Genomic DNA, 52,616 nt, shown 5'->3' on the forward strand with positions numbered 1-52,616 from the left:
CAACTCCGTGCGCAGGCTCAGGACCTTGTCGTTGGTTTCTTTTTCCAGCGCGAGCCGTGCCTGGGCCCTTTCGGATTCCTTGCTGCCCATCCCGACAGATGCGACCAGCTGATCGTAAGATGCTTGCGCATTGGCGAGTTGCCGCTGCAAGTCGGCTTCATATTTCAACGCTTCCGCCATGCCGTTGGCAGAAGCAACAGCCTGGTCGTACTGCTTCTGCAGCCAGTTGAGGCCTTGGCCGTACTCTTCCGTCGACACCTTCCCGTTTTGGTAGAGCAGCCGAAGCTCCGCGATCTTCTTCGCTTGCTCGTCTGCTGCCGCGCCAATAGGGTCGAATTGCTCTTTCAGCTTGGCATAGCCGTCAGCGGACGCCTTAAGTTGCTGCTCGAGCTTACTCTGCGCCTCCTTGCTCTTCTGAGTCGCATCAGTGGCATCCTTGTCGGCTTGCTTCTGAGCGTCGACGGCCTTGGCGGTTTCGCGGATCTGCTTCGCTAACTCGCTCTGGGGATCAATTTTGTTTTCGGTGATGAACCGGTCAGCTTCCTCCAGCTTGGTCTTGTCTTTCAGCGTATTGAGCTGTTTGTCCAAGGTCTGCTGGTAGTTTTTCGCCGCGTTCTCGGCGGCAATATCAGCGTCGGTCTTTCCCGTGGTCGACTTGGTGCTGCCGTCCAGTTGCTTGCGATACAGGTCCTGACGATCTGTCAGCAACTTGGTTTCGACATCGAGGCTGCTGACGCTGTCGGCTTGCTTCACCCACCCATCCAGAGTGGACTGGGGAATATTCAGTTGCTTGCCGACCTGCAGGATGGTGTCCGACAAGGGCTTACCGGCGGATCTGGCCTTGTCGAGGCTGTCCGCCAGCGCGGTGAACTGTTTCGATCCTGTCTCGCTGGAGCGAGGCCCAATCAGGGCCCGTTGCATCGACGTTCGCAAATCACCAAACGCATCACTTGCGCGCTTCGCTGAGTCCCTCTGCTGCTCGGTTACACGAATCAAAGCCCCTTGCTGCTGGTCGCGCGTGAGCTGGTTGAATTCCTTGCGAACTTCTTCCACCGACCGTTTCAGGTCGTTGATGTCCGCACAGGCTGCCTGGGCGTGCGACCCCATGGTCAGGAATGCGACGCCGACGCCGATGGCAAGCGCGGCAATACCGGCAGGGCCGCCTAACAGCGACAACAGAGAAGCACCGGCGCGGGCCAGAACGTTTTTGGCCGCCGCTGCCTGTGTCTGAGCAGCCGCGTTTGCAGTTGTAGCCGCAGTATCGCGGGCCATTGCAGCACTGGAAGCGACTGTCGCCGCAGCGAGCTGGTTCGATGCGGTGGCGGCCGCGGCCTTTGCCGCAGCCAAGTCACGTTCGATGGCCGCCAGCGCTGCCGAAAAGCGAGTCTCCTCGGCGGTACCAACTGCCAATCGTGCCTGGTAACCAATCTGCTGCTGCGCCACCTGTAGGCTTGCAAGCCGTGCAGCGGCCTCAGCCTCGATAGCCTGTGCAGCACTGTATGCGGCGACCGACTCTTTCAGCTTGGCCGCAGCCGAACTGGCCGAGGCTGCTGTTTCTTCCGCTTTCGCGATGGCCGACGCTTTGGTCGCTGCGATGTTGGTTAGCATGGCCTTGGTGGCCACGCCAGCAGACGTCACAGCATCAATAGCGAACTTCGCAAATGCGGCCGCCAGCTTTCCGCCCAGTGCAGCCACCAGTACGTCGACATTTTCTGCGAGGAAACTTATCGTTTCGCCGAGCTGCTTCGCACCACCGTTGTCCTGCATTTTTTGCAGGCTGTCAGTAGCCTGCTCGATACCCGGCAGAAGGCCGATGGTGATTTGGTTGGTCACACCGGCAAATGTCGCTTTTAGCCCTGAGATCGCCTGCCCGGCCGTTACCAAGCGGTTGATGTTGAACTCCGAGATTACCGAGCCAGCATTTTCAGCTTGGTCTCCAAGAGCCTGAAACTCTTTGCCGTTATTCCGAAGCAACGGAATTAGGGCGGTGGCCTCGTCAGCCATCGACTCCATATAGGTCGTGACTTGCTGTTGATTCAGCCCTGCCTTTTCCAATGAGGTGTAGTACAGCTGCAAGGCCTGCGGACCAGATAGATTGGCGAACTGCCCCGCAGTTACCCCGATCTGAGGCGCGATTTCCTTGAAGAAATCGGCCATTTCACCGCTGCCACGCTGAAGGAATTCACCGACGCGGTCGTTCGTGTCCTTCAGGATGTCAGAAAGCTTTTCCTGTTCAACACCGACTGATTTCGCACCGTATGCCAGGCGCTGAAAGTCCTCGACGGAAGTATTTGAAAGCTGTGCGAGATTTTTCACCTCGCGTGCGTAGTCGATCGTACTACTGGTGAGTGCTACAAGACCGGCAATCGATCCCGCAGCCGCAATGTTACCCGCGCCGATCTTCTCGAAAGTCGATGAAACGGTTTCGCCAACTTTATCTGCGCTGCTATTCAGCCGATCAAAAGCACCATCAACGTCTGCAAGACTGCGATCAATCTTTCGAGCCGTGCTGGCAACAGCACTTTCCGACCGAGAAAGCTCTTGCCGCAGTTGCGCGGTAGTGGCCTCGATCCGAACGAGCATGCCTTGGACGTCAGAATCCGCCACCTATCGGTCCTCCAATCAAAAATATCAGCCGTTGCGCCGACCTGTGAGTGCGGCGCGCAGCTTTTGCGCCACGTCGACAGGCTTCTGCGGCGGTGGGGGTTGTGTGGAAGCACTAGCAAAGGGGCTAGTCATACGCGCCCATTCAATCTTCGCGTCCATCGCGATGAACAACTCAGGGAGAGGCGTATGCCAAGCAACATCAGGAGTCCAGCCGAGCCAGCCGGTGGCCACCGAGTACAACCGATCAACGTAGCTCCCTTCCTCTACGGCGCTGATGCCCTCGGCAGCTACTTTCCCAGCTTACCGCCGCGCGGGTTGTACAAGGCGCCGAGGAATTCAATCAGTCGCGGTGTGAGCTCAGCTACGCCGTGTTGCCAGACGGCCTCAGGAAGCCCTTCCGTCTTATCAACGGCGAGATTCGCGCCAGCTGCGATGACAATCGCGGCGGCGTCGACACTCACCGCATGCAGCGCGGCGGACGCACCGCGCAGGCCGTTCAGGCGCGACTCAATCGCCCGAACGGCCGCCAGCGTTGGGCGAAGCTCGTAGGTGACGTCGCCAACGACGACGTCAATGTGTCCATGAAGAGTTTTGCTCATGCATCACCTCACGCGGCTGGACCGGCTGCTATCTCCAGCACATCCGAGTTGATGCCGATGGTGATGTTGCGACGCACCACGTTGTCGGCCGCACCTGCTGCCACAGTATTGTTCATGACCTTCCCACGGTAGTAGTAGGTGGTAGGAAGAATCGCCGGGGTTGCCGCTGGATCGCCATCGTTCAGAGTGATTTTGAAGTTGTAGTCACCCTTGCTTCGATCTTTGTGCGCAGTCTTCACCGCGTTTTGGCCAGCGTCACCATTGTCCAGGCCTACAGCCAAAGTCATGTCGCCGGCATCGGCCGTGCCCTTGTACTTGCGAACGCGACCGTCACGCAGGGAGGTAAACGTAACGGAGCTGAACGTGTCGCCAAACTCACCAAGGTCTTCGATCTCGCCGATCTCGACATAGGTGTCAGCTTTGAACTCGGTCTCAGTTGTTGCAGCAGTCTTGCCACCAATCGAGATTCGGCAGCCGGCGGCTGTGTTCAGATTGTCATCGGCCATGGGTAGTCCTCCAAAGGCGCATTGGATAAGCCAAAATCGGCTGGGTTAGTGAGTGGTGATCACGCGAACGGTCACAGAACCTTGATAAGTCACCCCATCTGGCTCTCTCTGTGTTCCTGCTTGGATAACGCGGACAGATACGGCTCGACCGATGGCGAGTGCCATCGGTCGCTCATCCAGAGCATCGACGACCTGCCCCACAATGAGCTTGGCCTCAGCCTGGCCATGGGCATCCGACCAAACGCTCAGGTAAATCAGCCGTGACTCACGCTTGCGGCCTGCAATGGGCCGCTCGTTGGTGGCGATTTCGCGATCAATCGAAACGTACGGCATTGGCGAATCCATGGGCGCCCCGTCGTAGACGGGAGCGGAAACTTCAGCAGTCAAGCGCTCGTATAGCGCCTGCTGCAGGGCCACCGAAGGATCAGGCATCGCTGGTGGCCCTCCTCAACGTTTCATTCACGGCGGCTCTGATGTCAGCCAAGACCACCTCCCGGTTTACCTGATAGGCAGGCCGCAACCATGGATGGGCCGGGCGTGCGGGAATGTCCGGGTGCTTGCCGAACCAATGAGAGCCGTCTGTTTTAACAGTGTCTCGCTGATTGCGGTTTCCCGCCCGCTTGCCGCCGATGTATCCCTTCGTTCCGTACTCCAGAAACCGAAGGTAGAAAAAGCGCCGGTAATTCTTTTTCCCGCGCAGTCCGATCTCGGCGTTTAAACCACTTCGAGAGACAAAAACCGAAAGTGCCGCAGCAGCCTCACCAGTATCGCGCGGTACCAGTTCTTTCATCGTGGCCAACACTCGCTGTCCAGCCTGTTCCATGGCAGGTTTGAGATGGTTGTCCATGGTTTGATGAATGGCGCGAAGCGTTTTTCGCAACTTGAAATCGCCGGAGAGGAGGGATCGCCGCGCCATGATCAGCCCTTCTCTTGAGTTTTCTCGGGCTTCGTTTCCTTCGGCTGCTCTACTTTTTCAACCAGCCCGCGCCCAACCAGGTCGTCGGCAGTCTTAGCGTCAACCGTGAACTCCTCGCCAGGCACACGATCGCCGACAGCGCCAGAAAGATTTGCTTTGGCAATTACTTTCATCTGATACCCCTATGGGTTCGGAACATTTGAACAGAGAAGCCGCGTCATGCTCAGATCGTTATCTGGCAGAACGGCTTCGATGAGATAGGTCACCGCTTTACCGACAAGCCGCTGCCCCGCCAGAACATCTCGCTTTGTCCTGATTCTGATCTCAGCGGTGATGACGGCTGAAATCGACTCGGCAACGGGAGCCGTACGCCCGGTTGGTAGGGTGATTTCAGCCCATAGCTTTCCGACATCTTCCCAGCCTTCAGCGAAACCGCCGGAACCGTTTGGCGACCGGGTAACAGCCTGGCGCATGAGATGATGCCGTAGCCCCCCGGCCCTCATCAGACACCCATCCCGATTCGATACGGTGTAAGCAGCGACCGAGACCCGAGTGGCAGTTCGGTTGAGCCAGCACCAACCACCACATCCTCCCGGTTCGAGTAAAGGCTGCCCAAGATGAGCAAGCAGGCTGCTCGGACTGAGGGGTTGATCACGATCGGATCAACGCCGGCCGTTCCATCCAATACGGCTTCGCCCAATAAATCAGGGTCCGCATAGAACCGGCGATTCATGAACTGCGCGGCGCTATCCTCGGCGGCGGAAAGGAGCAACTCCACATAATCGCGGTCATCATCATCAGCGCGCAGGTGCTGCATGCCTTGATCAGTAGGAATGGCGTTCATGTCAGGCCTTTGGATTTTTGTCCGTAGCCAGGCCGGCAAGGATCAGCTGGTCGGCATGACGTTTGGGAACGCTGTAGCCGGGCCCACCTCGGCGCTTGATCTCGCCATCGTCCTGGTACGAGCGCAGCGGAAAGACTTCGACTGTCGTGACCGCCTGCTCCCCTCCGGACCGACTCATCGGCTCGTCCTCGGGCTTGGCAACAGCGCGACGGGCGGCTGCTTTCTTTTCTTCGGTATCAGTAGCCATAAACAAGTTCTCCAAAAGGCGCCACTCGGGCGCCTTGGTGGTTGGGTTAGCCGCCAGCCGCTTCGGTCAGCGAGCCGGTGACGAATGCTTCTGGGCGATACACGGCGAACGCTAGACGCTCTTCCGCGCGGATGGTGACCATGTTCTTCTCAAAGTCGTCGGCGTTCTCGGTCGAGATCAGGATTTCGATCTCCATACGATCAAGGATCTGCGCGCCCAGGCGGAAAGCGCCGGTGAGGAAGTCGTCCTGCTGCATGGCCTGAGTCGAAACGACCGGTCGATTCCACAAACGAGCGGCGGTACCCTCCTGCGGCTGACCCACGATGTAGCGACCTTCGCCGTCTTTGGTCAGCTCGATGGCCGCCCAGTCAATCGGGTTCAGAACGATGCCGTCGGCTGGGAACTCGGACAGTTCCGCTTGCAGGAGTGCCAAGCGGATACGGTCAATACGCTGCTCGCCAGCAACGACGATACCTGCCGGGGCGGCGTAGGCTTCGGCCAGTGTCATCAGCCCTTGCAGGTTGGCACCGGTGCCGTTTCCGTACAGCAGCTGGACCTCTTCAACAGTCAGCAGACCGTAGCGTGCACGGGCATCGATGTAGCTCTGCAACGCAGCGGCATCGTCGAGGATCTGACGACTCGCTTTGAACAGGTGCGCCAGTGTGCGGACAGGCGCATTCACCAGTTCGAAAGTGAGTTCGGAATACGGCTTGGCCGTGTTCTCCGCTACCGACTTGGCGTTGTTGGTAAAACCGGTCTCGCGAACGTACTCGTACGAGTTGCTGGTGGTCGTACCTGGTGCGATCAGGTCCCGAATCGTCAGGCGGCGTTCAGGCGGCATGATGATTTCCTGCCGGCGATCAGGCGCAACCAGAGAACCACCGGAGGCCGGTACGGACGTAATGGCGGCGCGCGGCACGGAGACCCGGCGGGAGCCACGAAACGAGGCATTTACGTCCTGCATCTGCTCGCTTGCCACTACCAGCTCACCCGCAGATTGCTGCCGCTCACCACGATCACGACCAGAGTTTGCGTTGAGCAGCTTTTGCTCCGCTTCAAGCATACGAGCCTGTAACTCGCCCTGCTTGTTCAGAAGTTCATCCACCTTAGTGCGGGTTTCAGCCTGCATTTCGCCCGAGGCCTTGATTTCCTTCTCGGTGCGCTCGGCGTAGGTTTTGATCTGATCGCCGACGGCTTTCAGATCGGCTTGGGTTTGCTTCTGCGAGGCTTCGATTGCAGAAAGATCTTGAGGCATGGTTTTGTCCTTTCAGAAATGAAAAAACCGCCATTAGGCGGTCGATGATCAGTGGCGTTGTCAGCCGTTTAGCAGCTAGGGATAAGTCCCCGGAGTGCCGACGCCTGGTTTGCGGTTTCTTCAAACGCGGATACATCAAGGGCAGCGCTAGGCATGCCCGGCACGACAGCGCGAAGCGTGTCGCCGCCAGCAGCTTTATGCGTGCTGGTCTTGATTTCAGAAATCAGCTTACGGCGCTCGCTACGGGGCATGCCGGATTTGGCCAGCGCAGCGTCTAGCCTGCGAGCGGAATGCGCCTGAGCTCCGTCCTCGCTTGGAGCTTGCTCAATCTCCTCAGCAGAGATCAGGCCGGTAGCGAAGCCCTTCTCGACGGCGTTCGATCCATTCATGTAGGTCTCGGCGTCAAGCATCTTTTCCACTGCCGCTTCGTCCAGGCCGCTGGTGTCTGCGTACAGGCTGATCATGGCGCGGTCGAACTCTTCCATCGTGTCCGCCAGTTCGCGAATCGCATGACGGTTACCGGCAAAGTAGGTCCAGCAGTTGTGGATCATCAAGAATGCTGTCTTGGCAACCTCACGTTTAGCGCCCGCCATCGCAATGACGGAAGCTGCCGAAGCGGCAAGACCGAGAATCTTGACCGTCACCTCCTGGGAATGCTCCAGCAGGCGGTTGTAAATCGCGATGCCTTCGAACATGTCTCCACCCGGGGAGTTGATATAGACAGTGAGCGGATTATCGCCGATGGCCCGTAATGCAGCGTCGACGCGCTTCAGAGTCACACCCTCGCCATACCAGTCCTCGCCGATCACCCCATACATGGTGATGGTGTTGGTCCCTGCCTCCAGCGCCGCGCGCAGGTCAGGGTTCCAAAGATCGAGCGCACGCGGGCTCAGCTCACAGTTGAAACTGCGCGCTTTCACATTCAGAGGCATGGTTACTCCTGCGTCTGGCCAAGCCAGTTTTTGAGGGCTGCTTGAGCGGCCTGCCCATCAGATGACTGGCCGAGTTGATCAATTGGCGCCAGGTTGGTTTGCACGGTGAGGACCGAAGCATTGCCGCCGTGGCGCGGGAGATTTTCCTTAACGCGGCATTCGTCACGGGTCATGATCCCGTTCTGCGTCATTTTGCTATACCACTCCGCGCGCCCGGTGCTGTCGGCCTTCAGGAAAGCTTCCAAAGAGAACTCTGAGTAATACGTGCGCCGATCAACAGGACTCAACAGCTTCTTGTTGACGCATTGCTGGATCTGACTGGTGACAGAGCTGATGCAGAAGGTCAGGAAAGCAATCATCTGCTGCTCAAGCCCGGTTCCCCAATTGCTGCCCGCGTCGGTCTTACCCACCATCCAAGGGGGAACGCCGAACCACCGGCAAATTTCCTCGATGCTATGGCCCCGCGACTCCAGCAACTGCGCATCCACTGGATTGATCCCGATCGTTTCAGCTTTCACGCCCTGCTCAAGTACCGGGGATTTACCTGCGTTCATGGCGCCGGAGACGGTTTTTACGTATTCGCGGAACTCGTCGCGCTGATCGGGCTTGAGGATGCGATCAACGCTGAAAGCAACCGTGGGCAGCAATCCGTTCTTGAAGGTGCCGTTCGCCGCATCATCGGCAGACATCGCCGAGCCGAACACGTCTGCACCGAAGCGGATTGCCGACATACCTACTCGACCATCTATGCTAAACGCCGGAATGTGCAGCATATCCACACGAGCAATCTGCCTGCGGGCGCCTTTCTTCGGGCGGTACCAATATTCAAGACGCCCATCGTCGTCGACCTCAAGATCGACGCGGGAAGGCATCAGGAAGTCCAGCGCGATGACGCGGGTGCCGGAGCGGTGAATCTCGCAGTACGCGTTGCCCCAAAGCAACATCGAAGCAACGACGGCCTGCCAGAACTGAAACGCAGTCATGTCCTCATTGGGGCTGTTGTGGATGACGTCATACAACGAAAAATCACGCGCATCTTCACGATCGCCATCGCCCTTACGCCGATAAATTCCCAGCGGCAACCCGGCAACCGAAGTCGAAATAATGCGCACGCAGGCCCAGACAGTGGACAGTCGCATCACGTTGTCGACGTTTACCGCTTTGCCGGAGCTCGACTGTCCACCAAGCCAAGATCCCCAGAAACCTCCGTCGCTCAGGCGTATGGCCTTTCCGGTCCAGTCGCCGAGCGACTTCATCGGCTTGGCTGCAGCCCTACCGAGAACCAGCGAAAGAGATTTATTCACCTGCCAGTCCTTTCTTGATGAAGCCGGAAATCATGAACAGCGATGCCGCGGCAGCGATCAATGCCCAGCCGGTGCCGAGCAGCGTAAACACGCCACCGACAAGCAGGCCGAACCCGCCCAATGCAGTGAGGATAAAAAAAGCCAGTGGCAAGCTCATGCGATGATCGGATTCCGAATTGAGTCCATGAATGAGTCGGTCGTGTTTTGTGCTGCATCAATGAGCACTCGACCGATCGCCATAATCAGCGCCACTGCGCCATCTATCTTGTTGTCGTCGCCCTGTTTGATTGGCCGGACGACGTCGTTGTTGCCCGGTAGGTTCTTGCCGATCACATTTGCCACGCACCAGGTCATGATCGGATTCCCGTCATGATGGAAACGTCCCGACTCTATCGCTGCTTCGAGCTCTTTCATCGGGTCAGACATGTTGGTGTAGTTCTGGGTGATCGTGATCGGACTGAACCCCTCATCGTCGAGTTCATGGCTCAAACCCGTCGCGCCGAATGGGTCGATTGGTGATTCCCGGAGCGGCGCGTGGTGATTGGCTTCTTTGGTGTCTTCGAGGATTTCTCGATAATCGACTTCGGCACCTTCGGTGACATCAAGATGCTGGGAGTTGATCCAGGCTTGGAACCGCTCGCTCATCCGCTTGTTGTCACTGTTGAAAGCAGTGTCCTCGGGGACCCAAAACTTTGGGCCGACGCTGTAGTAGTGAATCCGCGCATCAATGACTCGCCAAAACAAACGAGCGCGTGAGTTCATATCGAGCTTGCGCGCCAGGTCGAAGCCCGCGATCCACTCTTGCCCCGCGAACTGGTCCAAGGTCAGCGAGGTGTCTTCGCAGGATTTCCAGCTTTCCATGTTGAAGAAGCCGGACTTCGCACTCACCCACAGGTTCAGATGCTTGGTCTTGAAAGTGTTGGTGAAGCGCGCAGATCGAATCGCCCTGGCCTGCTGGCTCTCCAAGTACTCCTGGAACACCGAGACGCCATGATTTGGGTTGGCCTTGGCCAACATCTTTGGATCGGTCCAGTCGTCCCCTTCATCCAGGGTCCAGATCCATCCGAACAACTCGTCATCGGGAACCGTGCCTTCGAGCATTTCGATGACCTGGCGGCGCTTGTCGTAGCAAGGGCCCTCGATATCCGCGCCTGACGTTGTGATGATGAACATCAGCGGTTGTCGTCTTGCACCCATGCCAGTCAGCATGGTGTCGTACTGCGCAGAGGTACGATGTTCATGGTACTCGTCGACTATCGCGCAACTAGGTGAAGCACCATCGCCAGGGTCACCAATCAGTGGCTCGAACCGGCTGAAGTCCGATGGTATGTTCATGTTCGAGGCGTTAACCTCGATGCCCGCCGCCTGAATCAGCATGGGCGACTTGCTCACCATCAGTTTGGCCGGGCGGAACACCTCCCACGCCTGCTTCTCGGTGGTTGCGCCGGCATAGACCTCAGCGCCAAATTCACCATCGGCAACGAACATGCTGATGCCGACGCCAGCCGCAATCACCGACTTGCCGTTCTTGCGCGGCACCTCCCAGTAGCTTTCGCGGAACCGACGGTGCCCGCCCTTCTTCTTCACCCAGCCGAAGGTGACGGCCATCCCAAATAGCTGCCACGGCTCAAGCGTGATGAGCTGACGCTTGAATGCCCATTCGCCTTTGGTGTGAGGAAGGAGCTGAATCAGCTTCAGCTTTTTCTCAGCCTTCGCCGGATCGAACTTGAACCGATATCCGCGTTTGCGGCTGGCAGCAAGGTCGTCGAAGTGCCGCTGTATGGCCTGGTGAATGTAGCGGCAGGCGGGCACCTTCCCCCTGAGCACAGACCTACCCCACGCCATCGCCCTGTCGACGTTGGGGTGCAGGGCTTTAGTCATTTATGAGCTCAGTAGTTGGGCAAATTCGTTCGTGGCTTTCTCTTTGTTACCTCCGATGATGCGTGAGCGACTCGCGGGATCCAATCCGAGCATGGAGCCGAACGTCACCATCTGCCGCATCGATTCATTGGCTGCGGTCAGCGCTGGATTCTTCATCGGACTGCCTTGGGACGATGAGACCACGATGCCGAACTCTTGCACCGATTCTTCAGCCATGCGCCACTTGTCGTAGGCCGTGCAAAACGCCTCGACGTTGTGCAGATCGGTAAGCGCGATGACGTGCTCCCGCAACAATTCAGGCACCAACATTTTCCACATCGTGGCGGCGCGATCACTCAGCCACTCCGGCGGATCGATGTCCTTGGTTACCTCAGAGAATTTCGGTTCAGCCGTATTCAACGCCCGTTTGCCGGGGTTTCCGGCCAATGCTTTTTTGGCCGTCGGCTTGGGTTTGCGACCACGGCCGGCGACCGTGGCGGTGCCTCCCATCGCGCAACTCCTAAACTTTTAATTTCGCGGGTGTGAAAATCAGGTTCGGGGGACGGTGTCCGTATAAATAGCCCCTAACTTTTGACCCTCCCCCTACCATAGCCAACACCTATAGCACCATATTTCGGTGCGCAACGTGCCATATTTTCGTCGAGTCGCGGACGTGAGGTTGTCAGCTTTCCGGTTACGACGGTTTTCCGCCGGAGCCGAAGCGCGCCTCTCGTTTGGTCTTCGCTTCATGGCAATCGTGGTTGATCGCGCGGAGGTTCGACGGTATGTCGGTCCCACCTTGCGCAAGCGGAATGATGTGGTCCACCTCATGTGCCGGTCGAACTCGGTCCAGCGCCCGACAGTCTTCGCACTTGCAGATGTAATGGTCCCGCTTCAGCACCTGGTCTCGCAGCCTTCGCCACGGCCTGCCACCACGACCGGAACCGTTACGAGTCGACCAAGGCTTGGCAAGGTGGGCATGCTCATCGCAGTACCGCATATTGCGGGTCAGCGTGTTGCACCCTTGGGCGTTACAGGGCTTTTGAGGTCGTAGGGGCATGAAGACCTCAGTTAACCGAGTAACAGCTGTGTCTGCTTCAGCGCGTGAGCGTGGAGCACTGCGACGATATAGCCGTTGGGTAGGCCGCCAGCCTTCGCTGCATCGAGCGCGGTGGTGATGGCTCGGTCGAGATGACCGACCTCAGCGTTCACATCTAAAGCGGGTGGCGTGACTGGGGCTGGCGGAGGCAACATTTCTTTGGGTTTTCTTGGCATGTCTGATACTCACTATGTTCTCGCGCCACGAACAGGAGCCGCTGAAAACGTGATGCGACTTGCTATGCTCATCGCTACGTCGAATGGTTGGCATCATTAAGGAAATCGTTATGGCATTGGATTGGCACTCGGTCGCTCTCACCCGCAGCACCCCGCTTGACGGGCACTACCGCAATACTCAAAACGTCCGCCGGTTCCTGATCTCGCAATGCGGGAACGGATTCAAATTCGATCGGCCGTTCATGGCATGGATCAAGGGCAATGAAAACCTGACCATGGGTGAAGTTGCAGATGAATGGATGCGCCGGAATAGCTAATCTCCGTCCGGCCTACTTGCTCTTGCTGCGCTGGATCTGCGCGTCGACCTGATCGGCGCATGTATCGAGCAGGTTGATAGCCCGATCTTTCATCGCCCAAAGGTCACCGTTCAGTGCCAGGTCATCATCGCTGTCGCTGATGCGCTCGCACGGGACCAGCTCAGGGGGTTCGAGCCTTACCGTTGTCGTCTTTACCGTTGCTGGCTGGTTTGCCGCGCAGGCCGTCAGGCAAAGGCTGATCAGCCCACTTGCGAACAGCCGGGCTTTTGCGCTTGAGGTCTTCAAAGTCTTTCCTCGCCTTCAGGGCTTTCTGTTCGCTGGCTTTGAGCCGGTTATTGAGGTCAGCCTGGTAGGCAACGTTTCTTGCAGCCTCGGCACGCAGGGTGGTGATCGTCGCCTGACTTTCGACATTGGCGGCAAGCGCGTCGGTCTTTGCCTTGGTCTCGATAGCGACCTCACCACGAAGGGCGATAACGCGGTACTGCTGGATACCAACAAGCAGTAGCGCAACCAGGGCGATGATCAGTGCAGTGGCGATTGCTTTCATAGTGAATCCGCCTTGCGGCCAAGGAACCGAATAATCAGTTCGCGGATCGCGGTCACCCCAATGAAACCGATCGCACCACCGGCGGCGACGGACAGGCTGGAAGGCCAGGCCATCCACTCAATCACGCTGCTGGCCGAAAGGCTCAGTGCCCCGCAGATCAATGCCTCCAGTATCACGCGCCATTTGTTGGCCTCTTTGCCTTCGTAGAGCACGCGTAATAGTGAAATGGTTGCGGCCATAACCGCTCCTTGCCACAGCGGGTCACTGAGTTTCAGTCGAAGCCAGTCCCACGCCTGCACCCAAATGCCAGGATCTTTATCAAACATGGTGACGTCCGACTGACCTCCCTTCTGGGAGCGGGAATGAATCAGCCCCGCAGCAGTCCCAGGTTGGAGCGATGGGGGTGGCGGGGCTGAAAAGGAAAAGCCCCCGGTTGTAGCCGGGGCTCAACAATCTGAGTGAACTGCATTTTGCCGATGGAGACACGATGCGTCGCGCTGCTTTCACAGCAATCCACGCTGCAATGAAAACAGACTTATTCCGCGCGGAAAAGATTTTTTTTGAGGCTCGAATAGAATAAGCTTCAGCTGCCTGGAGCGAATCAAAACATTCTGACGCTATTAAGAGAGCCTTACATACAGCACAGCTAAAGGCTCACCCAAAAAACAAAATTGCGAAGCCTCTCAAGATGAACAAAGAAACAGAACAACGATCACCGTCAGAGCAAATGCCATCGCACCTCCAGAGTTATTTGGAATATTATAAATCGCTGAAAAACCCCTGCTATGGGGTACTCATCACGGGCGCATGGGGTGCGGGCAAAACACATCAGATAAAAAGCATACTATCCAAAGAAGAAATCTACTATATAAGCCTGTTCGGGACGCAGACTACTGAGGAGGTTTACTCGGCAGTTTACGCGAAAATGTACCCTATAAAATCGATGACTAGAGAGGCTGTCAAGAAAACTGAAGGCACGGAGATAGAGCTTTCTATCGCAACGTTGAACCTAGGGGGGGTTGTCTCTGGGATTGCACACGCATTTCTGCGAGACCAAGTAAAAGCCGACAGAATCTTGGTATTTGATGACCTTGAAAGAAGCAGCGTCCCTATCAAAGACCTATTAGGTGTGTTCAATAAGTACATAGAACATCATGAGTGCCGGGTATTGGTTATCGCGCACGACGAAAAAATATCGTCTCAGTTGCAGGAGACGAAAGAGAAAGTGTTTGGACAGACCATCCAGATCAAGCCCCAGATAGCTGAAGCTTTCGACGACTTCGCAGACCGGCTAGATACTCAAGAAACCAGAGAAATCCTGCAATCAATAAAACTTGATATTCTAGAAACTTTTGAACAATCCCAAACTTTCTCACTGAGAATACTCAAACATACTCTCGAAGACCTCGGACGACTATTTAAAACTCTTTCAGACACTCATAAAGCAAATGTCGAAGCAATGAAGGATCTATGCCTCCTCTTCTGCGCTCTTAGCCTTGAGGTTAGGTCCGGAAGGCTGAGAGAAATAGATTTAGTGGATCGTAGCGGGACGATAATTCGATTCCAGATGGGGCGCGCTAGGACAGATCAGCACTTAGAAATTCCCAGTATATTCACCGCCAACAGTCGTTACGATAAGATAGACCTCGGAAATCAGATATTAAAAGATGCTGTTCTCATAAACCTTTTGATCAAGGGTGTTTACCTACCTTCAGAAATACGTGAATCTTTAAACGAGAGCCTCCACTTTACGAAGGTAAGTGACCTTCCTCCGTGGCTAGTGTTTATGAAATTCGACGAGATTACCGAGCAAGAGTCCAGGGCGGCAGCAGACCAACTGATAGATCAATTCCACAATAGAAAATTCGCCAGCGTAGGTGAGATGATTCATCTATTGGCCTTGCGGTTTCTTCTTTCTGATATGAGTTTGATTCCTACTGACTTCGACCAGACCGAGATGGACTGCAAAAAGTATCTGGATGACGTCCTCGCGCAAGACCTACTCCCACCAGATATCAGTGATACAACTTATAAGAAAAGCTTTTTAACTGGGTATCAAGGGTATGCTTTTTGGGTCGAAGAAAGCTATAGATCTAACTTCAGAAACGTTCTCGAACATTTGAAAATTTGCGGCGCAAAAGCGTCAAAAAAACTTTACCCCAGTATTGCAAAGGAGCTACTTAGCCTCCTTGGGACCGACGGTGCACTGTTCGCGCGGAAAATCAGCTATACATTTAGTGGGGAGAATACCTACGCCCGGACAGATGTACTTGCGGCCATAGATCCCAGTGACTTCGTTCAGGAGTGGATGGGCTCCCCTCCTCCCAACTGGCTCCACATCAGCCGCGGGCTAGAGCAGAGATATTCTGGTGGAGAACTCCAGACATTTCTTAAAGATGAGAAGGAGTGGCTTAAGAGCGTAATTTCGATTCTAGATCAGCAGCACAAGAGAGCGGTTGGGATCAGAAAGAAACGTATTGAACGAATAGTTCCGCAGTCTCTCCGAGATGCATGCAACTAACACTGACCTGCAGAAAGGATATGGCTTTATATTTCCAAGCCATATCCTATACCTTCTGACAATGTCCCGAAGACTTTATGCAAATTCCGGCTGAGTTGATAAAGCACAGTCAATCCAAGCGGCCGCTGCCCTGGCTAGCTCTCTCGTCTTACCTTCACTTAACCCATAATATTTTCCGACTCGAATCATCGGCCATTTCGCTCCAAAATACAGCCACGCAATATCTCCCATCTGTTGATCTCGCACGCTCAGTCTGGCCACTGCCCCGTCAACTGCTAGAGCGCAGTCATCCGTGATGCAGTAGCTCTTTGTTTGGGACGGCTGTGGGATCTCATGACGAATCAGTTGTAGTGATGGCGAAACATATCCAGGTACAGCTATTCCATCCATCCGCCACCACCCCCACTGTTCGAGCAGATACTCAGTGTCCCCCAGTGGGCGATGCAGCGGCTTGCGAGTATTCATGGTCAATCCCCTGTGAAGTTCGATCCGCCGGCGCCGCGGCGGTTGTTTTGTTCGTACTGCAACTGTGCATCACCCTGCCCGTGCCGCGCCCTGTTCAGATCGGCCGCCATGTTGCGCAGCTTCATGTTCAGCTGTGGCACCAGTTCCTCAAGCGGCAGCGCTTCGCCAGTCGCCTGGCAGACCCAGCCAGAACCATGGCAACGGGTGCAGTCGAGCTGGTGAAACACACCCCTGATGACGCCAGTGCCACGGCAGGCGGCGCATTCCATGAGCGGCTTGAGTTCCTTCCGGAAGGCAGGGCCATGGCTCTTCTTCATGCCTCACCTACCAGCCAGTCGGCTGCCAGATGGATGTTGAAAGGCACCTTGTTGCTGTCGATCTCGAACCGGTGGCCGCCGTCCATGACGACAGTAAGGCGAGTGAACTCGTCGAAGTTCTGCTTCATCACCATGAATACCTTCGAACGATCGAACTCACGGCGAGGCGCAGGCGTTGCTGTGTTGATGCCCGGCACCTGGAATGCGTAGGCCAAGGCCATGGCGCCGTCGAACGAAATGCTCATTCTGAAACCTCGCCTTTTATGGAATCGTGATTTGGCTAGGGGCCGCGCCACTTATGGCATCGACGGCATTCTGCGAATTTTCGTTTCTAGTCATGGTCGAGCGGTGAATCAGACTGAAGCCTTTCCCGTCTAGCCAATCATGCCACTTGCCCAGCGCCTCACTTTTCAGCAGCTCCGCCGAGGTATGGATGTAGGTCTGCACGTTCCGGGTCATCGTGTGGTTCACCAGCATCTCGCCGATGAGGAAGTCGACCCCGAGGTCTGTCCAGCCCGTACGGGCCACCTTACGCAGGTCATGACTGGTCCACTCGCCCTTGCCCAGACGGGCGAACACTGCGCATGCCTGGCTGTCGCTGATCGGGCCACGGCTCTTGGCCGGGAACATGTAGGCACCCTTGTAGCCCCTCGACGATTGCCAGTCCCGATACCGATCCAACAGCGCGCATACCTGGCGGGTCAGTGGCAGGCAGTGCTCGCAGCGAGTTTTTGTGTTCTCAGCAGGAATGAACCACTCACCCTGCTCGCCCAGGGTGAAATGCACCCAGCGGGCCTGACGCGTCTCACCTGCCCGCGTGCCGTGGCACAGCATCATTAAGGCGAGCATTGCGTCTTGCGGATTCCGGTCGAAGTCGTCGGCCAGTTCGGCAATGACTCCTTCCAACTGGACGGCGCGCAGTCGGGATGGCTTCGGCAGGATGCGGGCTTTGGTGAAGTCGGTGAACTTGAAACCGGCAGTTGGGTTCTTTGCGATCAGTCGGAGTTTCTCTGCCTGACGGAACGCGACAACCAGCACGCCCCACATAAGGCGTACGTAAGACAGCGACATTTCGGCCTGCATAGGCCACATCACCAGCTTGTCCAGGGCGGACCGGTCCACGTCATCGATCAGCAGGTCAGACAGGCGCGGCTTCAAGTGGCAGGTGATGATTGAGGTGTTAGTAGCTCGGCGCTTGGCTGACAGGCTTCGCTCAGTCGATTGGCGGGTCATAAACCAGTCGAGCAACTGACCAACCGTTTGTAAGGTACCGGCAGCGGCCGACGCCTTGGGATCGGCGGCCAAGCGCTCGCGGATCTTAGGCAAGGCGTTGATAAGGCCCTTTACCGACAGCTCGGGAAAGCCCCCAACTTTTTCCCACTGGCTCCCGCGCACCAGGTGCCACGTTCCGCGATCACGGTTTTTATGAAAGCGGAAATACACGCCAGGGTAGCGAGCGTCACGCATGTCGCGCACTGTTGAGTTTGCAGACTGCCGGCGGATCTCGGCGTCGGAAAACGAGGTAAGTAGTGTTTGACTCATGCGGCGGCCCTCGTTGGCGGCTGAAGAAGGTAGGACCGAATCGCCTCGAGCGCGTCGACCTGCCCGCGACACACGATCGCCAGATATCCCTGCTCGATCAGCAGGTGCAGGTAGGCATCCTGCTCGGGGGAAACATCGGCGTCGTATGGCGGCTCGGCCTTGAACTCGATGTACAGACCGAAGTACCCGCCGCGCGCCATCGGCAACACCAGGTCAGGCACACCGGCGCGGACACCTTGCTTCTTCAGGTCCATCGCAACCTTGACGTGCCGGTGGCCGCCGTTCGGAACGTGGTAAATCAGCTTCGCGGCTTCGGGGTGGCGGAGTTTCAACACCATGATCAGCGCGGCTTGCTCCAGCCCTTCACGATCGATACGTGGCTTGCGAGGGTTCTTCGCTTTGAATGGCTTAAGCTTGAGCGGCATCACGCGGCCACCTTCCCTTCCGTCACGAGGATGTCGAGCGTTCGGATGATGCCTTCGAGGTGCATGCGGCGAAGTTCGTCGTGGCTGAACTCTGTCTTGCTTCGCGCGTCGACGGCGTCACGGCAAGCGGAACATGCCCAGGCTGCCTGCAGGTCGTTTGGCTTAATACCCATGCCGCTGCGCGTGCCCGCCAGGCGGAAGTGAGCCAGCACCGTCGTTTCTGGGTTACCGTTGCACACGCCCGGAACGCGGATCTGGCAGTCGCGCCCGCGCGCAGCCTTGGTAAGCTTGGTCTGCTTCCTCACAGGCCACCCCCGAACTGGTATTCCGCCGGCATCACCTGGTGCGAATAGGCGCACTGCATCAATGAGCAGGCGGAGCGGGCTACGCCGATCAGCGCGAAAAGAGTCTTCATGGGTAGCTCTCCCAAAGATCAACAACTTCGAAGGTGCTGGGCCACTTGGCGCCGGCGTAATTGATGGCGATGCCTCGATCAGCAAAGAGCGCCTGCGGCTGCTCCGGCTCGGCAGTGAGGTCCACCTTGTAGGCGCCGCTGTACACGGCGAACTGATAATTGCTGGTCACCGGCGGGGCAAGCATCGGGTTACGCATGAGGACCACCGGCACGCATTGCGCGGATCTTCGAGATTGCGTCATTGCCGACATCGGGGGTGCGCCGCGCTTCGGCCTTGGCCGGCAGGGCCAGCGGCATCGATTGAAGCGGCAAGCCCTCAACCATGCGCCGGATCGTGATCACGTAGTTGCGCTCGAACAGCTTCAAAGCGAGAGATGTTTCCAGTCGGTTCAGGGGCTCGAAGCCGCACTCTTTCGCGGTATGCCAGACGGCCGGATGCGACCACTTACCCTGCCCCGCCATTGACGGGTGGGCATTGCGGCAGGCTTCGCGGAATGCCTTCGCCAAGGGAGGAATGCCGAGCATTTCCGGCGTTGGTTGGCACATCGCGACGAACTCCCCAGAGCTGGGAGCGAACGGCTTCGTCATCTTCCGGCACTGCTCGATCCCGAAGCGGACCTGCTCAATCCGTTGAATGCCCTCAGCCATGAACGCCTTCGTCCATGATGCTTTTGCAGCCTTCAGGGCATCGTCGTCAGGCCATGCCTGTTTCCACGCTGGAAAGATCGCCATCAGCTCGCGGAATAGCGCATTGATGACTTGTACAGTCCCGGCGTCAGCCTTGAGCGGCACCACGGCAGCGGTCGGTACGTTTGGCATTTGCTGCAGCATGTTGGAAACGGATTTCATCACAGACCTCCCAAGTCGTCGCCCCAGCTGGTGTCGTTGAAGTCAGGCGCTTTGCCCTGCCCGGATGCCTTCACGCGCTCACGCTTGACCCACTTGGCAAGGCGGTGGCACCAGCCGCCGCTGGTGTCTCGCACATCGGGTTTGGCAACGTGGAAGGCTACAAACGAGGTGACGTAGCCAGGGTCCCACTGTGCCGAATCAGGAATGCCCATGATCTTGAGCTGGGCGAACAGAGCGCCAGCCGGGGGTAGCCAGTCGGCGAACATCGCGAACCGCTGGGCTGGCCCTGGACAATCGACGGCGGCGCTGTCTTGCTGGGTAATATCTACGGCTAAATCGCGCTGCAGCTGCTGCTCTTCGGTTTCCTGATGGTTAAGTGGTGTATTGGGTGCAGCTGCTGCACCCCGTTCTGCGTTTCCCTGCACCCCGTTCTGCTGTGAGCTGCACCCCGTGCGGTTATCTGCACCCCGCTCCTTACGGGGTGCAGCATTTGCACCCCGATTAAGCTGGAGGTCATACACCACCGGGCGGCGGTCGCGACGGTCGATATAGGCCGCGGCGATTGCCTGATTGCCTTCGGTGATGAACCCAGCCTTCTCCAACTCATCGAGTTTCAGGCGGACGGTACGCTCGGACAGTCCTGTGTCTTCAGACAGGGTCAGCGCAGACGGAAAAGCGCCACGGCCGTCGCTACCGGCGTAGTTGGCCAGGCAAAGCAGAACGTGACGGGCAGCAGGGTTTTCGAGGGAGGCCTTCGGCAGTGCGAGAGCCCATGACATTGCTTGAACGCTCACTGCGCAGCTCCAATGTTCTTTTCGGCCAGCACGGCCAATCCTTTCGGGGTTACGAGGGGTTGAAACGCAGCGCGCTCTACGCCGGTTTCGGTGTCGGGTTTGAGCGCAGTCACCTTGTGTTTCAGGAAACCGGAGCGAATACGCGGCTCCATGGCGATCCAGCGAGTGGAACCACCACGGCGGTAAATCCAGCGGTTGGCCTGCAGCCAGTCAAATAGCTTCGACGGCGGTACGCCCAACTGTTTGGCCGCGTCGGTGATGCAGATCGCGCCTTCGGCAGCAGCAAGGCGGCGAATGGCGGCAACCTTCGGAGCCTGCAACTCAATCACCCCGAGGAGCCGACTGTTTTCGCGGGCTTGGTCAGCAGCCAGTTGGAGCGCTTCGGCGTAGTTCGCGGGAATGCGCGGGGCGGCCTGCTCTTCCAGTTCCTGCCAGCGGTCCACCAGGCGGGCGGTGAATTCGGGGCTGAGCTGTGCGACGACAACGAAGCTGTCGCGCTTGCCGATCAGGTAGTGTTTCCCTGGACGGCCGACGCTGGCGGGGTATTCCTCAATCTGAGGAGAACTGATTACTCGGTCGCCCACCAATGTGTCGATGGTGCGCTTGACGTTGTCGTGACGCTTGCCTGTCAGTTCAGCGATCTCGCGAGACGACATCACCTGACGCGACAGGTCTGGTTGAGCGGTGAAAACTGACGAATCAGGCGGGCTCTTGCTCTGGGTGGTCGTGGTGTGCATAATCGGACCTCACAAGTGTTGTTGAAGAAGCCGGTCTAGCCACCGGCTTTTTTATTGCCTGCGATTCAGGCGACGACCTTCACCGAAGCCTCGTACTGGGCAATTGCTGCCTTGACGTGCGCGATCTCTTTCATGATTCGAGCGCGCTCGACTTGATCCACCCGACCATCGCTCATGGCGTTATGCGTCTCGACGGTCAACTCGGCGAACTCCAAAGCGACTCGTCCGAGCGCCTGATGAACATCGATGGCGGCCGGAGCAACGGTTTTCGTGATGACGTAGCCGAATTCGCCGGCCAAGGCTTCAAGCGGGCGCATGTCCTCGGTGTGCAGCATCAGGCCGTAAAGGTGCTTTACGTTGAACCAAGCGTTGTCGTATTCAGAGTTCGCACGCTGGAGCAAGCTGATCGAGGGCATCCCCATGAGGGTTGCGAGATTCTTGGTGTCGGCGTCATGAACAACCGCGTGGCATGCCTTCAGAAATTCCTGCATTCCTAAAACCTCAAATTTGTTTATGTGGCTGCGTGCCATCACGCGTTGCAAAATGTTTCCCAGTAGCGATGTCCTACGCGGCATGACCTGGGATAGAGGGTCTGAGGTCACGCGCTTTAATCTCGCCATTCGTCACGATCTCGGCGCGCATTGCCACTTCGGCCGCCATCCCGTGAACGCCGCGAACCCAGCCGCTGACTGTTCCTTGCTTCACGCCCAGAGCGGCGGCTGTCGCGTTCTGCGAACCAAAATGCTCAACAAGCTTTTCAAATGGATTTTTCATGACTCACCGCCCAAATAAAGGGATGCCTGTATGCTAGAGGAAAGGAACACCTTTTTGCAAGGTGAAAGGTTGGCCTTTATTGTCGCGGGCATGGAACTTAAAGATCGTTTAAAGCAGGCCCGGAAACACGCAAATCTGACTCAGTCAGAGCTGGCAGAGCGAGCCGGGATAAAACAGGCCTCAATCTCGGAGATTGAGCGAGGGTTGACCAGGACGAGCGGATACCTCGTGAAGCTTGCCACCATCCTTGGAGTCAATCCCGTATGGTTGTCCGAAGGCATCGGGTCGATGCTCTCCGGCGACCAATCCAACGTTGAGCTCGGCCCGCCTATCACCACAGCCGCTCGAAGGATCGACATCATGGGCACTGCACAGATGGGCCCGGACGGCCATTGGGTTGGCCTTGAGGACGCTGGAGGCTGGGTTGAGACCTGGTCCCGCGACACCGATGCTTACGCCCTACTGCTCCGCGGCGACTCGATGGCACCAGCGATCCGCAGCGGCTGGGTGGCTGTGTGCGAGCCAAACCACAGGCTCGTGCCAGGCGAATACGTGATGGTCACGACAGTTGATGAGCAAAGCATGGTCAAGGAGCTGCTGTTTCAGAACGACGAGGGCGTGAGCCTGATGTCGATCAACTCAGCTTATGAGCGAGTTACGATTCCGTGGACGCAGATACAGACGATCCACTATGTGGGAGCCATTCTGGGCCCGAGCAAGGTTTTAGGCAGAATTTGATGTCGCCGAGTGCATAGGCTAGCGTGACGAATGACTACTACGCGCCGTCTCTTAGCGGTACAGTTCACCTGATGCAAGGTTCCATCATGTCTAACGAAGGGGTTCGCACATGGAAGCGCTGATCAATCCTGAAATCCTGAGGTGGGCCCGCTCTCGAGCGCGAATAAGCGCCGGTACTCTTGCAAAAAGCATAGGCACAGCCGAAGACAACGTGCTCGCTTGGGAGGATGGCGTGAAGCGGCCATCCTTCAATCAGGCGATGAACTACGCCCATCACACCCATATTCCCTTTGGCTATCTGTATCTGGCCAAACCGCCGGTGGAGGAGCTTCCTTTACCGGACCTCAGAACCGTAAATGGACGCGAGCCAAGCTACAGTCTTGCCCTTCGGGACACGATCCGCTGGGCAATGGAGCGCCAAGATTGGTATCGCAGCTGGCTCTTATCGCAAGGCTACGAGCGTAACGAAGTTGTCGGCTTGTTTAATGTCAGCTCCGGAGTACCTGCTGTTGTCGCCAGTATTAGGAAAAATCTGCGTATCGAGGATATGCCCAAGCGAGGCAACTTCGATGACTACTTCTCTAAGTTGGTGCAGGGAATAGAAAACCTCGGAATTTTGGTGATGCGAAATAGTATCGTCAATAATAACACTAGCAGACCACTATCTGTCGAAGAGTTCCGAGGGTTCGCGATGAGCGACGCTCTCGCCCCTGTTATATTCATCAATACGGCGGACTGTCCAGAGGCTAGGCTATTTACTCTCATCCATGAACTTGCACATATATGGATAGGAAAGTCGGGCGTATCCGACGCAGAGCCGCAGACACACAACCGTGAAGAGATATTTTGCAACGCCGTGGCTGCAGAGCTTCTCACTCCCGAGCGAGAGTTTAGGTCGCTGTGGAGAGATTTTGAAGTCTGGACGGAGAATCTGCCTTATTTCACTCGGACCTTTCATGTAAGTGAGTGGGTAATAGCAAGAAGAGCGCTTACCTTCGGATTCATTAGCCAAGAGGAATACCGAAGCTTCATCGGAGGAAAGATAGCGGCCCACAAGGCGCGTAGCAAAGATGGGGCACCACCGTATTCTCGACTGCAGACGGGACGAGTGAGCAAGTCTCTCGCTAAAGCTGTAGCAAGCGAAGCATTGAGCGGCCGCATGCTGTTCAGAGATGCTTCCAGGTTGATCGGGATTAAGCCGCACAAAATTTCCGATTATTCTAAGAAGGAACTTGGATTTTGAGCTACCTGCTAGATGCAAACTCTTATATACAAGCTAAGAACGCCCACTACCGCATGAATTTTTGCCCAGGCTTTTGGGACTGGCTTGATACCTCTTTTCAGTCGGGGCACCTCTCGAGCATCTCGATGGTGTACAAGGAGCTTGCCGAATATGGGGATGAGCTCTCGGACTGGGTTAAGAAGCGACCGGCCCAATTCGACGCGATTGACGATAAAGCGACCCAAGAATTTTTTGGGAAAATTGCACAGCATGTAATGGAGATGGCTCTCCCAAATGACCCTGAGAAAATTCGATTTCTAGGTGGCGCTGATCCATGGCTTATTGCTAAAGCCGCCACGACTGGAAAGACTATCGTTACGCACGAAGTGCTGGCACCGGAGAATAGCAAGAAGATCAAGATTCCTAACATTTGTAGGGATTTCAACGTTAGCTATATCACGTCCTTTGATCTGTTAGACGCACTAGAGGCAAGGCTTGTCATAGCACCGCCTGCAGCCTGACAGGCTTCCGCCACACTCCGGGATGTTAGCGGCGGTACAATCCTTTGTATTGTTAACGCAGCATTACGTCAGACGATGAGTAACAACTCTATATGAGCCCGCCAAGCGTGGGCTTTTTTGTGGCTGCGACTCAGAAGAGCACATTTGTACTCCGTCCGTATTGCGAAATTTCCGACGCTGAAATACTGTATGTACATACAGTAGACGGAGGTACACATGGCAAAGGCAAACTCGATTCCCCCAGCAGCTCAGACCACTTACGGCATGCTCGGCATGCGCGTCCAGGCGATCATCAATTCTCCCAAAGCGCAAAAGGCCAAGGCTGCGCTACTGGAGCGATTACCTACGGACAGGCCTGAGGACTGGGATCAGCTGCTCGACGAGATTGCCGAGAATGACAATGTGAGCATCGCTCACCGTGACGACGGTCACGTTCAGGTCTTCTGGACCGTACCGAAAGAAGAATGAAATTCGAATCCCTCTTTGCCCGCCATGCGCGGGCTTTTTTTTGCATCGAGAAATAATAAAGGCATGCCTGTTGACTCTTAATAAAGGCTGCCCTATATTTTGTCCATCGCCAGCGACAACACGGCGACGGGCCAACCGGCCCACCACACGACTGGTGAAGCCGCCAGATAGCCAGAGATCAGCGAAGTGATCTCCCAGCCCCTACCAGGGATCGACTGGACCAAAGCTCTTTAAGCAGAACGGAAAAATTTCACTGATGCAGCTTGGCGACAGGCTGCATTGGGAAATCCCCCAACCTGAGGCACCACCATGTTAGGAATTTTCGGAAAGAAGTTTAAAAAGGCATCAGCTGAGGCAACCGCGGCAATGTCGAAAAACGTGAACCGCGACCTGATGCAAGCCGTGGTATATGGCGCGATCTTCATCGCCGCGGCTGACGGCGACCTGGCTGAAGCAGAACTGAAGAAGACCGAGAAGCTGATCGCAAACAACCCGCTGCTCAAAGGGCTTCGGGGCCGAACTGAGCGACACGATCGACCGTGCAGAAGCGGACTTCAAAGATGGTGGCCGCCGCATCCTGCGCCAAAACTCTGAGAAAGAACTGAGCGATCTGAAGCACTCACCGGAAGAAGCGAAGACGGTGATGAATATCATGCTGACCATCGCAGATGAAGGCGGCATCGACGACGCCGAGCGCAAGGCGCTGGAGCAAGCGGCCAAGTGGCTGGGGCTGAACCTGAAAGACTTCGAAGACTGATGGCCTGGGTCAAACAGATGGGGAGCCGCTTGCGGGCGCTCCTCATTATGACCCTGCTCGTTGGCGTAGTGTTGATCGACTCGGTGTCCCGAATCATCAGCATGTGCGCTGACGGGTTTCTCGCGGTGCTGATCTTGTTGCTGATCTGGCCGCTAATCAAAAAGCCCTGACTCATCCGTCTGCCCATTCAGCGAGTGGGCAGCGGGATGGCGTCAGCCTCACCGGAATTGCCGCTTCACGGGCCTACGGCAATGTAAACAATCAGAGTCCCCGTCAGACGGTTGGAAACCTTCCCGATCACCTGGACGCTTCAACGCTAACCAGGCCGCATCGGGAGATGCCTTGCTCGCTATTCACGCCCGGCTTGGTCACCGGCGCAGGGCATCTGCCGATGCGGACGAAACTGCGGCCTATAACCGCCCACCTGCTCCACCCGTGCGACGGGTACGCCCCGCAATACTCGCGTCATCAAAAACGGTGCAACAACTTCCCAACATCACTCCGGAAAGAGGATTTGCAGCCATGTAAACGACATTGACCCGGCCTACTGCCTCACGCAGCGCCAGGCGAATCGGTTCACGTACGGAGGCGTACTGAACCTTGGATGAAAGAAAAGCCCGGTTTCGACTGGGCTTTTTTTCACACGGCGTTTACCCGCCAGCGCTCTCCCCTGCGCCCAACGGCAACCAGCAGGCGATCAGAGCGCTGACGAGTACACGCAACCATCTGAGGAAAGGACATGCACCCACAAATTCAGCAGCGCGTGGATGGCCTGAATGCCATGCGGGCCCGCACTCATCTCGCCACCGCGGAGTTCTACGCCATGATCGGTAAAGAGCCACCAGCGCAAAAAATTCGCTATCAGGTTGTCGCCAAGGGAGTTAGCGCCTACCACGTCGTGGAAATCGAAACCGGAAAGGTGCGCGGCTTCCGCTTCAACTGGAAGGATGCGGTCAACTTCGCCCAGGTCCTTGAGGCGCGCGCAGACGGTGTGAAGGTCACGCTGTCACAGGCGGTGCTGCAATGATTGGCGAAAGCGTGCCAGACCAGCACAAGCAGGTCGTTGCGCAACTGGCGGCCCAGATCGATCACTACCTCGCGACCGGCCACCGAATCGAACTGGTTCCAGCCGGGAAAAGCGGCGAGGTGTCGTTTACCGCGATCGGCAACCACCCGAAGAACCTCAAAGCAAAGCGCGACAGACACGAGCCTCGCGTCCGTGAGCTGGCAGCCCAGGGCAACACCGCATCGGCAATCGCCACCGCCGTCGGCATCGACAGCCGCACCGTCCGGCGCATCGCCTAAGAGCACGACATCAGCTTGGCCGAACCGACCTGATGCGCAAGATCAACAACCGCGTGCACCAGCGCCGTCGGCAAGCCTGGCTGGACTTGCCAGCGCATCAGTTCGGAGAACCACTCAATGGAAAAGACAGCAGCCGCGAAGCACTCGGCGGACTACCGGGCACGGCAAAAAGCCGAGAAGCAAAAGCTGGGTGTGGAAATACTGAAAGTGGCGGTGCCGGTCGGCATCAACAGGCATCTTCAGAAACTCATGAAGGCTCACGGATTCAAGAACAAGCAGGAGCTTTATCAGACCGTCGTCCTTTCGCTGGTCGGCGCTGAACCGGATGAAGCAAAGCGCATGCTCACACTTCCACCGTCAGGTTTCGTTGTGACGGAAAAACTAGCGCGTCAGTTGAAAGAACTCGGAATGGCGGACCCCGATCCAGATGCAGATGCAGACGAAGAATGAACTGACCCCGGTACAGGCAGAAACACTGGCCTTCATTGCGGAGTACCGCAAGAAGAATGGTTACTCGGCGACAGTTGCCGAAATGGCAAAGGCCGCGGACGTAAACGGAAATGCGATCTCAGGCCGCATTACCACCATGATCAAGAAAGGCGCGATTACTAAAACGCCTGGGATCGCGCGGAGCATTCGGCCCGTTCTCAGGTAGTTTTCGTGTAGGTGAAATACTCGATATTCTCGCGGAGGAACGCTGCAACTTCCTGAGCCTTCTCGAAAGTTGTTCCCTGTGGCAGATCAAGCCCAAACAGATCCATTGGCATCCCGTCGTCGTTGCTCCAGTAGGCGATTTCAATCCACGACTCTCGTGATTCATGCTGATGAACCCTGAATATCGGTTTAGCTCGAAGCGTCATTTCTTGACTCCTTGACCCGGCCCCATGCCGGTCACCACGTATAGCCCACCACTACGCTTGATGCCAGATCGCAGGCAATAAAAAAGGCACCTGCAGAGCAGATGCCTTGAACCGGATAGCGTGGGAAAAGCCATGCTCCGGCTTCACAATTAAACCTCATCACCAACCTATTCGCCACCGTTTTTAGCAGGATAGAGGGAGCATTACCTAACGGAAGCAGCGACTTAGCCGATGAATCCAGGGCCTCGCCACTGGTTAACATCCCAAGCGCATATGGATGCGAAAACCGCGAAAGGCGCAGAACGCCACGTTGTGGTAGACGCGACTATTCCGAACTAGAATCAGCTTTATGCTACTCAACCTAATTACGAGCATGGACGGAATACTAATGGAAATCGAAACGAAATTGAACGTTCCGGCTGGATTCCCCTACGCGGGAAAAGTATTTTTGCTTCAAAGTCTCGCCGAGGGTAAATTTTTACTCAGCAATGGCTTCGTCATTGAGGCGCTGGCCGATCAGATTGACAAAAATTGCCTCTTTCAACTAGTTGCTTTACCTACGAACGAGATAAAGATTTTTTCGATTGCCAAGCAGATGTTTGTGAGTGCAATAGGCCCAACGCGGCAGTTAGCCGCGAGAGTACAAGATGAACGCTGGAGTCGTTTCACCATTGAATATCTAGAGGCCATAGGTGCCTTTACAATCAAAAGTAGCCATCCTTCTGCCGCCGCCAGTCCGTATGTGAGCGTAGTCGGACCAGGCAGGAATTTGTATGTTTGTGACGCGGCTCCTCAACAGGGCTGGAGCTATTTTCAACCTTTCGTCCCCACAGGCATGCCTGCCACAAACGTGGATCAGTTTATGCCATAACACCAATGTCAAAGCGACCAGTAGAAATGAGTCATGTTTCATCCTGGGTGATACTCATGATGATGGTCTTTCCCTACGTACTGTGATGTGAGGATGCCTAGCCGTAAATCGTTTAAGGATGAAATCTAGGCAAATTGTTTAAGCTGAAAAATCCGTTCATCTCAATGAAAATCCCTCCTGGCTAGGTTTTTTGAGGAACGCGTCACCTCAACCTGATGCTTTCCAAATTTCTTTAGCGGATCCTATAGAGCGTCACAAGTGGAGAGTTCTGGGCGTCGCGAATATATTCTCGGCTGATGACTACGGCATCGCGTCTGCCGCTACCTCAATAGCCAGAGCAGCGTCTCGCACATCTTCTGAAATGTAAGCGATGTCGTTGAGCATCGATTCGATGGCGGCTTCGGTGAGGGATTAGTAGATCCAGCCCCTGATCCACCGCAGCCAGCAGGACTGATTTCAGCGCCATCCGCAAAACGTTTTCCCTGTCTTCGCTCATGACCTTCTCCTTTCCCGTGGAGAGGTAATCGTAGGCCATTACCAGCCCGAATGGAATCGGACCACGAGCCTGTAGCAACAGACTCTAGTAGGCGATAAGACTTGAGCAACGTTGGGTTAACGGTTGGGGAGACGCTCAAAATCTCCGATGAAATCCAGCACTGCGTCGAAATTCAATCCCCCCCGCTGACAATTGCTAAAGAAGTCAATCTCCACGAGCGTCTCTCTGTACCAGTTATGATCCTCCGAAAAAACAATTAACAGAAAATAGATGAGCGCCATATTGATCGACATATTTGCGGAAATAGTGGAATAAGCAAAATTCTTAGCTTTGTTTGATACGTTCGCATCAACAACGAAGTCAATCATGTTCGTGACAGAATTTGCGTAAGCACTGAAACTCTTCCCACCGCCAGTGAGGTACCAATCATCGAACCTTTCAATCCACTCATTCCCGCTAGACTTATTCAAACTCCACCCATGGGTGAAGTCGTGACAAGCAGCGTTGAAAGCTGATGCCCCGGTTTTTTTACCGCTACCAAAACCAAATGAAATAAGGTTCGCATGCTCTAAACTTAAAGTTAGAAGCTGGAACAAATTACTATCAAACTGCTGCCGTGCATTGTGTTTATTTTGCTTCCTCAACGCTTTAGCAGAAGACTTCAGTTCTTTGGTCGAATTTCTCATCTCCTCGCTTTGTAATTTTATAGTATAAAGAAGGGCAACCAGACCAATTATCGAAAATAGTGGGTTCAGAATTCCACCCACAAAATCACCAAACTGCCCCCACGACTCTTGCTTATCGGAAGGAGTCAATCCAAAAGTTACTACAAATCGCAAAAGCAATATTATGGCGATAACAAGCGCCGTTAATGCTATTGAAACTAGCCATTTCGGAACTCCAGACTTCCCTTTCACTATATTTCTCGCCCCAAAAAAGTCAGAAATTGTACTAGGAATCAGCAATGACTACAGCAATCGATTTGTTCGCCGGACTCGGCGGATGGTCTACCGGTGCCCGCGCGGCGGGTGTTGAACTACTTTGGGCGGCCAACCATTGGCCGGTCGCCGTCGAGTGGCACAGCGCAAATCACCCGGACACCGAGCACATCTGCCAAGACCTGCATCAGGCGGACTGGACCAAGGTTCCGAGCCACGATATCTTGCTGGCTTCGCCCTGCTGCCAAGGCCACTCCAAAGCGCGCGGCAAGTCATCCGGCAACCCGCAGCATGACTCAAGCCGATCCACAGCCTGGGCAGTTGTCTCGGCGCTGGAGTTTCACCGGCCGGAAGCGGCCATCGTCGAGAACGTTCCCGAGTTCATGGACTGGGCGCTGTATCCGGCGTGGTTGTCGGCTGTGCGCTCGCTGGGATATCAGGTCGCGCCGCATATCGTTGATTGCGCAGACCTGGGTGTGCCTCAGAACAGGGTCCGCATGTTCTTGGTCTGCACCCGAAGCGCAGCGCCGCTGATGCTCGACCTCAGGCCGGAGAGTCACACCGCGGCGAATTCGTTCATCGATTTGGAAGCCGGCCGCTGGGCTGATGTCGAACGCCCAGGGCGAGCAGCGGCAACGCTGGAACGGGTCAAGGCGGGTCGCGCGGCATACGGCGATCAGTTCCTGTTCAGCTACTACGGCAACACCCGCAGCGGCCGCGCCCTCACCCGCCCGATCGGTACCATCACGACGCGGGATCGCTGGGCAATCGTGAACGGCGACAAGATGCGGATGCTCACAGCGGACGAGAACCTGCTGGCCATGTCGTTTCCCGCGCACACCAAGCGACCTGAAAGCCACCGCCTGACGGTGCATATGGCTGGCAACGCCGTTCCCCCGCTCGCAGGTCAGCGCGTGATTGAAGCGCTGATGGCCGCCGCCTGATCACACCAGCGCATCAGCCGCCTTCCCCACCGCCGAAGTCAAGCGCATCAGACGCAACCTCGATCTCTCGGATAGCGGCAATCACAGACGGCGATACGTTCTTAGGCAGAAGCGTCAGCGACCCAATTGCCTGCTCGCAAAGCTCATCGACATCAACGTGAAGCTCGCGCGCTGCGTTCAGTACAGCTTCAAGGGCGATAGATAGCGCCAATTCCCTGTTCTCGCTCATGACCTTCTCTCTTCCTGTGGAGCGATAAGCGTAGGCCATTACCCACTCGCATGGAATCGCGGAAGCGATCTTCAGGCCATCGTCGGTGCTCTAGCTGCACTGACTTAAGGGAGGATGTGCAGTGCGAAGCAATCGCCCAAGAGTTCATGGCCGGACTGGAAGACAAAACCGGCACTGCTGCGAAGTTATCTCTGGGTAGATTTTCAGCTTAAATTAACCCGCGCCTGCTTCGCATAAAGAATATATCCCATGCAGGCGAGAGTTAATTTTGCTCAGGCGGAGGCAGGGCTTTTTTTGCCTCCAGATTTTTAAAAACCTTTTTTGCTCTGTATGGGATAATGTAGGTTCCGATAAGGATATGCTCGATCACCTCAAGAGCCAGAAGTAGCTGATTTTTAGTCGGAGCCTTCCCTCTATGAGCTGCATGGTTACCTAAGACTCTGATTTTGTGGAGTGTCTGAACACCCTCCTCAGTTACCAACGACCGCGCATTAAGATCATCTATTTTTTGCTCTAAATTTCTGCCCTTTGCTTTAACGTCAGAGCAAATTGTGTCCAGAATAGTTCTTATCCCGATACCGCTAATTATCAATAGATCGTTGTCTAGCGCGCTTCTCGTCTCACGATAGATGTCTTCGATATCAAGCGGTAAAGATTCATGATCAATAATCTTCGACCCAACAACCCGTCCAGGATAAAACGTCACTGTGGATACCCAGTATGCGTCACCGTATTCGTCGTGATCCCAGTCTTCCGAGTTGGATGAGTCAACTCGAAAGGATATTTCCTCACAGCCTAAGCATTGAATTATCTGGTTGTGGACAGTCCATTCCACAGAGTTGCCGCCACCGCAATCCTCCGAACCCCTCTCGGTATAAGTAGCCACGATCTTGTGATTTGACCTCAGGCAACATTTCTTGCATGGGAATTTTTCAGTCATTTCATCAAGGGTTATATCGAACGTTTTCGTTATAAGCGCCATATGCGATCCCTTCGCGTTTTTTCTGAACGACACAAATACCCCACTTTCATGAATCACGCCACTGGCGAGGATGCCCGCATGTCTCCCTACAAAATGTCCGGAACGACGGTCGTCAGCTCCTCCGGCGGCCGAACCAGCGCCTATATGCTGCGCCAAGTGCTGGACAACAACGTCGATTTGGGTGACCTGATCGTCACGTTTGCCAACACTGGTAAAGAGCACCCCGCCACTCTGGATTTTGTTCAGGAATGCCCAGACCGCTGGGGCGTGCCGATTGTCTGGCCTGAGTTCCGGGACGACGAGCGAGGGTTCGCAATCGTCGACTACGAGACAGCTAGCCGCGACGGTGAGCCGTTCGAAGCGCTGATCAGGAAGCGCAGCTACCTCCCGAACCCGGTGACGCGCTTCTGCACCATCGACCTGAAGATCAGGGTAATCCACAAATATCTGCGCAAGGTTGGCTGCTCAACAGAAGAAACGCCGGTGGACATGATGACCGGCATCCGCGCTGACGAGCCACGCCGAGTCGCGAAGATCCGGCATCGAAAGACGACCAGCGAGAGCAAACACGCCACGATGGTGATGCCGTTGGAAGACGCTGGCGTCGGCGTTCAGGGCGTCACCGATTTCTGGAAAGGTCAGCCTTTCGATCTGATGTTGCCGACCATCAATGGCCGAACGCTGGAAGGCAACTGCGACCTGTGCTTCCTCAAGGGCGCTAAGCAGGTTTATTCGATCATCGCCAGCGATAGGCAGAAGGCTGAATGGTGGGCACGCATGGAGCGGACCGCTAAATCCAGCTCCAGTACCACCGGCGACGGCGCGCTGTTCCGCTTCGACCGACCGAGCTATCAGCAGATGCTCGACTACTCAGACACTCAATTCGATATGTTCGCCGACCACGACGAGGCCATCGCGTGCGTCTGCGGAGATTAGTTATTAGCTTATTAGCTTCAACTTCAGGGCAGACTCGAGATTCCTCACTACATCAGTCAGCTCAGCTCCAAATTCGTCATTCGGAAATAACCTATTTTTGAAGACCTTACGCCTCATGTCCAAATACACTCGGTGATCCGTTCGCTCTTCATCAGACTCTCCCGGATCGGAGCACAAAAGCCTCAAGCGCACATACTCTCCGTACTCATCTTTCAAAAACTCGAGCCGATTAGCGAATCTCAAAATGTGCTCTCCCCAAAGGGCCTTTGCCTCAAATAGCGACACCGAAATCTCAGCATAAGATGCGTTTAAAGCATCAAGGCGACGTTCGAAGCCGAGCGTGAGCCGCTGAAAGCGTTCATCATCACCAACCGTAAAAGCTGGATCACCATCTCGCTGGACCTCGGCTGGATATATGGCTGGAGCGCGACAGCGATCAAATAATTTCTCAAACTTATAAAGTTCGATAAGCATCTGCCTTGCGAGCCTGTGATCGTCTTGCCCCCTTAATTGCCTTCTCCATGTCGCCAATCCGTTAATGCCCACATAGCCTGCTACAAGCACGCCTCCAGCCCCAAATACAGTACCTACGATAGAAAAGAAATCTTTAGTCAAAGACCAATCAATTTCGGTAAATACGAAGCAAAAGCTCATCTCAATCCCTTTTGATTTTCCCAGTCAACTATACCCATGAGGTGCATTCATGCCCATAAATTATGGAAGCGTGTGCAGCGGCATCGAGGCCGCAACAGCCGCCTGGCACCCGCTGGGCATGAACCCGGTCTGGTTCGCCGAGATTGAGCCCTTCCCCTCCGCTGTTCTGGCTCACCATTACCCGAAGGTGAAGAACCATGGCGACATGACCAAGCTCGCCGCCCTGGTGCTTGCCGGGAAGATCAAGGCGCCGCCAGTGCTTGTCGGCGGTACACCCTGCCAAGCCTTCAGCGTGGCCGGCATGCGCCAGGGCCTGCTGGACCCGCGCGGCGCCCTCACCATCAAATATGTGGAGCTCGCAGATGCAGTTGACCATGTTCGAACAGCCCGAGGCGATGACGAGTGCGTCGTCGTCTGGGAAAACGTCCCCGGAGTCCTTGCCGATAAGCAAAACGCCTTCGGATGCTTTCTTGGTGCGCTTGCTGGGGAAGACTGCGAGCTGCAGCCTTCAGGGAAGCGCTGGACAGACGCTGGTTGTGTGTATGGACCCAAAAGAACAGTCGCGTGGCGGATCCTGGACGCCCAATATTTCGGCCTGGCCCAACGACGGCGCCGTGTGTTCGTTGTCGCAAGTGCTCGAAGAGGGTTCGATCCCCTTGAGGTACTTTCTGAGCGCGAAGGCGTGCGCCGGGATACTGCGCCGCGCCGAGGCGAGGGGCAAGACGTTACCGGAACAGCTCCTTTCGGCCCTGCGCTCCAGTGCGGATGCGGACACATCTTCCCTGAAGAGCTTGGTCACTACGGCTGCATGAACTGCGAGGGTGATGAAGGCCCAGCGGTGACAATGTTCGGCGGCATCCCGGCGTTCGGTGGCCACAGCCTGGGAAGCTCGATCGAGCGATCGGCCACGCTCACGGCGAAAGACACTCGCATGGACATCGAGAGCGAGACGATCTTCGTTCAACCAAATCGGGATGTCGCTGGCACGCTGCGCAGCACTGACGGCGGAGCGGACGTTGATCACGGGATGGCAAACCATCTGGTGGCCGGCACGCTTCAATCCAGCGGCAAAGCCGCAGGCAGCGCAACCCAACAAGATGCCGAAGCAGGCCTTCTGGTTGTGCACGGCACGCAGGACCCCGATGTCATACAAGATAAGGCTCACCCGCTCGGGCGCAATCACGGTCAAGAAAACGCCATCCTCGCCTTCAGCTGCAAGGATCATGGCGCCGACGCCGGATCGCTCTCGCCCACCCTGCGGGCAATGAACCATAGCGGAAGCCATGCCAACGCCGGCGGCCAGGTCGCTGTGTGCATTACCGGGGAGGTGACTCACACGCTTAAGGCTGAGGGATTTGATGGAAGTGAGGACGGCACTGGGCGCGGCCAGCCAATTGTCGCGGCATTCGCTGAGAACTCTCGCGCTGAACTTCGATATGAAAACGGCGATGGCAGGATTGCCGGCACGCTCAGCACCGGAGGCGGCAAGGCCGGGCAAGGCATTCCATCAGCTCAGATCGGCGCATCAGTTCGACGCCTCACTGCCGTGGAATGCGAACGGCTGCAGGGCCTGCCCGACAATTACACGCAGATCCCCTGGCGCGGTAAGCCTACCGCCGAATGCCCGGACGGCCCTCGCTACAAAGCGATCGGCAACAGCAAAGCCGTAACCGTCGTTCGCTGGCTAGGCCAGCGCCTCCTGCAACAACTCTGACCAACCCCAAAGTAACCTCCAGAGGTTACATCTCGAAAAGTAACCTGATTGGGTTACAGGGATATCGCCATGCCTGAAGAAATGAAGAACGCCGCCTTGAGCGGTGAGTGGAAGCTTGTGCCCATGGCGCAGCTGAAGAAGTGGCATCGCGACTTGGATGCTTGCCAGAAGGTGATGTGGTTACGCGGTGGCTTTGATCCGGCGTACTGCCTGGATACTCAGGATTGCCTAAAGGAAATGGAAGGTGTGCTGGCTACCGCTTTGCCCCCTAATGGTCCAGCGCCAAAGGTACATCGCTACCGCGTCGTGAAAATGCTGTCCGAGGACGGCAACAAGATCGATTACAAGCCGCACGGCCCATCGGTGGTGACGGCTGATGTGCATGATGCCCACGTCACCCGCCTGCAGGCCGAGAACGCCGCACTCCAGCAGCGCCTCCTTCTGATGGGGCAGAAAGTGCAACAAAGTGACCAGATGTTGAATGCTTCTGGCGTCCGGGAGGCAGCACTCCAGCAGCGCCTGACCATTGCCGATCAGCGCGTCGACGATCTTGAATCCGACATAGCCGCAGCGCGAGAACTCCTGAAGCAGGGTAGCTCGCCAACCCCAGCGCATTGCGAATCGGTTTTGGATTTTCTCGCCGGCCAATCAGCGCCAGCGCCAGAACTAAACGAAGAGGACTGGCACATGAACCCATGCCACCAGGGCCATCGCGATGTAGGCGCGTGCGGCGGTAAGGCCTTCTGCCACACCTGCGACGAGACGATCACCGCGGCCACGACGCAGGAAGCCTTCGAGCAGTGGAACGCAACGCACCCCGCCACCCCGCAATAACCCCGCCGCCCGTTCGGCCCAACCCTATCCCTATTGCCTGCTGCGCGGCTATCTGGCCGACCCCTGCAGCATTAAAGCTGGAGCGTCTACGTGCCCGAGGTGCAGATGCAGAGCGGCGAACGACGCCTGCTGAACGATAACGGCAGATTTCCAGGCAGGACTTCCCATGGAAGAGAGCACCACTATCTTCATCATATTGATGGTCGACTCATCTAGGGCAAGCAGGAGCGAATGGGCTGTGAAACGGAAATCGTCTGCGGTCTGCATGCGGAAAACCTACTTACTAAAAGCAATCGGTTATCGATTCCATCTATCTGTGAGTCGTGGTTGATCAGCTAATTCAATTCAACCGGATCGACGGCTCATATATCTCATTCCAATTGCCTGCTGCGTAGGCGGCGAGGACGAAGTCATGCCTGAAGAAATCATTTTCGTGAACGACAATCCAGCACAGTGTGGCTGCACATCGCGCTTCAGCGACGGCGGCGGCCAGTATTCGAATGTCTTTTACGTCACACCGTGTTCTATCCATTCGCCGAAGGTTTTCGGGCCGGCCGAGGTTGTTCGCGATAAAGGTGGTTGGTGGTGGCATCCAGATGTCCCGGACTTTGGGGAAGGCGAAGACCCAGCGCCATATCTCGCTTGGGTGGCTGAACAAAGGCTGGAGCTGAAAGGCTGGAATGCGGGCGATGAGACTTATGAGCTTCCCGAAGAAGATGCCGCGTGCACGGCCTGGAACCCTGCTTCACCCGGACCTGAATGGTTTCTGATGGGCATCTTCGATACCGAGGATGGGCCGTATGTCAGCTGGGCCCGACGGATGGTGACGCCATGAAGCGCGAACTGATCAAGATCAGCGAATTTCGCCGCCGGCGCTGGGGTGAGAATGGTACCCCCCCCTGCTCCCAAGCGATCCGCAATTACATCCGAGACGGCAAGCTCCCGGGCGAGCAGATTGGAAAACTCTGGTATATCGATTGGGCGGCCTTCAACAAGTCCGCCGGCAACGAGCTCGTAGCGATGGTATTGAAAGGAGCTGCATGATGGTCCCACGGCCGCGCAACAAGTCGAACAGAGGCTTGCCGCCGAACCTCTACCTGGATGATCGGCGCGGGACCTACCGGTACCGCAGGCCGACTGACGGCAAATGGTTTCCGTTCGGAGCCGATCGGGTGAAAGCTGTAGACGCGGCCAAGCAATTAAACCTCGCCTTCATGCAGGGCGCCGACCTGGTTGGCTCGGTGATGGGCGAGTCTGCCGAGCTGTTCACCGCATTCCTGACCCAGTATGAAGAGAAGGTGCTGCCACCTCGGGAGCTCTCCCAGGGGACGCTCGCCCTGTATGGGGTGCACTTTCGACGTTTTCGGAAGGCGTTCGAAGGCAAGGCTATCGACCAGATCACAATTCGCATGATCGCCGAGCTGCTGGATTCGGTAACGCCTCGTACTGCAAACCAGTGCCGTGCACTGCTGATCGATATATTCAACCATGCCGCAGCGAAGGGGCTTTGCCCCGACAACCCAGCAATGAGCACGATCAGCCGGATCGAAAAGAAAGCCCGAAAGCGTCACACCGTCGAAGGCCTGAAAGCCATCCGGGAGAAATCGCCCGCTTGGCTGCAGAACGCAATCGATCTGGCGCTGGTCACCGCACAGCGGCGCACCGACATTCTGTCCATGAAGTTCGAAGACGTGAAGGACGGATACCTCTACGTGGTCCAGCAAAAGACCGCGAAAGCGTCGGACATGGCATGGATCAGGTTCAGGGTTACACCTGAGCTTCAGCGGGTCATCAGCCACTGCCGAGACAACATCGTCTCCCCGTTTCTGATCCACCGACGGCCGGAGCGAAAGAAACAGAAGCAGGCCGAAACGAAAGAGCACTGGACCAAGATTGAGGAACGGTATCTGACCAGGGCTTTCAAGGAAGCGCGGGACGCAGCGGATTGTTACAAGGGATGGAAGGAAGAAGAGATGCCGGGCTTCCATGAAGTCAGAGCGCTTTCGCTGCACCTGTACAAGAAAGCCGGAAAAGATGGGCAGAAGATCGCCGGCCACGCCAGCGAGGAGATGACCAAAAACTATCAGAAGGATCACGCGGAAGTGGTCTGGTCAGAGGCCGTCCCCGACCTCGATATCAGCGAAATCGCCGGATAGTTTTGCGCCAGTTTTGCGCGGGTTTTGCGCCGAGCAGAAATGAAAAAGGGAATCAAACCTGTAAGTGGCTGATTCCCTTTACAAAATATGGTCGGGACGGAGTGATTCGAACACTCGACCCCTAGCACCCCATGCTAGTGCGCTACCGGACTGCGCTACGCCCCGACTAGGCGTGAATCTGTTGTCGCTCTTGCGAGGACGTCGAGGAATATACCCTAAGCTTTTGAATGATGGAAGTATTTCGACCCGATTGCGTTACTTGCGTAGGACGACCAGAACATCTTCCAGCTCAGCAATCATCTGCTTGATCAGCTGCTTGTACTGCAGGGAATCATCCTTGACCTCATCGCTGGACATGCGCAGGCGTGCGCCACCGATGGTGAAGCCCTGGTCATAGAGCAAGGCGCGGATCTGTCGGATCATCAGCACATCCTGCCGCTGATAATACCGACGATTCCCGCGACGCTTGACCGGGTTGAGTTGAGGAAATTCCTGTTCCCAATAACGCAGAACGTGCGGTTTGACCGCGCAGAGCTCGCTGACTTCACCAATGGTGAAGTAGCGTTTGCCGGGAATGGGCGGTAGCTCGTCGTTATGACTTGGTTCCAGCATAAGCCTCAACTCGGGCCTTCAATTTCTGCCCTGGGCGAAAGGTGACCACACGGCGAGCCGTAATCGGAATTTCTTCCCCTGTCTTGGGATTTCGACCCGGTCGCTGGCGTTTATCTCGCAGGTCAAAATTGCCGAATCCGGACAATTTGACCTGCTCGTTATCTTCCAGAGCGTGCCTGATTTCCTCAAAGAACAGCTCAACCAGTTCCTTGGCTTCTCGTTTATTCAGGCCTAGCTCTTCGTACAGACGTTCGGCCATCTCAGCTTTCGTCAGAGCCCCCATACGCTACTTCCTTAACGTGGCGTTTAACCTTTCCTCAAGCGAGGTGAGAATTTGCTGCGTCGAAGCGTTTACCTCATCGTCAGTAAGAGTGCGCGATGGATGTTGCCAGGTCAAGCCGACTGCAAGGCTTTTTCTATGCGGATCAATGCCTTTACCCTGATAAACATCAAATAGCCTGAGGTCTGTCAGCCATTCCCCTGCATTTTCACGAATAACGTCCAGAACGGCGGTTGCTGCGACCTCACGGTCCGCAAGCAAAGCCAGGTCGCGACGCACTTCCGGGAAACGCGACAACTCGTGGAATTTCGGCAGTCGCCCCTTGGCAACATCCGCCAGAACCAGCTCGAAAACGAACACCGCACGATCCAGACCCAAGGTCTTGATCAGCTCCGGGTGCAGTGCGCCGATATAGCCCACTTCACGACCATCGCGCTCAATGCGAGCAGTCTGACCGGGGTGCAAGGCAGGATGCTGGCCCGGTACGAAGCGGAAATCATCCAGCGCGCCGGCAAAACCCAGCACCGCTTCTACGTCAGCCTTGACGTCAAAGAAGTCGACCGCATCGCGCCCCTGAGCCCAACCTTCAGGCAAGCGGCTGCCGCAGATCACACCTGCCAGCATAGGCTCTTGTTTCAAACCTTCCAGTTGGCCGACGAAACGCAAACCACTTTCGAACAGTCGTACGCGGTCCTGTTGGCGATTGAGGTTGTGCTGAAGCGCCTTGACCAGACCCGGCCACAGCGACGAACGCATCGCAGCCATGTCAGCGGAAATCGGGTTGGCCAGCAACAGCGGCTCCACACCCGGGTTGAACAGCTCGAACCACTTCTGATCGATGAAGCTGTAGGTGATCGCTTCCTGATAACCGCGAGCGACCAGCAGGCGGCGGAGCGCAGGCAGATCGCCCTGAGCTTCGGCATGCGCTTGCGGCGCCAGACGGGCTTGCGGATAGCGAACCGGCAGGCGGTTGTAGCCATACAGACGAGCCAGCTCCTCGATCAGATCGACCTCAAGGGAGATATCGAAGCGATGGCTCGGGACTTCAACTTGCCACTGCCCTGCCGCTGGGGACGAAACTTTCAGGCCTAGCGCGGTGAGCAGACGCTCGACTTCGGCCGCGTCCATCTGCATCCCAAGCATTTGCTCGATACGGTCGGCACGCAAAGTGATTGGAGCGATCGACGGCAGATGCTGCTCGCTGACGGCTTCGATGACCGGACCGGCTTCGCCGCCAGTGATTTCCAGCAGCAGGCCGGTGGCGCGCTCCATGGCTTCGCGGGCCAGTTGCCAGTCCACGCCACGCTCGTAGCGATGGGAAGCGTCGGTGTGCAGGCCATAGGAGCGCGCTTTGCCGGCGACGGCGATCTGATCGAAGAAAGCGCTTTCCAGGAAGATGTCGCGGGTTGCCGCGGTGTTGACGCCGCTGTGTTCACCGCCCATGACGCCAGCGATAGCCAGCGCGCGCTGGTGGTCGGCGATGACCAGGGTGTCGGCGCGCAGGCTGACTTCCTGACCGTCCAGCAGCACCAGCTTCTCGCCTTCTTCGGCCATGCGCACGCGAATGCCGCCGTTGATTTCGGCGAGATCGAATGCGTGCAACGGTTGACCCAGCTCGAGCATCACGTAATTGGTGATGTCGACGGCGGCATCGATGCTGCGAACCTCGGAACGACGCAGGCGCTCGACCATCCACAACGGGGTCGGACGCGACAAGTCGACATTGCGAATGACGCGGCCCAGATAACGAGGGCATGCTGCGGGTGCCAGCACGTCGACCGAGCGCACTTCGTCGTGCACGGCGGGTACGGCAGTAACCTGAGGGCGCGTGACAACGGCGTCATACAGTGCGCCGACTTCACGGGCCAGACCCGCGACCGACAGACAGTCGCCACGGTTCGGGGTCAGGTCGACTTCGATGCTGGCGTCGTCGAGCTCCAGATAGACACGAAAATCCTTGCCCACCGGTGCATCGGCCGGCAACTCCATCAAGCCGTCATTGCCCTCACCCACCTGCAGTTCGGCCTGGGAGCAGAGCATGCCGTTGGATTCGACGCCCCGCAGTTTAGCCTTCTTGATCTTGAAATCGCCCGGCAGCTCGGCGCCGATCATGGCGAATGGGATCTTCAGGCCCGGGCGCACATTTGGCGCACCACAGACAACCTGAAAGGTTTCCGAACCGTTGCTGACCTGGCAGACACGCAGCTTGTCGGCATCCGGGTGCTGCTCGGTGCTCAGCACTTCGCCCACCACCACACCGCTGAAAACACCGGCTGCCGGGGTCACGCTGTCGACCTCCAGACCCGCCATCGACAGACGCGCTACCAGCTCGTCACGGGAAACTTGCGGGCTTACCCAGCCACGCAGCCATTGTTCACTGAATTTCATCCTGCTCTCCTAATCGATTCGTTACGGACCTACGACCCGGTTACTGCGCGGCACCAGCCCTGAAGCCGGCTCGCGCAGAGCCCCTAGCGAAATTGCGCGAGGAACCGCAAGTCGTTGTCGAAGAACAGGCGCAAGTCATTGACGCCGTAACGCAGCATGGCCAGACGTTCTGCACCCATGCCGAAAGCAAAGCCCTGGAATTCTTCCGGATCGATGCCGGACATACGCAGCACATTCGGATGAACCATGCCGCAACCCATGACTTCCAGCCAGCCGGTCTGCTTGCAGACGCGACAGCCCTTACCGCTGCACATCACGCATTCCATGTCGACTTCGGCGGATGGCTCGGTGAACGGGAAGTACGAAGGACGGAAACGCACCGCCAGTTCTTTTTCGAAGAACACTCGCAGGAACTCTTCGATGGTGCCCTTGAGGTCAGCGAAGTTGATATCACGGTCGACCAGCAGGCCTTCGACCTGGTGGAACATCGGCGAGTGGGTGATATCGGAGTCGCTGCGGTAAACACGACCCGGGCATACGATGCGGATCGGTGGTTTGTTCGATTCCATGGTGCGGACCTGTACCGGCGAGGTATGGGTGCGCAGCAACATGTTGGCGTTGAAATAGAAGGTGTCATGCATCGACCGGGCCGGGTGATGGCCTGGGATGTTGAGCGCTTCGAAGTTGTGGTAATCGTCTTCTACCTCAGGGCCTTCGGCAATGCCGTAGCCGATGTGGGTGAAGAATTGTTCGATACGTTCCAGAGTCCGGGTGACAGGATGCAGACCGCCAGTGGTCTGTCCGCGGCCAGGCAGGGTCACGTCAATGGATTCGGCGGCGAGTTTGGCAGCAAGATCTGCCTCCTCGAACGACGCCTTGCGCGCATTGAGAACCTCTGTGACACGCTCCTTGGCAACGTTGATCAGGGCGCCAACTTGCGGACGCTCTTCAGCCGGCAAATTCCCCAGGGTCTTCATCACCTGAGTCAATTCACCCTTCTTGCCGAGGTAGTGAACCCGGATTTGCTCCAGGGCATTGATATCTTCGGCGCTTTGCACAGCCTCAAGTGCTTGAGAGACCAGCGCGTCCAGGTTTTCCATGTACAGACTCCAGATACGAAATAGGGGAAGAGCTTACAAGGCTCTTCCCCTATCTATGACGTTTAACACCGAACCCCGAAACGAGGTCCGGTGATTGCCGGGGACTTAGGCCAGAGTGGCTTTAGCTTTCTCGACAATCGCAGCAAACGCCGCTTTTTCGTTCACTGCCAGATCAGCCAGAACCTTGCGGTCGATTTCGATCGACGCTTTTTTCAGGCCAGCGATGAAACGGCTGTAGGACAGACCGTTGATACGCGCACCAGCGTTGATACGAGCGATCCACAGAGCGCGGAACTGACGTTTTTTCTGACGACGGTCACGGTAGGCGTATTGGCCAGCCTTGATTACCGCTTGCTTGGCAACACGGAATACGCGTGAACGCGCGCCGTAGTAGCCTTTAGCAAGTTTCAGAATTTTTTTGTGACGCTTACGGGCAATGACGCCACGCTTTACACGAGCCATGAGTTACTTCCTCTATTCTTGATCAAAATTAACGAAGGCGCAGCATGCGCTCGACTTTTGCCACGTCGGACGGATGCAGCAGGCTGCTTCCGCGCAGTTGACGCTTACGCTTGGTCGACATTTTGGTCAGGATGTGGCTCTTGAAAGCGTGCTTGTGCTTGATGCCATTCGCGGTTTTCAGAAACCGTTTAGCTGCACCACTTTTAGTCTTCATCTTTGGCATGTTCGGATACTCCGCATTCAGTTGATAAACATAACCGCAAGGCCTGCCGTGCCCTGGTGGTTATTTCTTCTTTTTCGGGGCGATGACCATGATCAGCTGGCGTCCTTCCATCTTAGGATGCTGTTCGACGGCGCCGTATTCGAGCAGGTCTTGTTCAACCCGCTTCAACAGCTCCATACCCAGCTCCTGGTGGGCCATCTCACGACCGCGGAATCTCAACGATACCTTGGCCCTGTCCCCGTCACTCAGGAAACGTACCAGGTTGCGTAGTTTTACCTGGTAATCCCCTTCCTCCGTCCCTGGACGAAACTTGATTTCTTTAACCTGAATCTGCTTCTGGTTTTTCTTCGCTGCAGCAATCTGTTTCTTCTTCTCGAAGATCGATTTGCCGTAGTCCATCACGCGACAGACCGGCGGTACTGCGTCGGCAGAAATTTCTACCAGATCGAGCTTGGCTTCTTCAGCTATACGAAGCGCTTCATCAATCGAGACGATGCCAACCTGCTCGCCGTCAGCGCCAATTAACCGAACCTCGCGTGCCGAGATATTCTCGTTGATCGGGGCCTTCGGTGCAGCTCGTTTATCTTGTCTCATTTCACGCTTAATAATAATTACTCCGAATCTTGGCGACCACGCCGGGAAACCGCTTGTGCGAGGAACTCCGAGAATTGGGCGACCGGCATTGAGCCGAGGTCTGCGCCTTCACGGGTACGCACAGCGACAGTTTGCGTTTCAACCTCCCGATCTCCGATCACGAGGAGATAAGGAACCTTGAGCAAAGTATGCTCGCGGATTTTAAAGCCGATCTTTTCATTTCTCAAGTCGGACTTGGCACGAAACCCGCTTTCAGCCAGTGTTTTTTCCACCTCAAGGGCAAAATCTGCCTGTTTATCAGTGATATTCATGATCACTGCCTGAGTTGGAGCCAGCCACGCAGGGAATGCACCTTCGTAGTGCTCGATCAGAATTCCGATGAAACGCTCGAAGGAACCGAGAATCGCACGGTGCAACATGACCGGATGCTTGCGTCCGTTGTCTTCTGAAACGAATTCGGCGCCCAAACGGATAGGCAGGTTGAAATCGAGCTGCAATGTACCGCATTGCCAGACGCGACCCAAGCAATCCTTGAGGGAAAATTCAATTTTCGGACCGTAGAAAGCACCCTCGCCCGGCTGCAGATCGTAAGGCAGCCCTGCGCTATCAAGCGCTGCGGCCAGTGCCGACTCTGCGCGATCCCACAGATCGTCGGAGCCAACGCGCTTCTCCGGACGGGTCGAGAGCTTCATCTCGATGTCCTTGAAGCCGAAATCGGCGTAGACGTCCATGGTCAGCTTGATGAAGGCTGCGGATTCGGCCTGCATCTGCTCTTCGGTGCAGAAGATGTGAGCGTCGTCCTGAGTGAACGCGCGCACGCGCATGATGCCGTGCAGTGCGCCCGACGGCTCGTTGCGGTGGCACGCGCCGAACTCCGCCAGACGCATCGGCAGCTCACGGTAGCTTTTCAGGCCTTGATTGAACACCTGCACGTGGCACGGGCAGTTCATTGGCTTGATGGCGTAGTCGCGGCTTTCCGACTCGGTGGTGAACATGTTCTCGGCGTAGTTCGCCCAGTGTCCGGACTTTTCCCACAGCGAGCGATCGACGACCTGCGGAGTCTTGATCTCCAGGTAGCCGTTTTCGCGCTGAACCTTGCGCATGTACTGCTCGAGTACCTGGTACAGCGTCCAGCCGTTAGGGTGCCAGAACACCATGCCCGGCGCTTCTTCCTGGGTGTGGAACAGGCCCAGGCGCTTGCCGATCTTGCGGTGATCGCGCTTTTCAGCTTCTTCGATGCGCTGGATGTACGCCGCCAGCTGCTTCTTGTCAGCCCAGGCGGTCCCGTACACACGCTGCAGTTGTTCGTTTTTCGCATCGCCGCGCCAGTAGGCACCGGAAAGCTTGGTCAGCTTGAACGACTTGAGGAAACGAGTGTTCGGCACGTGCGGACCGCGGCACATGTCGACATATTCTTCGTGATAGTAAAGGCCCATGGCCTTTTCGTTCGGCATGTCCTCGACCAGGCGCAGCTTGTAGTCTTCGCCACGGGCCTTGAACACTTCGATCACTTCGGCGCGCGGAGTGACTTTCTTGATGACGTCGTAATCTTTTTCGATCAGCTGCTGCATGCGCTGCTCGATCGCCGCCATGTCTTCCGGCGTGAACGGGCGCTCGTAGGCGATATCGTAATAGAAGCCGTCATCGATGACCGGACCGATGACCATCTTCGCCGTCGGATACAACTGCTTGACCGCGTGACCGACCAGGTGCGCGCAGGAGTGACGAATGATCTCCAGGCCTTCCTGATCTTTGGGGGTGATGATTTGCAGACTCGCGTCGGCGTCGATCATGTCGCTGGCATCGACCAGTAGACCATTGACTTTGCCGGCCACGGTGGCCTTGGCCAGACCCGCGCCAATGGACGCAGCGACTTCAGCTACGGAAACCGGGTGATCGAAAGAGCGTTGACTGCCGTCGGGAAGAGTAATAGTTGGCATGGCGCCTCCTCTCCTAGTGGTGACCCCTACCAAAGGTCACGTGGGTTGGGATAGAGCCAGTACGCGATTCGGTGGTGTACCTGCCTCACAGTGGCAGGAGCCCAAGGGCCAACCGTTTGACCGAACCAGAGTGACTGGAACTTACGAAATCGACAGGCATTGCAGTGAAGCAAAACCTGACCCGCGAGACGCGAGCGAATCTACAGGACGCGCATCCTAGCACAGCCCAATAGTCCCCAGTCAGATAAACGGTCATTTGTGAGCAAGAAACTGTTTCGCACAGCCTGCGGGAATGATTCGGGTACTGAACTGGCGCGAATCCGTGCCGTCAGATAAACCGAGGCCCGATAAAGACCTGCGTGTTGGCAGGTCCCACCGACAAAAAGGAATCAACCATGAAGCTTCTACGTGTTGCCGCCCTTCTCGCACCGTTGGCGTTGACTCTTCCGATCAGCGCTCATGCCGCCATGGACGCCAAGACCAAGACGACCTACATGAATGAGTGCACCGCCGCCGCCACCCAGAACAACACGGGGATGGATGCCAAGGCCGTGCAGGCACATTGCGAATGCGGCGCGCAGCAGATCAACAAGAATTTCTCGGACAAGGAAATCGCTTCGTTGAATGACAAAACGACGCCTCCCAGTACCGAAATGACCTCTCGCCTGCAAAAAGCGGTGAGCGAAAACTGCCTCAAAGGCAAAAAATAAAAAATTTACATTCCGCGCCATTGCCCCTGGGCAAGCAGCGTGGCAAGCGCTGCACATGACTGCTGAAGCCCGCGTATTTCGTGGGCTTCAGGCATGTGAAAAGCGTAGATTCAAACGCTGTCACGGCGTTGGATCAGCCAGATGACCAATCATTTCGGCGTATATATTTGCGGGAACAGTGCAAAGTTCTTACTGAAAAAGTCCAGCATTCACACAATTCGACTATGATAGCCCCCGTGTGCCCAGTTGGCCTGAGCAACACAGCACTACTGAAAATTATGTTTCTGGAGATACACCATGTCTAATCGCCAAACCGGCACCGTAAAATGGTTCAACGATGAAAAAGGCTTCGGCTTTATCACTCCACAGGGTGGCGGTGACGACCTGTTCGTACACTTCAAGGCTATCGAATCCGACGGTTTCAAAAGCCTGAAAGAAGGCCAGACTGTTTCCTTCGTGGCTGAAAAAGGCCAAAAGGGCATGCAAGCCGCCCAGGTTCGCCCGGAGTAATCCGAGCGTTCTGAGAAAACCCCGTCATTGACGGGGTTTTTTATTGCCTGCAGAAAAGTCGCTTATCCGCAATTGACCCGGCTCACCGTCGCCGCATGATCGGTGTTGAGATTCAAGCGATCGGACCGGTATTCCATGGTCACCATGTCATTGGGGCCCAAGACTCGCGCTGTCTGTGCTCCCGCCTTGACCCGCGCCTGCTCCAGCAGGGCAGGTGTGGCCGGCTTGCCGACTGCGAACTGGGCAGCGGCTGCATCACAACGGGCATAACCGGTATCGGCAGTCGCAGAACCTTCGGCAGGTTTTGTCGACTCGGACGTACTGCTGCAACCCGCCAACAGTGCTACTGCCAGAACCAGACCCGATGATGCGTATTTCCAGGGCATACAGCCTCCTTGTGTTTAACGTAGACCAGAACCTCTGCGACAGCGGTCGAACCGCTTGGTTTCGCCCGCACCCGCTAAATGCTTCGATACGGCGCTGCAGGAATGGGCGGGAGTCTGCCCCAGCTCACGAAGGCGCGTGACAGACAAATCGTCACAAAACGTTTGGGAGAATATTCCGACAGCCCTGACGCGCAACGTCCTTCATGCCTAAGTAGCAGTGCGAAACGCGCGGCAAGATGCTTTACTGCTGCCCTGCCCGGCGACTCAAGCGCAGGCAGCGATGCCGGGATCCGGTATTTTCTCAGAGGGACGAAACAGCATGGCAATCGTATCCATCGATGCGGACATCAAGGCCAAATGGCGACAGGGGCATTGCGCCCACAGCCCGGGAAGCGCCGAGGAACTGGCGATCATTGCGGTCGATCTGCTGGTCAAGGAGCTGGGCACCGAAGGCGCCCAGAATTTCATGGCTCAAGCGTTCGTGCGCTACTCGACCGAGGCCTTGAGCAGCGCCTGAAGGGCCTTCATTTCAGAAGGGCCAGACGCTGGGTCAGCAGGTCGAAGAACCCTTGGGCGTCACCGTTCTCGACCCAGAACACGTTCTTGTTCTGGCCCAGCGTGTCGTACCAGTCGGCGACCGTCTGCCCGAAGCCAGGCCCTTCGCGACTGTCGATCACCAGGTTGACCTGCCGGCCGGAGAACAGCTCGGGTTTAAGCAGCCAAGCGATCACGCTTGCGTCGTGTATAGGTCCACCCGGCAAACCGTAATGCACCATATCGGCCTTGACGTACTCGTTGAGGATGCTGCTCACCAACTTGCCGGCCTGGTTATTCAGGTCCTGGATCTGCTTGATGCGCTGATCGCTGGTGAGGATCTTGTGCGTGACGTCCAACGGCACGTACGTCAGTTTCACACCACTGGCCAATACCACCTTGGCGGCATCCGGATCGGCGAACAGGTTGAATTCGGCCACCGGCGTGATATTCCCACCGTTGAAATGCGCCCCGCCCATAACCACCACTTCCTTGATGCCCTGGGTGATTTCAGGGGCCTGGACCAGCGCCAGCGCAAGGTTGGTCTGCGGCCCCAACATGGCGATGGTGATGCTGTGTGGCGCGGCTTTCTTCAGCGTCTCGACCAGATACTGCACGGCGTTACCTTCGGCCAACCCCTTCTTCGGCTCATGCACGTCTACCCCCGGCAAGCCTTCCTTGCCATGGATGTTCTCGGCATAGATCGGCGTGCGCACCAGCGGCCTGCCAGCACCGGCGTACACCGGCACCTCTTCACGCCCGGCCCACTCACGCGCCAGACGGGCGTTGCGCGAGGTCTTGTCGATCCGCACATTACCCGCCACGGTGGTGATCGCCAGGACGTTCAATTCCTGCGGCGACGCCAGCGCCAGCAGCAGCGCCACCACGTCATCGGCGCCCGGATCGGTATCGATGATCAGGTCGCGCTTTTCGGCTGCCTGAGCTGCAGTGGCGGAGAAAATGGCCAACAGTGCAAGACTCCTGATGAGATGAACGACGAGCTGACGGCATGATTGCATAGGAAACTCCCTGTTTCTTGGGTATGGGGCGTAACGCTTCGATCAGAACACCACGCCGGACACCAGCGCGATGTTGGTGTAAGGCTGACATTCGCCCGTGCGCACGATGGCGCGGGCGTGGCGGCTCAGCTGCTTCAAGGCTTCGTGACTGACCAGACGCTGCTCGCCCAGACTGCCCGCCGCATTCAGTTGGTCGACAACGGCGAGCGCGGGTGGCTGCTTGCCGCGCATCTCGTCGGCCAACACGTGGCTTTCCACCTGCATTTCCGCCAACACCGTATTCAGCACGCTGACAAAATCAGGCACGCCGTGGGTCACGGCCAGATCGATCAGTTCAACGCCGGGCGGTACTGGCATTCCAGCGTCGACGATCATCAGCACGTCGCCATGCCCCAGCGATGCAACGACCCGGGACAGCGCAATATTGAGCAACGGTGTTTTTTTCATGGCTGATAGCTCTGCACGTCGTTGAAGGTCGGGATGGAAGGCTGAGCGCCGGCGCGCGTGACAGACAACGCCGCCGCGATCTGTCCGAAGCGTATCGCTTCGGATTCGGACTTGCCGTCAGCCAGTGCAGCCGCAAATCCGCCGACGAAAGTATCCCCCGCCGCAGTGGTGTCGACCGGTTTCACCTTGGGTGCCGGGAAGTGCTGCGAACTGGCTTTATTGGCAAACAGTGCGCCGTGCTCGCCCAGTGTCACGATGACCTTGCCTACGCCCGACGCCAGCAGCGCACTGGCCGCGGCATCGGCCGTCGCCACACTGTCGACTGGCAGACCGGTCAGCGCAGTGGCTTCGCTTTCGTTGGGGATCAGGTAATCGATCCAGGCATACCATTCGGCGGGCAGCGGGCCACTGGCTGGCGCGGGATTGAGGATGACCGTCTTGCCCAGCTCGCGTCCGCGCTTGAGCACATGCCCCACCGTGGCCATCGGCACTTCCAGCTGGCAGATGATGACCTCGGCCTGACTCAGCAACGCATCGAAACCATCGACGACGTTCGACGTGACGTGACCATTGCCACCGGCGACGATGACGATCGCGTTCTGGCTGTTGTCGTCGACCACGATCAGCGCCACACCGGTGGACTCGCCGGCAATGGCGGTCACGGCCTGGCAGTCGATGCCCTCGGCCAGCAACGCCGAACGCAATTGTTCGCCATAGGCGTCGTCGCCCACGCAGCCGATCATCGCGACACTCGCACCGAGGCGCGCGGCAGCGACTGCCTGATTGGCGCCCTTGCCGCCCGGGACCGTCACGAACGACTGCCCGGCCAGGGTTTCCCCGGCGCGCGGCAGACGCGGCGCGCGTGTCACCAAGTCCATGTTCAGGCTGCCCACTATCACTACTTTTGCTTGCATGACGTCTTTACTCTTCAATCCGAACCCAGGGTTCGGCTCAGCGAAACTCGTTGAATGCGTTGGTGGGAGGCGCAGTGGATTCGCGCAGGACGATACTCGGCGCGACGATCAACTGCTGAACCGGGCTGTCACCGCGCGTGGAAATCCGCCGCAGCAACACTTCAGCGGCGCGCTCGCCCAATTGCAAAATCGATTGCCCCACGGTGGTCAACGCCGGATACACATACTGGCTCATCTGGATGTCATCGAAGCCGATTACCGACAGGTCGGCTGGCACGCGCACATTGCGTTCGGCGGCAGCGCGCAGAACGCCGATGCCGACCATGTCGTTGGCGGCGAATATCGCTGTCGGGCGCTCGCCTTCCAGCAAGCTGCAGGCCGCGCGATAACCGCTTGGGCCGGTGAAGTCGCTTTCTACGACCCAACTTTCCGGGACCTCGATAGCGGCCTCCTGCATGGCGCGGTGATAACCGGCCAGACGCATCCGCGCCACGCTGGTTTCAGCCGGGCCGCAAATACAGGCGATGTGACGATGCCCCAGTTCCAGTAGATGGGACGTCGCCAGATAGGCACCGAGTTCGTGATCGATGCGCACCAGATCGGCACTGATGTTTTCCAGGTCCCGGTCAACGATGACCATCGGCGTACGTACCGCCGACAGGCTTTCTACGAGGCTGTCGCCACCACCCACCGACGATACGATCAGGCCATCCACACGCTTTTCAAGCAGCACTCTTAAATAGCTGCGCTGTTTGTCCAGGTTGTCGTCGGAGTTGCAGAGGATCACGCAGAAACCGTTACGTTCGCAGTAATCCTCGATCCCCCTGGCCAACTCGGCGAAGTACGGGTTGATGCCGTTGGGAATCAACAGGCCGATGGTTGCCGTGGATTTGGCTTTCAATGAACGCGCCACGGCGCTGGGCACGTAGTCCAGTTGCGCGATGGCGGCCTCGACCTTCTTGCGCACCTCGTCACTCACCGGCCGGGTCCTGTTCAGGACATGCGACACGGTGGTGTAGGAAATGCCTGCGATTGCAGCGACGTCTTTGATGGTTGCCATATCAGCCGCGCCGCCGTGCGCGATTGCTGCGGTAGGTGTCGAGGATCACTGCCACGACGATCACCGCGCCGGTGATGATGCGCTTGGTCGGTTCGGTGGCGCCGATCTGTGCCAGGCCCGCCGCCAGTACAGAGATGATCAGCACGCCAAAGAAGGTGCTGATGACCGAACCGCGTCCGCCCATCAGGCTGGTGCCACCGATCACCACGGCGGCGATGACTTGCAGTTCCAGGCCCGAACCTGCGTTGGGGTCTGCCGCTTCCAGACGGGAAATCTGGAACAGCGCCGCCACGCCCGCCAGCAGCCCCATCAGCGAAAACACCAGAATCTTGTAGGGCTTCGGATTGATCCCCGCCAGACGCACCGCTTCTTCGTTGGTGCCGATGCCGATCAGGTAACGGCCGAACACGGTGCGGGTGAGCACCGCCTGGGCCACGAAGATCACCAGCAAGGCGATGACGAACGAAGGCGAGATGCCGAACGCGAACGGGTTCGACAGCCAGGCGAACGAATCGCCGATGTAGGCCGTGCGCGAGTCAGTCAACTGATACGCCACACCCCGCGCCATCTCCAGCACGCCCAACGAAACGATGAACGACGGAATGCGCCAGGCCACAGTGATGGAGCCGGTCAGCGTACCCGCGGCCGTCGCGCAGGCCATGCCCAGCAAAGCCGAAGGGAAAACGCCCCAGCCCCAACCGAGCATCGCCACGCTGACCGCCGATGCTGCCAATGCCAGTACCGAACCCACCGACAGGTCGATG

General features: G+C 56.8%; 72 protein-coding genes and 1 tRNA gene (2 of these 73 cut by a window edge). 22 read left to right on the forward strand and 51 right to left on the reverse strand.

Translation table 11 applies throughout. From position 1 onward, the window contains the following. From BWR59_RS16995 to BWR59_RS17065, 16 genes are all read right to left on the reverse strand, one after another. Positions 1-2,607, reverse strand: the 5' portion of a protein-coding gene (locus BWR59_RS16995) for a phage tail tape measure protein (RefSeq protein ID WP_081566805.1). The gene continues 885 nt to the left of window position 1, outside the view; only the first 2,607 of its 3,492 coding nucleotides appear in the window; its start codon is at positions 2,605-2,607; the stop codon falls past the left edge of the window. A 287-nt stretch (positions 2,608-2,894) separates the two neighbouring features. Beyond that, positions 2,895-3,206 (reverse strand): hypothetical protein, encoded by a 312-nt coding sequence (locus BWR59_RS17005; protein WP_081566807.1) that lies wholly within the window; start codon positions 3,204-3,206, stop codon positions 2,895-2,897. Positions 3,207-3,214: 8 nt separating this feature from the next. Continuing rightward, complete coding sequence (locus BWR59_RS17010) at positions 3,215-3,712, reverse strand: hypothetical protein (protein WP_081566808.1); 498 nt, start codon at positions 3,710-3,712, stop codon at positions 3,215-3,217. 45 nt (positions 3,713-3,757) lie between these two features. Beyond that, positions 3,758-4,144, reverse strand: a complete 387-nt coding sequence (locus tag BWR59_RS17015; protein ID WP_081566809.1) for a DUF3168 domain-containing protein — start codon at positions 4,142-4,144, stop codon at positions 3,758-3,760. Further along, a complete protein-coding gene (locus BWR59_RS17020; RefSeq protein ID WP_081566810.1) occupies positions 4,137-4,628 on the reverse strand; it encodes an HK97-gp10 family putative phage morphogenesis protein in 492 nt (163 codons plus the stop codon). Before BWR59_RS17020 ends, BWR59_RS17015 begins: the two co-directional genes overlap by 8 nt. Before the next feature lie 2 nt (positions 4,629-4,630). Then, positions 4,631-4,801, reverse strand: a complete 171-nt coding sequence (locus tag BWR59_RS32410; RefSeq protein WP_168184496.1) for a hypothetical protein — start codon at positions 4,799-4,801, stop codon at positions 4,631-4,633. A 9-nt stretch (positions 4,802-4,810) separates the two neighbouring features. Continuing rightward, positions 4,811-5,101 carry a phage head closure protein gene (locus BWR59_RS17025; protein ID WP_230982034.1) on the reverse strand — a complete coding sequence of 97 codons (291 nt, stop codon included), beginning with the start codon at positions 5,099-5,101 and terminating at the stop codon, positions 4,811-4,813. Positions 5,102-5,130: 29 nt separating this feature from the next. Then, positions 5,131-5,472, reverse strand: coding sequence for a head-tail connector protein (locus BWR59_RS17030; protein ID WP_081566812.1), 342 nt, complete (start codon positions 5,470-5,472; stop codon positions 5,131-5,133). A 1-nt stretch (position 5,473) separates the two neighbouring features. After that, on the reverse strand, positions 5,474-5,719 hold the full coding sequence (locus BWR59_RS17035; RefSeq protein ID WP_081566813.1) for a hypothetical protein: 246 nt from the start codon (positions 5,717-5,719) through the stop codon (positions 5,474-5,476). A 46-nt stretch (positions 5,720-5,765) separates the two neighbouring features. Beyond that, entirely contained in the window at positions 5,766-6,974 is a 1,209-nt protein-coding gene (locus tag BWR59_RS17040) for a phage major capsid protein (RefSeq protein WP_081566814.1), read from the reverse strand. A 68-nt stretch (positions 6,975-7,042) separates the two neighbouring features. After that, positions 7,043-7,906 carry a head maturation protease, ClpP-related gene (locus BWR59_RS17045; protein WP_081566815.1) on the reverse strand — a complete coding sequence of 288 codons (864 nt, stop codon included), beginning with the start codon at positions 7,904-7,906 and terminating at the stop codon, positions 7,043-7,045. A gap of 2 nt (positions 7,907-7,908) precedes the next feature. Next, positions 7,909-9,210 (reverse strand): phage portal protein, encoded by a 1,302-nt coding sequence (locus BWR59_RS17050; protein WP_081566816.1) that lies wholly within the window; start codon positions 9,208-9,210, stop codon positions 7,909-7,911. Then, positions 9,203-9,367 (reverse strand): hypothetical protein, encoded by a 165-nt coding sequence (locus BWR59_RS32415; RefSeq protein WP_168184497.1) that lies wholly within the window; start codon positions 9,365-9,367, stop codon positions 9,203-9,205. Before BWR59_RS32415 ends, BWR59_RS17050 begins: the two co-directional genes overlap by 8 nt. After that, a complete protein-coding gene (locus BWR59_RS17055) occupies positions 9,364-11,091 on the reverse strand; it encodes a terminase TerL endonuclease subunit (RefSeq protein WP_081566817.1) in 1,728 nt (575 codons plus the stop codon). Before BWR59_RS17055 ends, BWR59_RS32415 begins: the two co-directional genes overlap by 4 nt. Next, complete coding sequence (locus BWR59_RS17060; RefSeq protein ID WP_081566818.1) at positions 11,092-11,580, reverse strand: phage terminase small subunit P27 family; 489 nt, start codon at positions 11,578-11,580, stop codon at positions 11,092-11,094. It abuts the gene before it with no gap. Between the two features lie 184 nt (positions 11,581-11,764). Next, positions 11,765-12,130: an HNH endonuclease gene (locus BWR59_RS17065; RefSeq protein WP_081566819.1), complete on the reverse strand. Its 366-nt coding sequence runs from the start codon at positions 12,128-12,130 to the stop codon at positions 11,765-11,767. Between the two features lie 325 nt (positions 12,131-12,455). Here BWR59_RS17065 and BWR59_RS17075 point away from each other — a divergent pair, with 325 nt between their 5' ends. Further along, positions 12,456-12,662: a DUF6434 domain-containing protein gene (locus BWR59_RS17075; protein ID WP_081566821.1), complete on the forward strand. Its 207-nt coding sequence runs from the start codon at positions 12,456-12,458 to the stop codon at positions 12,660-12,662. Between the two features lie 12 nt (positions 12,663-12,674). On the opposite strand, the gene lysC is transcribed toward BWR59_RS17075, so the two are convergent. The 3 genes from lysC to BWR59_RS17085 are packed head-to-tail and all read right to left on the reverse strand — an operon-like array spanning position 12,675 to position 13,535. Further along, positions 12,675-12,920 carry an Rz1-like lysis system protein LysC gene (gene lysC, locus BWR59_RS32635; RefSeq protein WP_230982047.1) on the reverse strand — a complete coding sequence of 82 codons (246 nt, stop codon included), beginning with the start codon at positions 12,918-12,920 and terminating at the stop codon, positions 12,675-12,677. Continuing rightward, entirely contained in the window at positions 12,823-13,209 is a 387-nt protein-coding gene (locus BWR59_RS17080) for a hypothetical protein (RefSeq protein WP_081566822.1), read from the reverse strand. The genes lysC and BWR59_RS17080 overlap by 98 nt, the downstream gene beginning before the upstream one ends. Then, on the reverse strand, positions 13,206-13,535 hold the full coding sequence (locus tag BWR59_RS17085; protein ID WP_081566823.1) for a phage holin, lambda family: 330 nt from the start codon (positions 13,533-13,535) through the stop codon (positions 13,206-13,208). Before BWR59_RS17085 ends, BWR59_RS17080 begins: the two co-directional genes overlap by 4 nt. A 362-nt stretch (positions 13,536-13,897) precedes the next feature. Here BWR59_RS17085 and BWR59_RS17090 point away from each other — a divergent pair, with 362 nt between their 5' ends. Further along, complete coding sequence (locus BWR59_RS17090) at positions 13,898-15,730, forward strand: P-loop NTPase fold protein (protein ID WP_143490854.1); 1,833 nt, start codon at positions 13,898-13,900, stop codon at positions 15,728-15,730. A gap of 75 nt (positions 15,731-15,805) precedes the next feature. On the opposite strand, the gene BWR59_RS17095 is transcribed toward BWR59_RS17090, so the two are convergent. From BWR59_RS17095 to BWR59_RS17150, 12 genes are all read right to left on the reverse strand, one after another. After that, positions 15,806-16,195, reverse strand: a complete 390-nt coding sequence (locus BWR59_RS17095) for an antiterminator Q family protein (protein WP_081566825.1) — start codon at positions 16,193-16,195, stop codon at positions 15,806-15,808. Between the two features lie 2 nt (positions 16,196-16,197). Next, positions 16,198-16,512 (reverse strand): hypothetical protein, encoded by a 315-nt coding sequence (locus BWR59_RS17100; RefSeq protein WP_081566826.1) that lies wholly within the window; start codon positions 16,510-16,512, stop codon positions 16,198-16,200. Next, entirely contained in the window at positions 16,509-16,757 is a 249-nt protein-coding gene (locus BWR59_RS17105; protein WP_081566827.1) for a hypothetical protein, read from the reverse strand. Before BWR59_RS17105 ends, BWR59_RS17100 begins: the two co-directional genes overlap by 4 nt. Positions 16,758-16,773: 16 nt before the next feature. Then, positions 16,774-18,054: a tyrosine-type recombinase/integrase gene (locus BWR59_RS17110; RefSeq protein ID WP_081566828.1), complete on the reverse strand. Its 1,281-nt coding sequence runs from the start codon at positions 18,052-18,054 to the stop codon at positions 16,774-16,776. Continuing rightward, complete coding sequence (locus BWR59_RS17115) at positions 18,051-18,479, reverse strand: VRR-NUC domain-containing protein (protein WP_081566829.1); 429 nt, start codon at positions 18,477-18,479, stop codon at positions 18,051-18,053. The genes BWR59_RS17110 and BWR59_RS17115 overlap by 4 nt, the downstream gene beginning before the upstream one ends. Next, positions 18,479-18,784, reverse strand: a complete 306-nt coding sequence (locus BWR59_RS17120) for a DUF1364 domain-containing protein (RefSeq protein WP_081566830.1) — start codon at positions 18,782-18,784, stop codon at positions 18,479-18,481. The genes BWR59_RS17115 and BWR59_RS17120 overlap by 1 nt, the downstream gene beginning before the upstream one ends. 106 nt (positions 18,785-18,890) lie before the next feature. Then, the gene (locus BWR59_RS17125) at positions 18,891-19,091 is read right to left on the reverse strand and encodes a hypothetical protein (protein ID WP_081566831.1); all 201 of its coding nucleotides are present in this window, start codon (positions 19,089-19,091) and stop codon (positions 18,891-18,893) included. After that, positions 19,084-19,713 carry a replication protein P gene (locus tag BWR59_RS17130; RefSeq protein ID WP_230982048.1) on the reverse strand — a complete coding sequence of 210 codons (630 nt, stop codon included), beginning with the start codon at positions 19,711-19,713 and terminating at the stop codon, positions 19,084-19,086. Before BWR59_RS17130 ends, BWR59_RS17125 begins: the two co-directional genes overlap by 8 nt. Positions 19,714-19,742: 29 nt before the next feature. Then, a complete protein-coding gene (locus BWR59_RS17135) occupies positions 19,743-20,537 on the reverse strand; it encodes a helix-turn-helix domain-containing protein (RefSeq protein ID WP_343286993.1) in 795 nt (264 codons plus the stop codon). After that, entirely contained in the window at positions 20,534-21,193 is a 660-nt protein-coding gene (locus BWR59_RS17140; RefSeq protein ID WP_081567168.1) for a phage antirepressor KilAC domain-containing protein, read from the reverse strand. Before BWR59_RS17140 ends, BWR59_RS17135 begins: the two co-directional genes overlap by 4 nt. Before the next feature lie 146 nt (positions 21,194-21,339). Then, complete coding sequence (locus BWR59_RS17145; RefSeq protein ID WP_081566834.1) at positions 21,340-21,765, reverse strand: phage regulatory CII family protein; 426 nt, start codon at positions 21,763-21,765, stop codon at positions 21,340-21,342. Between the two features lie 73 nt (positions 21,766-21,838). Next, the gene (locus BWR59_RS17150) at positions 21,839-22,048 is read right to left on the reverse strand and encodes a Cro/CI family transcriptional regulator (RefSeq protein ID WP_081566835.1); all 210 of its coding nucleotides are present in this window, start codon (positions 22,046-22,048) and stop codon (positions 21,839-21,841) included. A 90-nt stretch (positions 22,049-22,138) separates the two neighbouring features. Here BWR59_RS17150 and BWR59_RS17155 point away from each other — a divergent pair, with 90 nt between their 5' ends. From BWR59_RS17155 to BWR59_RS17195, 9 genes are all read left to right on the forward strand, one after another. After that, entirely contained in the window at positions 22,139-22,786 is a 648-nt protein-coding gene (locus tag BWR59_RS17155) for a S24 family peptidase (RefSeq protein WP_081567169.1), read from the forward strand. Positions 22,787-22,895: 109 nt separating this feature from the next. After that, complete coding sequence (locus BWR59_RS17160; RefSeq protein ID WP_081566836.1) at positions 22,896-24,029, forward strand: ImmA/IrrE family metallo-endopeptidase; 1,134 nt, start codon at positions 22,896-22,898, stop codon at positions 24,027-24,029. Continuing rightward, positions 24,026-24,529 carry a DUF4411 family protein gene (locus tag BWR59_RS17165; protein WP_081566837.1) on the forward strand — a complete coding sequence of 168 codons (504 nt, stop codon included), beginning with the start codon at positions 24,026-24,028 and terminating at the stop codon, positions 24,527-24,529. Before BWR59_RS17160 ends, BWR59_RS17165 begins: the two co-directional genes overlap by 4 nt. A 216-nt stretch (positions 24,530-24,745) precedes the next feature. Further along, positions 24,746-24,997, forward strand: coding sequence for a DUF1654 domain-containing protein (locus BWR59_RS17170; RefSeq protein WP_081566838.1), 252 nt, complete (start codon positions 24,746-24,748; stop codon positions 24,995-24,997). 309 nt (positions 24,998-25,306) lie between these two features. Beyond that, complete coding sequence (locus tag BWR59_RS32865; RefSeq protein WP_230982035.1) at positions 25,307-25,591, forward strand: hypothetical protein; 285 nt, start codon at positions 25,307-25,309, stop codon at positions 25,589-25,591. Positions 25,592-26,493: 902 nt separating this feature from the next. Further along, positions 26,494-26,781, forward strand: coding sequence for a hypothetical protein (locus BWR59_RS17180; RefSeq protein WP_081566839.1), 288 nt, complete (start codon positions 26,494-26,496; stop codon positions 26,779-26,781). After that, entirely contained in the window at positions 26,778-27,059 is a 282-nt protein-coding gene (locus BWR59_RS17185; RefSeq protein ID WP_081566840.1) for a hypothetical protein, read from the forward strand. Before BWR59_RS17180 ends, BWR59_RS17185 begins: the two co-directional genes overlap by 4 nt. A 117-nt stretch (positions 27,060-27,176) precedes the next feature. Further along, positions 27,177-27,509: a hypothetical protein gene (locus tag BWR59_RS17190; RefSeq protein WP_081566841.1), complete on the forward strand. Its 333-nt coding sequence runs from the start codon at positions 27,177-27,179 to the stop codon at positions 27,507-27,509. Next, complete coding sequence (locus BWR59_RS17195; RefSeq protein WP_081566842.1) at positions 27,487-27,714, forward strand: hypothetical protein; 228 nt, start codon at positions 27,487-27,489, stop codon at positions 27,712-27,714. The genes BWR59_RS17190 and BWR59_RS17195 overlap by 23 nt, the downstream gene beginning before the upstream one ends. On the opposite strand, the gene BWR59_RS17200 is transcribed toward BWR59_RS17195, so the two are convergent. After that, positions 27,707-27,919: a hypothetical protein gene (locus BWR59_RS17200; RefSeq protein WP_081566843.1), complete on the reverse strand. Its 213-nt coding sequence runs from the start codon at positions 27,917-27,919 to the stop codon at positions 27,707-27,709. The two genes, BWR59_RS17195 and BWR59_RS17200, sit on opposite strands and share 8 nt — an antisense overlap. A gap of 388 nt (positions 27,920-28,307) precedes the next feature. On the opposite strand from BWR59_RS17200, the gene BWR59_RS17205 reads away from it, so the two are divergent. Further along, positions 28,308-28,790, forward strand: a complete 483-nt coding sequence (locus BWR59_RS17205) for a hypothetical protein (RefSeq protein WP_143490855.1) — start codon at positions 28,308-28,310, stop codon at positions 28,788-28,790. A gap of 612 nt (positions 28,791-29,402) precedes the next feature. Here the strand turns inward: BWR59_RS17205 and BWR59_RS17210 are convergent. After that, positions 29,403-30,203, reverse strand: coding sequence for a hypothetical protein (locus BWR59_RS17210; protein WP_143490856.1), 801 nt, complete (start codon positions 30,201-30,203; stop codon positions 29,403-29,405). A 47-nt stretch (positions 30,204-30,250) separates the two neighbouring features. On the opposite strand from BWR59_RS17210, the gene BWR59_RS17215 reads away from it, so the two are divergent. Further along, positions 30,251-31,168, forward strand: a complete 918-nt coding sequence (locus BWR59_RS17215) for a DNA cytosine methyltransferase (protein ID WP_081566846.1) — start codon at positions 30,251-30,253, stop codon at positions 31,166-31,168. Between the two features lie 13 nt (positions 31,169-31,181). On the opposite strand, the gene BWR59_RS17220 is transcribed toward BWR59_RS17215, so the two are convergent. Beyond that, a complete protein-coding gene (locus BWR59_RS17220; protein WP_143490857.1) occupies positions 31,182-31,436 on the reverse strand; it encodes a hypothetical protein in 255 nt (84 codons plus the stop codon). Positions 31,437-31,659: 223 nt separating this feature from the next. Then, entirely contained in the window at positions 31,660-32,412 is a 753-nt protein-coding gene (locus BWR59_RS17225) for a DUF4145 domain-containing protein (protein ID WP_230982036.1), read from the reverse strand. A 45-nt stretch (positions 32,413-32,457) separates the two neighbouring features. On the opposite strand from BWR59_RS17225, the gene BWR59_RS17230 reads away from it, so the two are divergent. Further along, positions 32,458-33,315 (forward strand): phosphoadenosine phosphosulfate reductase family protein, encoded by an 858-nt coding sequence (locus BWR59_RS17230; protein ID WP_081566849.1) that lies wholly within the window; start codon positions 32,458-32,460, stop codon positions 33,313-33,315. Positions 33,316-33,318: 3 nt separating this feature from the next. Here BWR59_RS17230 and BWR59_RS17235 read toward each other — a convergent pair whose 3' ends face one another. Then, positions 33,319-33,969: a hypothetical protein gene (locus BWR59_RS17235; protein ID WP_081566850.1), complete on the reverse strand. Its 651-nt coding sequence runs from the start codon at positions 33,967-33,969 to the stop codon at positions 33,319-33,321. 49 nt (positions 33,970-34,018) lie between these two features. On the opposite strand from BWR59_RS17235, the gene BWR59_RS17240 reads away from it, so the two are divergent. The 5 genes from BWR59_RS17240 to BWR59_RS17265 all read left to right on the forward strand — a co-directional run bounded on the left by BWR59_RS17240 (position 34,019) and on the right by BWR59_RS17265 (position 38,673). Then, the gene (locus tag BWR59_RS17240) at positions 34,019-35,683 is read left to right on the forward strand and encodes a DNA cytosine methyltransferase (RefSeq protein ID WP_081566851.1); all 1,665 of its coding nucleotides are present in this window, start codon (positions 34,019-34,021) and stop codon (positions 35,681-35,683) included. A gap of 69 nt (positions 35,684-35,752) precedes the next feature. Beyond that, complete coding sequence (locus tag BWR59_RS17245) at positions 35,753-36,517, forward strand: hypothetical protein (RefSeq protein ID WP_081566852.1); 765 nt, start codon at positions 35,753-35,755, stop codon at positions 36,515-36,517. 412 nt (positions 36,518-36,929) lie between these two features. Then, on the forward strand, positions 36,930-37,352 hold the full coding sequence (locus tag BWR59_RS17255; RefSeq protein WP_230982037.1) for a hypothetical protein: 423 nt from the start codon (positions 36,930-36,932) through the stop codon (positions 37,350-37,352). After that, complete coding sequence (locus BWR59_RS17260) at positions 37,349-37,561, forward strand: hypothetical protein (protein ID WP_062387165.1); 213 nt, start codon at positions 37,349-37,351, stop codon at positions 37,559-37,561. The genes BWR59_RS17255 and BWR59_RS17260 overlap by 4 nt, the downstream gene beginning before the upstream one ends. Beyond that, positions 37,561-38,673: a tyrosine-type recombinase/integrase gene (locus BWR59_RS17265; protein ID WP_081566854.1), complete on the forward strand. Its 1,113-nt coding sequence runs from the start codon at positions 37,561-37,563 to the stop codon at positions 38,671-38,673. Before BWR59_RS17260 ends, BWR59_RS17265 begins: the two co-directional genes overlap by 1 nt. A gap of 88 nt (positions 38,674-38,761) precedes the next feature. Here the strand turns inward: BWR59_RS17265 and BWR59_RS17270 are convergent. The 9 genes from BWR59_RS17270 to thrS form a co-directional block, all read right to left on the reverse strand. After that, positions 38,762-38,838: transfer RNA gene (locus BWR59_RS17270), tRNA-Pro, on the reverse strand. A 90-nt stretch (positions 38,839-38,928) separates the two neighbouring features. After that, positions 38,929-39,285: a MerR family transcriptional regulator gene (locus BWR59_RS17275; protein WP_081566855.1), complete on the reverse strand. Its 357-nt coding sequence runs from the start codon at positions 39,283-39,285 to the stop codon at positions 38,929-38,931. Continuing rightward, positions 39,266-39,568 carry an integration host factor subunit alpha gene (ihfA, locus tag BWR59_RS17280; protein WP_002553164.1) on the reverse strand — a complete coding sequence of 101 codons (303 nt, stop codon included), beginning with the start codon at positions 39,566-39,568 and terminating at the stop codon, positions 39,266-39,268. Before ihfA ends, BWR59_RS17275 begins: the two co-directional genes overlap by 20 nt. 3 nt (positions 39,569-39,571) lie before the next feature. Next, entirely contained in the window at positions 39,572-41,953 is a 2,382-nt protein-coding gene (gene pheT, locus BWR59_RS17285; protein WP_081566856.1) for a phenylalanine--tRNA ligase subunit beta, read from the reverse strand. Positions 41,954-42,036: 83 nt separating this feature from the next. Continuing rightward, positions 42,037-43,053, reverse strand: a complete 1,017-nt coding sequence (pheS, locus tag BWR59_RS17290; protein WP_081566857.1) for a phenylalanine--tRNA ligase subunit alpha — start codon at positions 43,051-43,053, stop codon at positions 42,037-42,039. A gap of 105 nt (positions 43,054-43,158) precedes the next feature. Then, positions 43,159-43,515, reverse strand: coding sequence for a 50S ribosomal protein L20 (rplT, locus tag BWR59_RS17295; protein WP_007905879.1), 357 nt, complete (start codon positions 43,513-43,515; stop codon positions 43,159-43,161). Positions 43,516-43,543: 28 nt separating this feature from the next. After that, a complete protein-coding gene (gene rpmI / locus BWR59_RS17300) occupies positions 43,544-43,738 on the reverse strand; it encodes a 50S ribosomal protein L35 (RefSeq protein ID WP_002553160.1) in 195 nt (64 codons plus the stop codon). Between the two features lie 60 nt (positions 43,739-43,798). After that, positions 43,799-44,350 (reverse strand): translation initiation factor IF-3, encoded by a 552-nt coding sequence (infC, locus tag BWR59_RS17305; protein WP_177418420.1) that lies wholly within the window; start codon positions 44,348-44,350, stop codon positions 43,799-43,801. Further along, positions 44,350-46,272 carry a threonine--tRNA ligase gene (gene thrS, locus BWR59_RS17310; RefSeq protein ID WP_081566859.1) on the reverse strand — a complete coding sequence of 641 codons (1,923 nt, stop codon included), beginning with the start codon at positions 46,270-46,272 and terminating at the stop codon, positions 44,350-44,352. The genes infC and thrS overlap by 1 nt, the downstream gene beginning before the upstream one ends. A gap of 395 nt (positions 46,273-46,667) precedes the next feature. On the opposite strand from thrS, the gene BWR59_RS17315 reads away from it, so the two are divergent. Further along, positions 46,668-46,982 carry a hypothetical protein gene (locus tag BWR59_RS17315; RefSeq protein WP_081566860.1) on the forward strand — a complete coding sequence of 105 codons (315 nt, stop codon included), beginning with the start codon at positions 46,668-46,670 and terminating at the stop codon, positions 46,980-46,982. Between the two features lie 297 nt (positions 46,983-47,279). Then, on the forward strand, positions 47,280-47,492 hold the full coding sequence (locus BWR59_RS17320; RefSeq protein ID WP_003179963.1) for a cold-shock protein: 213 nt from the start codon (positions 47,280-47,282) through the stop codon (positions 47,490-47,492). A 62-nt stretch (positions 47,493-47,554) separates the two neighbouring features. Here BWR59_RS17320 and BWR59_RS17325 read toward each other — a convergent pair whose 3' ends face one another. After that, a complete protein-coding gene (locus BWR59_RS17325; RefSeq protein ID WP_081566861.1) occupies positions 47,555-47,878 on the reverse strand; it encodes an I78 family peptidase inhibitor in 324 nt (107 codons plus the stop codon). A gap of 319 nt (positions 47,879-48,197) precedes the next feature. On the opposite strand from BWR59_RS17325, the gene BWR59_RS17330 reads away from it, so the two are divergent. Beyond that, the gene (locus BWR59_RS17330; protein ID WP_081566862.1) at positions 48,198-48,395 is read left to right on the forward strand and encodes a hypothetical protein; all 198 of its coding nucleotides are present in this window, start codon (positions 48,198-48,200) and stop codon (positions 48,393-48,395) included. A gap of 7 nt (positions 48,396-48,402) precedes the next feature. Here the strand turns inward: BWR59_RS17330 and BWR59_RS17335 are convergent, their stop codons facing one another. The 5 genes in view from BWR59_RS17335 to BWR59_RS17355 are tightly spaced (at most 42 nt apart) and all read right to left on the reverse strand, a layout consistent with a single transcriptional unit that may run on beyond the window. Further along, positions 48,403-49,431 (reverse strand): nucleoside hydrolase, encoded by a 1,029-nt coding sequence (locus BWR59_RS17335; RefSeq protein ID WP_081566863.1) that lies wholly within the window; start codon positions 49,429-49,431, stop codon positions 48,403-48,405. Positions 49,432-49,473: 42 nt separating this feature from the next. Beyond that, positions 49,474-49,878, reverse strand: a complete 405-nt coding sequence (gene rbsD, locus BWR59_RS17340; protein WP_081566864.1) for a D-ribose pyranase — start codon at positions 49,876-49,878, stop codon at positions 49,474-49,476. Further along, positions 49,875-50,792: a ribokinase gene (gene rbsK, locus BWR59_RS17345; protein ID WP_081566865.1), complete on the reverse strand. Its 918-nt coding sequence runs from the start codon at positions 50,790-50,792 to the stop codon at positions 49,875-49,877. Before rbsK ends, rbsD begins: the two co-directional genes overlap by 4 nt. A gap of 37 nt (positions 50,793-50,829) precedes the next feature. Beyond that, positions 50,830-51,852 (reverse strand): LacI family DNA-binding transcriptional regulator, encoded by a 1,023-nt coding sequence (locus BWR59_RS17350; RefSeq protein WP_081566866.1) that lies wholly within the window; start codon positions 51,850-51,852, stop codon positions 50,830-50,832. A gap of 1 nt (position 51,853) precedes the next feature. Then, positions 51,854-52,616, reverse strand: the 3' portion of a protein-coding gene (locus BWR59_RS17355; protein WP_178111240.1) for an ABC transporter permease. It continues 236 nt past the right edge of the window; only the last 763 of its 999 coding nucleotides appear in the window; the start codon falls outside the window, past its right edge; it ends in the stop codon at positions 51,854-51,856.

This window comes from Pseudomonas sp. Bc-h (genome assembly GCF_002080045.1).
Classification (GTDB): domain Bacteria; phylum Pseudomonadota; class Gammaproteobacteria; order Pseudomonadales; family Pseudomonadaceae; genus Aquipseudomonas.

Excerpts from the sequence above, each read along its gene's own strand:
- BWR59_RS17005 (WP_081566807.1), bottom strand. The coding sequence starts at position 3,206 with ATGAGCAAAACTCTTCATGGACACATTGACGTCGTCGTTGGCGACGTC.
- BWR59_RS17010 (WP_081566808.1), bottom strand. The coding sequence starts at position 3,712 with ATGGCCGATGACAATCTGAACACAGCCGCCGGCTGCCGAATCTCGATT.
- BWR59_RS17015 (WP_081566809.1), bottom strand. The coding sequence starts at position 4,144 with ATGCCTGATCCTTCGGTGGCCCTGCAGCAGGCGCTATACGAGCGCTTG.
- BWR59_RS17020 (WP_081566810.1), bottom strand. The coding sequence starts at position 4,628 with ATGGCGCGGCGATCCCTCCTCTCCGGCGATTTCAAGTTGCGAAAAACG.
- BWR59_RS32410 (WP_168184496.1), bottom strand. The coding sequence starts at position 4,801 with ATGAAAGTAATTGCCAAAGCAAATCTTTCTGGCGCTGTCGGCGATCGT.
- BWR59_RS17025 (WP_230982034.1), bottom strand. The coding sequence starts at position 5,101 with ATGCGCCAGGCTGTTACCCGGTCGCCAAACGGTTCCGGCGGTTTCGCT.
- BWR59_RS17030 (WP_081566812.1), bottom strand. The coding sequence starts at position 5,472 with ATGAACGCCATTCCTACTGATCAAGGCATGCAGCACCTGCGCGCTGAT.
- BWR59_RS17035 (WP_081566813.1), bottom strand. The coding sequence starts at position 5,719 with ATGGCTACTGATACCGAAGAAAAGAAAGCAGCCGCCCGTCGCGCTGTT.
- BWR59_RS17040 (WP_081566814.1), bottom strand. The coding sequence starts at position 6,974 with ATGCCTCAAGATCTTTCTGCAATCGAAGCCTCGCAGAAGCAAACCCAA.
- BWR59_RS17045 (WP_081566815.1), bottom strand. The coding sequence starts at position 7,906 with ATGCCTCTGAATGTGAAAGCGCGCAGTTTCAACTGTGAGCTGAGCCCG.
- BWR59_RS32415 (WP_168184497.1), bottom strand. The coding sequence starts at position 9,367 with ATGAGCTTGCCACTGGCTTTTTTTATCCTCACTGCATTGGGCGGGTTC.
- BWR59_RS17055 (WP_081566817.1), bottom strand. The coding sequence starts at position 11,091 with ATGACTAAAGCCCTGCACCCCAACGTCGACAGGGCGATGGCGTGGGGT.
- BWR59_RS17060 (WP_081566818.1), bottom strand. The coding sequence starts at position 11,580 with ATGGGAGGCACCGCCACGGTCGCCGGCCGTGGTCGCAAACCCAAGCCG.
- BWR59_RS17065 (WP_081566819.1), bottom strand. The coding sequence starts at position 12,130 with ATGCCCCTACGACCTCAAAAGCCCTGTAACGCCCAAGGGTGCAACACG.
- BWR59_RS17075 (WP_081566821.1), top strand. The coding sequence starts at position 12,456 with ATGGCATTGGATTGGCACTCGGTCGCTCTCACCCGCAGCACCCCGCTT.
- BWR59_RS17080 (WP_081566822.1), bottom strand. The coding sequence starts at position 13,209 with ATGAAAGCAATCGCCACTGCACTGATCATCGCCCTGGTTGCGCTACTG.
- BWR59_RS17085 (WP_081566823.1), bottom strand. The coding sequence starts at position 13,535 with ATGTTTGATAAAGATCCTGGCATTTGGGTGCAGGCGTGGGACTGGCTT.
- BWR59_RS17090 (WP_143490854.1), top strand. The coding sequence starts at position 13,898 with ATGAACAAAGAAACAGAACAACGATCACCGTCAGAGCAAATGCCATCG.
- BWR59_RS17095 (WP_081566825.1), bottom strand. The coding sequence starts at position 16,195 with ATGAATACTCGCAAGCCGCTGCATCGCCCACTGGGGGACACTGAGTAT.
- BWR59_RS17100 (WP_081566826.1), bottom strand. The coding sequence starts at position 16,512 with ATGAAGAAGAGCCATGGCCCTGCCTTCCGGAAGGAACTCAAGCCGCTC.
- BWR59_RS17105 (WP_081566827.1), bottom strand. The coding sequence starts at position 16,757 with ATGAGCATTTCGTTCGACGGCGCCATGGCCTTGGCCTACGCATTCCAG.
- BWR59_RS17110 (WP_081566828.1), bottom strand. The coding sequence starts at position 18,054 with ATGAGTCAAACACTACTTACCTCGTTTTCCGACGCCGAGATCCGCCGG.
- BWR59_RS17115 (WP_081566829.1), bottom strand. The coding sequence starts at position 18,479 with ATGCCGCTCAAGCTTAAGCCATTCAAAGCGAAGAACCCTCGCAAGCCA.
- BWR59_RS17125 (WP_081566831.1), bottom strand. The coding sequence starts at position 19,091 with ATGCGTAACCCGATGCTTGCCCCGCCGGTGACCAGCAATTATCAGTTC.
- BWR59_RS17130 (WP_230982048.1), bottom strand. The coding sequence starts at position 19,713 with ATGCCAAACGTACCGACCGCTGCCGTGGTGCCGCTCAAGGCTGACGCC.
- BWR59_RS17140 (WP_081567168.1), bottom strand. The coding sequence starts at position 21,193 with ATGTCGTCTCGCGAGATCGCTGAACTGACAGGCAAGCGTCACGACAAC.
- BWR59_RS17145 (WP_081566834.1), bottom strand. The coding sequence starts at position 21,765 with ATGCAGGAATTTCTGAAGGCATGCCACGCGGTTGTTCATGACGCCGAC.
- BWR59_RS17150 (WP_081566835.1), bottom strand. The coding sequence starts at position 22,048 with ATGAAAAATCCATTTGAAAAGCTTGTTGAGCATTTTGGTTCGCAGAAC.
- BWR59_RS17155 (WP_081567169.1), top strand. The coding sequence starts at position 22,139 with ATGGAACTTAAAGATCGTTTAAAGCAGGCCCGGAAACACGCAAATCTG.
- BWR59_RS17160 (WP_081566836.1), top strand. The coding sequence starts at position 22,896 with ATGGAAGCGCTGATCAATCCTGAAATCCTGAGGTGGGCCCGCTCTCGA.
- BWR59_RS17170 (WP_081566838.1), top strand. The coding sequence starts at position 24,746 with ATGGCAAAGGCAAACTCGATTCCCCCAGCAGCTCAGACCACTTACGGC.
- BWR59_RS32865 (WP_230982035.1), top strand. The coding sequence starts at position 25,307 with ATGTTAGGAATTTTCGGAAAGAAGTTTAAAAAGGCATCAGCTGAGGCA.
- BWR59_RS17180 (WP_081566839.1), top strand. The coding sequence starts at position 26,494 with ATGCACCCACAAATTCAGCAGCGCGTGGATGGCCTGAATGCCATGCGG.
- BWR59_RS17185 (WP_081566840.1), top strand. The coding sequence starts at position 26,778 with ATGATTGGCGAAAGCGTGCCAGACCAGCACAAGCAGGTCGTTGCGCAA.
- BWR59_RS17190 (WP_081566841.1), top strand. The coding sequence starts at position 27,177 with ATGGAAAAGACAGCAGCCGCGAAGCACTCGGCGGACTACCGGGCACGG.
- BWR59_RS17195 (WP_081566842.1), top strand. The coding sequence starts at position 27,487 with ATGCAGATGCAGACGAAGAATGAACTGACCCCGGTACAGGCAGAAACA.
- BWR59_RS17200 (WP_081566843.1), bottom strand. The coding sequence starts at position 27,919 with ATGACGCTTCGAGCTAAACCGATATTCAGGGTTCATCAGCATGAATCA.
- BWR59_RS17205 (WP_143490855.1), top strand. The coding sequence starts at position 28,308 with ATGGAAATCGAAACGAAATTGAACGTTCCGGCTGGATTCCCCTACGCG.
- BWR59_RS17215 (WP_081566846.1), top strand. The coding sequence starts at position 30,251 with ATGACTACAGCAATCGATTTGTTCGCCGGACTCGGCGGATGGTCTACC.
- BWR59_RS17220 (WP_143490857.1), bottom strand. The coding sequence starts at position 31,436 with ATGGCCTACGCTTATCGCTCCACAGGAAGAGAGAAGGTCATGAGCGAG.
- BWR59_RS17230 (WP_081566849.1), top strand. The coding sequence starts at position 32,458 with ATGTCTCCCTACAAAATGTCCGGAACGACGGTCGTCAGCTCCTCCGGC.
- BWR59_RS17235 (WP_081566850.1), bottom strand. The coding sequence starts at position 33,969 with ATGAGCTTTTGCTTCGTATTTACCGAAATTGATTGGTCTTTGACTAAA.
- BWR59_RS17240 (WP_081566851.1), top strand. The coding sequence starts at position 34,019 with ATGCCCATAAATTATGGAAGCGTGTGCAGCGGCATCGAGGCCGCAACA.
- BWR59_RS17245 (WP_081566852.1), top strand. The coding sequence starts at position 35,753 with ATGCCTGAAGAAATGAAGAACGCCGCCTTGAGCGGTGAGTGGAAGCTT.
- BWR59_RS17255 (WP_230982037.1), top strand. The coding sequence starts at position 36,930 with ATGCCTGAAGAAATCATTTTCGTGAACGACAATCCAGCACAGTGTGGC.
- BWR59_RS17260 (WP_062387165.1), top strand. The coding sequence starts at position 37,349 with ATGAAGCGCGAACTGATCAAGATCAGCGAATTTCGCCGCCGGCGCTGG.
- BWR59_RS17265 (WP_081566854.1), top strand. The coding sequence starts at position 37,561 with ATGGTCCCACGGCCGCGCAACAAGTCGAACAGAGGCTTGCCGCCGAAC.
- BWR59_RS17275 (WP_081566855.1), bottom strand. The coding sequence starts at position 39,285 with ATGCTGGAACCAAGTCATAACGACGAGCTACCGCCCATTCCCGGCAAA.
- ihfA (WP_002553164.1), bottom strand. The coding sequence starts at position 39,568 with ATGGGGGCTCTGACGAAAGCTGAGATGGCCGAACGTCTGTACGAAGAG.
- pheT (WP_081566856.1), bottom strand. The coding sequence starts at position 41,953 with ATGAAATTCAGTGAACAATGGCTGCGTGGCTGGGTAAGCCCGCAAGTT.
- pheS (WP_081566857.1), bottom strand. The coding sequence starts at position 43,053 with ATGGAAAACCTGGACGCGCTGGTCTCTCAAGCACTTGAGGCTGTGCAA.
- rplT (WP_007905879.1), bottom strand. The coding sequence starts at position 43,515 with ATGGCTCGTGTAAAGCGTGGCGTCATTGCCCGTAAGCGTCACAAAAAA.
- rpmI (WP_002553160.1), bottom strand. The coding sequence starts at position 43,738 with ATGCCAAAGATGAAGACTAAAAGTGGTGCAGCTAAACGGTTTCTGAAA.
- thrS (WP_081566859.1), bottom strand. The coding sequence starts at position 46,272 with ATGCCAACTATTACTCTTCCCGACGGCAGTCAACGCTCTTTCGATCAC.
- BWR59_RS17315 (WP_081566860.1), top strand. The coding sequence starts at position 46,668 with ATGAAGCTTCTACGTGTTGCCGCCCTTCTCGCACCGTTGGCGTTGACT.
- BWR59_RS17320 (WP_003179963.1), top strand. The coding sequence starts at position 47,280 with ATGTCTAATCGCCAAACCGGCACCGTAAAATGGTTCAACGATGAAAAA.
- BWR59_RS17325 (WP_081566861.1), bottom strand. The coding sequence starts at position 47,878 with ATGCCCTGGAAATACGCATCATCGGGTCTGGTTCTGGCAGTAGCACTG.
- BWR59_RS17330 (WP_081566862.1), top strand. The coding sequence starts at position 48,198 with ATGGCAATCGTATCCATCGATGCGGACATCAAGGCCAAATGGCGACAG.
- BWR59_RS17335 (WP_081566863.1), bottom strand. The coding sequence starts at position 49,431 with ATGCAATCATGCCGTCAGCTCGTCGTTCATCTCATCAGGAGTCTTGCA.
- rbsD (WP_081566864.1), bottom strand. The coding sequence starts at position 49,878 with ATGAAAAAAACACCGTTGCTCAATATTGCGCTGTCCCGGGTCGTTGCA.
- rbsK (WP_081566865.1), bottom strand. The coding sequence starts at position 50,792 with ATGCAAGCAAAAGTAGTGATAGTGGGCAGCCTGAACATGGACTTGGTG.
- BWR59_RS17350 (WP_081566866.1), bottom strand. The coding sequence starts at position 51,852 with ATGGCAACCATCAAAGACGTCGCTGCAATCGCAGGCATTTCCTACACC.